The sequence below is a fragment of the Lactobacillus sp. 3B(2020) genome, from assembly GCF_013487845.1.
GTDB lineage: Bacteria > Bacillota > Bacilli > Lactobacillales > Lactobacillaceae > Limosilactobacillus > Limosilactobacillus alvi.
Genome location: NZ_CP047410.1, coordinates 57,672 through 115,342, shown reverse-complemented (window position 1 = coordinate 115,342; position 57,671 = coordinate 57,672). Strand labels below are relative to the sequence as shown.

Here is a 57,671-nt window from a genome sequence, read left to right as displayed (position 1 = left end):
TTCATTACATATTCCCCCAGTGGCTTTGCGTTGTAAGCGGTTTTACTATTTACGATACAAAGTTACCATTTTCACAACACTGGAACAATATCTGACCGATAACCCGTAATTTATGTACACACTTTTACTGTCAAAACAACAAAAAACGCTATCATCCTTAAATCACAATAAATTTATCTTTCATTTTTTCGCTTTATAGTTCAATAAAATGATAATTGTTCAATTGATAACAACAATAAAATGACATTTAAAAACTAACTAATTAAACTATTTTGACCTCAAGCATTTCAAGATTTTGTTTTATATGCTAATGTCCGTGAAGTATTGCTCAAAAATGCTCTTCAATGTCATAATTAGATAAGAAATGGAGGCGCATTCACTTTGAAAATTTATACTAAAACCGGTGACAAAGGTCAGACCAGGATTATAGGTAAACAAATTCTTTCGAAGGCCAACGTTCGTGTGATGGCCTATGGTGACGTTGATGAACTAAACTCATGGGTCGGATATACAAAATCAATTTTGTCTAGTGAAACTCAGAACTTAGGTGAAGAGTTGGAGGAAATCCAACAATTGCTTTTTGATTGTGGAAAAGACTTAGCAACCCCCAAAGATGAACCTCGTCACCCATTTATTTTTGAAGCGGCTAAACCTACTAAATGGCTTGAAGGAAAGATCGACGAGTACACAGCTGCTGTCCCACCAGTAAAAAAATTTATTCTTCCTGGTGGAAGTCAGGTTGCTGCGGCTCTTCATTACGCTAGAACCGTAACTCGCCGAGTAGAAAGAAATATCGTTGCTTTAAAAGATACAACCGAGATTAACGATGAAGTCTTAGTTTTTATTAATCGTTTATCTGACTACTTCTTTGCAGCCGCTCGTTATGCCAATATGAAGGATCAACATGCTGATATTCTTTATCGGAATAGCAAAGATGTTTTTAGGTAGGTACAGAAAAGAGGTAAATAAAATTGTCTTCAGCAGAAATGCGTCAGCATGTTTTGGCAATAGCTAACCAAAGATTCGCAACAAAAAAGTTTGACCCAAGTAAACACATTGATGATGAAGATTGGCAAGCAATCCTTCAGGTAGGCCGTTTAGCACCTAGTTCTTATGGTTATGAACCATGGCGATTCATTCTTTTAAAAAACAAAAAGCTTAAAGATGCAATCCGATCATTTTCATGGGGTGCAATTAATAGTCTAGATGGAGCGGATAAAATTTTGTTAATCTTGGTGCGCAAAGATGTATCCTACGACGCTGACTACGTTAAACATTTAGTAATGAATATTAAACAAAAGCCATACTCCCCAGACAGTCCACAGTCACAACACTTTAAAGTTTTTCAAGAACGAGATCTAGATATTCATACAACTAAGGAACGCTTTGAATGGGCTACCCGGCAAGCTTACATCGCTATGGCTAACATGATGACGGCAGCTACGGAATTAGGCATTGACACTTGTCCTATTGAAGGATTTAATTATTCAAAAATGAATCAATTCTTGGCAAATCATCAAATCATGGACCCTGAACATTGGCAAATCGCCGTAATGGTTAGCTTTGGCTACCGAGATCAACCTATTAAACCAAAAGTTCGACAGCCACTAGCCGATATTTACAAAGAAGTTTAGGTCTATCGGAAAACACGAGAGCAGGAAGAAACTCACGTTCTTCCCGCCCTCGCGTTTTTTAAATAAGCCTATCTAATCGCTAACTCTTCATATTCAAAATGCTGTTTTATGAAATCTCTTGCAAATGGGCACTTTGGTACTACTTTTAACCCTGAGCTTTCCATAATGCTAAGCAGTAGCAACATCACTCTTTGAGCAACACCTTTTCCACGATCTTCTGGTTTAACAACTACGTGATCAATTTGAAAGCTCCCATTCTCCAATAAGGTTAGATCAGCCCAGCCTACCTCTTTATTATTCTCAAGTAGTCCTAAATGTGTTTTAGCATACAAATAATTCTCTGTAACGAGAATCTTTGAATTTTGATCTCGAATATTTTTAAAAATCACTGACTTAAATTGATTAAACTGATCTTCAATCGCCTGGTCAACAAAATCATCTGTAATCCTATTCTCCTTCAATATACTGTTAACATTCCCAACAGTGACATAAGAAGGAAGGACCTTAGCTCCTAAATTCTGTAACACTTGATGTAAATGTGCATTGGCTAACATTCCACCTCGTGATCCAGAAGAATCCGTAATTACTAATACGGGTTTCCCTTGCGCTGGAAGATCAGGCTTAGGAACAGAAATGACATCTAAAGCGTTCTTTAATCCTCCAGGAATCGAGAGATTGTATTCCGGCATCACTATTAATAATCCACTAACCTTACTAACTGCGCGACGAAAAGCAACCCATTCTACCGGTGCATTAGTTAGATCAATATCCGGATCATAAAGTGGTAAACTGGAATAATCTAATTGAAGCATCTCTAAGTTTTTCTCTTTATACGTAATGTATTGTGCAAGTTTTAAACTAAATGCACGTTTACTTAGACTCCCTACAAGAACCCCAATTTTTACCATTGTCTACCTCCAAAAGAACTAACTCTTTTTATTTACCATATTAACTAGCGATTCAGCAAAAGCTGTTAACTGTTCAATGTCTTCTTCATACGGCTCTAGATCAATTTTTACTTTTTCTGCACCACGCGTAGCGCCAGCCTTTTCAAACGCTTCGTCAAAGTGATCAACTGTCTTATTGAAGTATTCGCCATAGAACTTATCTCCAGATCCAGCAACTCCGAAGACCTTTCCAGTCAAGTCGGTTTCCTTTAAATCATCATAGAAATCCATTCCCTCTTCTGGCATGGCTCCTTCATCGTACGTATATGCACAAACAACAAGGATATCCGCTTGCTTAAAATCTTCAACATCCGTTTGCGAAATTTCTGTTTCATTTACTTCGACACCTTTATTGGTTAGTGCCTCACAAACAATATTTGCCACTTCCTCATTATTACCAGTCATTGTTGCAAAAACCACATTTGCTTTTAACATCATTCAATCCACCTTTAAAAATCTAATTTTATCGTAGTTATCATCATTGGTAGCACTTTCATAATACTTCAATATCGTTATATTTTATTGTGCTATTATTAGCTTGAGGTGATAATTATGAAGCGAATCATGTTAATTGGACCAATCGGAAGTGGTAAAACTACCTTGACCCAACGGCTTAAGAATCAAGAAATTAAGTATAACAAAACTCAAGCTATCGAGTTTTTCGACAACTTTATTGACACTCCGGGAGAATACATGGAACATCATCAAATGCTAAATCGACTTCAAATGACATCCGTTGATGCCGACCTAGTAGTGCTATTACAAAGTGTTATTGATCAACGATTAATCTATCCCGCTGGCTTTTGTTCAATGTTTTCTAAACCAACTCTAGGAGTAATTACAAAAATTGATAAAGCAAACAGTTCAAAAGATATTGATTATGCACGCAAAATGTTAACAGTAGCAGGTGTTACCAAAACTATTGCAGTCTCTGCTGTTACAAACCAAAACATCAATAAATTAAGGTTAGAGCTTGAATAGCGATAGTAATTTTGCCCATAGTCCACTAGTCCATATAACATAACAGCCAGCTAATAAATAAACGGTCTTAGTACCGTAATTTACATAGTTTTCAATCAAATTCGTTACCTTCTTTAACCCTAGAATAGTTTTCCCAATCCACACCATAATTACCGAAGCCAAAATAAAGATGATTGATACTTCTAACATTACTGTAATAGACATATGACTTGCCCAAGGGATATATAAAGCTAAGTTGTCTCCTCCCAAGCTTAAGCAAGTTAAGAAAATTTGGTAAAAATTAGCATTTACTTTATTTATGTTCTCTTCATCTTTAAAAGCTAAGTAAATCAAAACTATTCCTAAGATTCCTGTTATCCAATCTGGAAATAATTGAGTTAAGGTTTTTCCTAATAAGGCACCACCACTCCATAATAAAAGGTTCGCTACACTTAGACCAATCATTGCATCCCTTACTCGCGCTTTGGGCAATAACGGTAATAAGAATACGAAAGTATCTATATTCACACTAATGAAAACCATCAAAATTGACAATGGATTCATTCAATTACCTCCACATCGTATTGGCGGTTATAGAAGCAAATATGACTTTTTCCCTGTTCTAAAGTTAACTTGGTTAAACTTAAATTACTTGGATTATTAAAATTCAAAGTATTTTTTGAGTCTACACACGCTTCAACAAATGTTTTAATTACCCAGCCATGCGTAACAACCAAAACATTTTCTTGCGGAACTACTCTTGCAACCTCTTTAAAAAAACTAATAATCCTTTTTCTCGCGTGATTATAAGGCTCGCCATTATTAACCCTATTAGCTGAAGGCTTAAGGTCATTTGTAGCATCATCAATGTAAGAACTATAATTTTTCTTCAAATCACTTAATAATTTTCCATTCCATTCACCATATGAAACTTCTTTTAGACGATCATCACTAACTATAGGCAATGAACTTTTTTGACAAATAATTTCGCTAGTCTGACGAGCTCTAATTAACGGACTAGTAAATACATATGAAATTTTCAATTCTCGAATCAATCTTTGATAGTCCTTTATTTGTTGTTTGCTCTGTAACGTAAGCGATGATAGTTTATTATCCATCGTTCCTTGTATATAACCAAGCTGATTAGCGATTGTTTCACCGTGACGAATTAGAAAAAAAGTTGTCATCCCTCTACACTCCCACTTATCATTATTACCAGAAAAGAGCTGTGGTAAAATTCGTTCTACCACAGCTCCAAATTTCAGTATCACTTACTAAGAAAGATATAGTTCCTTCAATTGAGAAATAACTAATGGTTCTACCCCTATGACGTCTTTTAAATAAGTATTAAATCCACCGTATTGATAATTCACTAATGCAACAATTTGGTCATAGTAAAACTTATTAACTGTAGAAAGATCCCATATTGATTGAAGGTAACATTCGTTCATTCTAACTTTCTTCGCATAGTCTAAACGTTCTTGGACTCTTTTTGTCGAATAACGATTCGTCATTAGATAGTCCTGAAAAATTTGCTTTTCTGGTACATTAAGTGCATTTAACAATAGAATTGCTCCCATACCAGTACGATCTTTTCCAGCTGAACAGTGGAATAATACACCGCCTATAGAACCCCCACAAATTAATGCTCGAAAGAAATCTTGATAAGCTCGATGTGACTGTTCACTAATTACTAATTGACGGTAAACTCTCATCATTCTATCAAATCCCGCCTTAGGACTACTAGCAAAATATTTACGAATTTCATCAACAGAAGCATTACTTTCTGTTATATCATTATCAAAAACTGGAATTCTTATATATCGAAAGAATGAACTTAAATGATCTGGGTAGGTTGCTACTTCTGAACTTGATCGAAAATCAATTACTGTTCTAATACCATAATCATATAGGAAAGCTAATTCTCGGGTATTTAAATCCGACATGTGTGCAGCTCGAATCAACTTATGCCACTTAGTAGTTGCCCCGTCTAAAGTAGGATAACCACCGAGTTCCCTAAAGTTAAAGCCATTTTCTAACTCTATTAGTCGTTGATTCTCCACACTATTACCTCCCTACGTTCTCGTAATCTTTGGAACATCAAAACCCAGTAAGTCATGAAGGCGAGCAACAACTTGTTTTAAAGCTGACTCAACTTCGGATACTTCACCAACGATTACAACTGAACCACTAAAGCGATCAATAAAGCCTAAGGTGACATTACTTGCCTTCGTTGCTACATCACCCGCAATTATAGATGCTTCGCTTGGTGTAATCGTTAGAATCCCTAATGCATTTTTAGGAGTTTGAATTCCTAATTTCTCATAGATATCAGGAGTAGGATTAGCAACAATATGAGCAAGAGTTACCTGTTTTCCAGGTACGTACTCTTGAATTGTTCTTGTAATATCACGGCTCATTAAAACATCTCCACTAGTTCAACTTTGCAACTCGCATTACATCACGTGCAATAATAATTTCTTCATTTGTTGGAATAACAGCTACATTAACTTTACTATCAGGAGTACTAATTACTAGTTCATTGTGATTATTCTTTTCATCGTCAATCTTTACCCCAAGATAGCCAAATGCACTACATACTTCTTTACGAACTAATGCAGCATGTTCACCAATCCCAGCAGTAAATACTAGGGTATCTAAGCCTTCCAGATCGGTTGTGTAGGCACCAATAAATTGTTGAATAGAGTGAACAAAAATGTCCAATGCTAATTTAGCCCGTTCATTGCCCTCTCGAGCTGCTTGTTCAACTTCACGTTCATCATTAGAAATACCTGAGATTCCAGCAAGTCCAGATTTTTTGTTCATTAATTGCCGGACTTCATCCGATGAAAGATTAAACTTTTCTTCCAGGAAAGGAACAATTTCGGGATCGATGTCACCCGTTCGTGTTCCCATCATAGTACCAGCTAATGGGGTGAATCCCATCGAAGTATTTATAGACTTTCCATCTTTAATGGCAGTAATACTGCACCCGTTTCCCAAATGGCAAGTTATCATCCGGCGAGAGTGTTCTTTTCCGAACACCTCTCTTGCCTTCTGAGATACATACTGATGTGAAGGTCCGTGGAAACCATAACGTTTAATCTTATAGTCACGATAATATTCATAAGGCAGCGCATATACAGACGCTTTTTCTGGAATTGTTGAGTGAAATGAAGTATCAAAAGTTACTACTTCTTTAGCATTTGGCAAAAATTTTTCAAATGCCTCTATTCCGGCTAAACCATTTGGATTGTGTAAAGGTGATAAAATCTTTAATTTGTCAATTTTATCCTTAACATCCTCGTCAACCTCAACAGATTGAGTGTAATAACTACCACCATGTGAGATCCGATGACCTACTCCTGCGATATCGTTTTGATCTTTAATTACGCCACTTGTTGTTAGAATATCTATGATATGACTGATTGCTTCATCATGATCTTTTAGAACTAGTTTTCGAGATTCCTTTACATCACCAACTGAATATTTAATCTCACCGTTACGTCCACCAATGTCCTCTGCGGATCCACTAACTAATAGTTTTTCTTCAGGCATCAAGTATAACTTAAACTTAATTGATGAACTTCCAGAATTAATTGCTAGAATCTTCTTTGACATACAACTTCCTCCTCGTCTAACGAATAATAGCTTGGTATACCTTGGCTAGATCTTCGTCAGATGGGGTAACTGGATTCCCAGGGAATGTTCCATCCTTCTTAGCGTTTTCAACAATTGTATCAGTTAACGTTACCGCTTCCTTAGGATCAACCCCGAATGCTTGTAGAGACATTGGGCAATTCATCTGACGATTCATTTCACGAATCTTTGCAATTAAACGCTTTACAGCTAAACGATCACTGATACTTGGCGTAGCAATACCAGCCTTCTTTGCCGCTATAGCATACTTGTGTAAAGCGTCGGCACAGTTCGATGAGTTATATTCAATAACATACGGTAATAACATAGTATTTGCTAAACCATGAGGAACATGGAAATTTGCACCAACTTGGTGAGCAATTGAGTGACAAATACCTAAACCGGCATTACTGAATGCTACTCCGGCAATATTAGACGCTTCGTGAACAATCTTCCGTGCATCCAAATTATCACCATGCCGGTAACATTCAACTAGATTATTCGTAATAACGTCAACTACTTTTTCTGCCAATGCATCTGTAAAGACGTTAGCATCCTTCGCAACTAATGATTCCAGGGCATGGGTTAAGACATCCATCCCTGAGTATGCAGTTACACTCTTTGGAGCTGTCATCACTAACCTTGGATCTAGTAAAGCGCAATCTGGTCTTAGATAATCCTCCATTAAAGGAATCTTTTTGTGATTCTTCGGATCAGAAATAACAGCATGTTGGGTAACTTCCGAACCAGTACCACTTGTAGTTGGAATAGCAATGTACTTTTCAATTTTGTACTTTGCCATTTTTTCGCCAAAGAATCGAATTCCCTTACCAGTATCTAACGCCGAACCTCCACCGATACCAATCATAATAGTTGGCATAAATTCCATGAACTTTTGGACCCCAACCATAATCTTGTCTAACGGTGGATCAGGAACTACATCGGCAAAAGTTTCACACTTATTACTACTGTCGATATGACCTTTAATTTTCTTTAACGTATCACTATTGGGAAGAAAAGCATCACAAACTAACATAATCCTTGAGTTCTTAATATCTTCAAGTTTTGTTAGACTATCTTCTCCTGAATAGATGCGTGTTGGCAAACTATACTCTTCCATGAAGATGCCTCCTAGCTAATTCCAACTCCGAACTGAGAAACCTTCTGGCGAGTTCAACCGTACACGACGAGTGAAGCTCTTAGCAGTCGTAGTCCCTTCACCAGTAGGTGTTGCAATCGTTAATGCAGATGCACCCGAGTGAGCGCCATTATCAGCAACACCAGTACCAACATACGTAGGACCGTTTACAACAAAGATAGAGCATTGCATACGGTGAGCGGCCTTGTTAATGTGCTTAAGGTTTTCAGAGTGAATCGAAGAAGTATGGTGATTACCTTGTTCAACTTCAACAGCCGTTGCTAATACATCGTCAAATGTAGGACAAGATACAATTGGTAGAATAGGCATTAACATTTCAGTCATAACCAACGGATGTTCCTTTGGTAATTCACAAATAATTTCGACTGGATTACCTTCGTAAGAAATACCAGCTTGGTCCATAATGTAAGTAGCATCCTTACCAACAAATTTCCGATCTGGAGCACCGTTATCTTGGATGCACATTTCGGTTAACTTATCAGCTTGTTCCCGAGTGATTAAGTATGCCCCTTCTTTTTGCATCTTTTGAATTAATTCATCCTTAATGCTACTTTCAGCAATAACTTCCTTTTCAGCAGTACATAAAATATCGTTATCGAAGGAAGCTGATGCAATAATGTTATGAGCTGCCAAGTCAATATCAGCAGTTGCGTCAACCATAGCAGGAGGATTACCTGGGCCAGCACCGATTGCTTTTTTACCACTAGTCATAGCTTGATGAACAACAGCAGGTCCACCAGTGACTGCAAGCATTGCAATATCTGGATGCTTCATCATCCGTTGAACTGATTCAATAGTTGGTTCTTCAACCCCAACAACAAGGTTGTGTAATCCAGTAGCACTGGTAACAAGTTCGTTCAATTTTTGAATTGTCCAACGAGTAATGTTCTTTGCACCAGGGTGAGCACCGAAGTAAACGGTGTTACCACCGGCTAACATCATAATTGCATTAGCAATGACAGTTTCAGCAGGATTTGTACTTGGTCCAACGGCACCAATAACACCGTATGGAATGTATTCATACATTACCAAACCACCATCACCAGTTTCCGCTTCCGGTTGAAGGATTTCTGGACCTGGTGTGTTGTACAAAGCATTGTGTAATTTAGCAATCTTGGCTTCAACCGTTCCCATTCCGGTTTCTTCATAGATATCCTTAGCAATTTTTTCGATGTATGGTCTGAAACCTTCTTTGATTGCATCAATTACCTTATTACGTAAGGTAATTGATGAATCACGATAGCATTCTTCTGCTTCTTTAGCGGCAGCAATCGCATCATCAACATTCTTGAAAATACCATTATCGCCCTTTGAACTACTACCATTTACACTATTGTTCCCCAATTCTTCAGCTAAAATCTTCCGAACTGTACTTTCAATATCATTCATTTGCATATTACTAACTCTCCTTCAAGAATTCAGCAACTGCGGCTTCACAAATTGATTGATCTTCCTCAACTAATCCACCACTTACACCAATCGCACCAATAATTTCACCATTTACAGTCAATGGAATTCCCCCTGCAAAACTAGCAAGTTTCCCATTTAACATTGTTTCCATTTGGTATAAACTAGCGCCTGGTTGGATATCTTTACTAATATCCTTAGTTGGTTCCTTCATCGCCAAAGCAGACCAAGCCTTCTTTGGAGCTAAAGTACAGCTTACTAAGTTTGCATTTGGCATGTGGTAGCTCATTTGCAATACCTGATCAGACTTCATAATTGCAATCGTAACACCAACGTTAAGTTCATTGGCTCGCTTAACGGCAGCATCGATTACCCGTTCCATCTTATGACGCTCAAACAGATTCTCACACTTTTTGTTATCCAAAATATTTTGAATAATCTTACTTACTTGTTCCTCATTCATAGTTTAGACACCTTTCTTCATCAAATAACGTTCATATACTTTTTCCGTTACCTGATTCAGCATATCTTCATAATCTTCTTCTCTCGCAATAATATAGAGAAAATCAGACATTCTATTGATATAGCGTTCAAGTTCCGGCCTAAATTCAACCTTCTCTGATAGTCGTACGAATAATCGCTCAGCCCGGCGACACACTGTTCGACATACATGGAGTTGAGCACCCGCCTTACTCGAACCTGGAAGAATAAAGCTATGCACTGGCGGCAACTTTGCAAGGTATGCATCAATTACATGCTCTAAATGATGCGTATCTTCGTCTGTGATGATTTGACTATTTTTTTCGAAATGTTGATGATTTTGAGTGGCAATTTCACCTTGCAAGAAGAACATTTTGTATTCAATTTCTTGCAAAATTTTTTTATTCTCTGGATTAACGCAGAGCTTATCTGCCAAACTAATATTAGCATTCAATTCATCGAAAGTTCCATAAGTATCAACACGTAGCGAATCCTTACGTACTCGTGCGCCATCGTATAAGCTAGTTTCTCCCTTGTCACCACCTTTTGTATAAATTGCCATTTTCAATCCCCCAGTTAAGTCTACTTATCAAAGCGATCAATAATTCCTACAATTGTACAATCATTGACGTCTCTTGTATTCTGGTCACTACCATCAGCTAATCGAGCTCCAGAACCACGAACGATCAAAACATTGTCTCCAATACCTGCATTAACTGTATCAGCTGCTACCTGCTCGTACCGAATCGGCTGTTGGTCTGAGTTAATCTGTTGGACAATCATTAGTTTTCTGCCAACTAGCGACGGGTCCTTTTGTGTTGAAACAACACTGCCTACAACTCTTGCCATATACAATTTTCTTCAGTCCTATTCTTAATAATTATTTGTTTGTAATTACAAATCTCTAAACCTTCATCTGTAATTAACTGTCGATAGTACTTAACAAGTACTGATTTATCTGGAAATGCAGCTAACTCTGTTCTGGTAATTGATTTATTATAACTAGCAATGATTGGCGAATCTCCATTTAATACAAACAGTACAGGCCAGTCTAAGATCATATGGCGAGGAATAAAGTTAACCATTTGATCTGTTACATTAAAACGAAATTTAACATCATAACTTAGACCTTTTAAAATCCAATCTACCCAGTTATCGGCTTTATTCATTGAATAAAGCTCCTTCAGCAAACCAATTGTGAAGTTCGTTAAGTTAACCCTTCCGTGGCTTAAAAATAACTTTTCACTCGGTGGGGTTAAACTTTCGTTATAAGAAACGTCAACGCATTTGTCTTCCCGTTCCTTTAACTTACGCATTACCTCAGCCAGTAGACTATCCATTGGCTTCACCCCTTCCAAGCTTTATCGGGCTAATTCTTTTTCTCGATCAATACTTTTGCGTATGAATCGTTTCCAATCCCAACATTAGCAGCATTCGCTTCATCAGTATCGATATGCATCTCAAGCACAAAGTCTTCACGTGGACGAGCAACAACATCATCAAAAATCGTCTTCCGGCCTCCATCACCGTCTACTTCAACTTTCATGTTGTCACCTAACTTAACCCCAAAGCGCTTTGCATCATCAAGGCTCATGTGAATATGCCGCTTTGCAACGATCACACCTTGAACTTCAATTTCGCCATATTCAGAACGAACTTTAATAGATGGAGTCCCGTCAAGATCACCCGACATCCGAATTGGTGCATTAATCCCTAGTGTAAAGTTTTCTGAACGAGCAATTTCAACTTGAGAATGTGCCCGATATGGGCCCATCAACCGAACGTTCTTAATGGTTCCCTTAGGGCCAATTAGGTCAACGGTTTGCTTAGCAGCAAAGTCAGCATGTTGCCGAAGATGTTTTAATACTTCAAGCTTTTGACCAGGGAATAATGTTTGAAAATCTTTTTCTGATAAGTGAACATGGTGATTTGAAACCCCAATTGGAACCAAATTTGGGTTCAAAGTTTCCTTAACTATTGAACGAATAATCTCTTTTAATTGTGCTTCATCCATAACTAATCCCTCAATAATCTAATTAATCCAATGAAGGTAAGATCTTTTCAACTTCTTCATGCGGCCGTGGAATTACGTATGATGAAATAACTTCACCAACTCCTTCAGCGGCTTGTACACCTGCTTCAACGGCTGCCTTTACGGCACCAACATCACCACGGATCATCGTAGTAACTAAACCGCTACCAATTTTTTCTTGACCAATCATGGTAACGTTAGCTGCCTTTACCATTTGGTCTGATGCTTCAATTGAAGCAACTAAACCCTTGGTTTCAATCATACCTAATGCGTTATTCATTTTTGTCACCTCAGTTTTTATTCAGCAGCCTTATCGTCCAATGAAGGTAAGATCTTTTCAACTTCTTCATGCGGCCGTGGAATTACGTATGATGAAATAACTTCACCAACTCCTTCAGCAGCTTGTACACCTGCTTCAACGGCTGCCTTTACGGCACCAACATCACCACGGATCATCGTGGTAACTAAACCGCTACCAATTTTTTCTTGACCAATCATGGTAACGTTAGCTGCCTTTACCATTTGGTCTGATGCTTCAATTGAAGCAACTAAGCCCTTGGTTTCAATCATACCTAATGCATTATTCATTTTGATTCCTCCTATAATCTACCTAATTGGTTTCTTTATAGTGAATGCACTTTTTATGTGGTTCTCCTAATTTTCTCGGACAATTTGGATCGCCACAAAGGTTGCAAGTTACTTCTTTTTTCTCTGATGATTCATCCTTTTGTTTTTCGTCCGTAGTAGTTTCATCAACAGAATCAGATTGAGTATTTTTCTCTTCCCTATCTGCTCCTTCGCTATCTACTTCCGTCTGAATTTGTTCATAATCAGAAGAATTACTTACATTTTTAACCGAAGTTTCCGGCGTTTCTTCCGGTGTCTCAATTTCCTTTGTTTCTTCCTGTATTGTCTTCTTAAAAATATCCGTTGTCCCTAATTTATCTAAACCTTCAGAAGGACTACCAATCACAACTGAAGTTACATAAACGTTAGGGAGATCGTTTTTAACGGCCTCTACAGCCACTGAGACAGCGGACAGGTTGCCACGAACTTGTAGTGTAATCCAACCATTCCCCTTTGTATTTTGGATGCTACTTAATTCAACCTGTGCTGTTTTAAGCATTTTATCCGCGGCTACAAGGGCTCCTGATAGACCGTTACACTCAACATATCCTAATGAGTCCATAATTTAACCACCTGTCTACTATAGTTTTTTAAATGGAATACCTTTAACAAGCCGAGCTGCATTCGCACCTAACTTTCGAAGTTGTACATCATCACTAGAACTCTTGTCGAAAAGTGGTTCCGACTCTTGTAAATTCTTATAGTGGACAACAATACGATCGTTTTCAAATGCAATGCCTACTGACAATCTTGATGATAACGATGCTTGATAAGCGCGGCTTACAATATTATCAACATCAATCGGCTTAATAACTACCGGAATTTGTTCTTCCTCAATCCCATTAAAAAGTGGTTGGATTGTATTCTTTGGATCTTGCTGTGAGGTTATCCCTACTACGATTGAAGGGCGATCATCACTATTAATTATTTCCATAGCTCCCCCTTCTTTCTTCGCCGTAACGAAGGATTAAACCAGTTGCAACAGCATTCCGTGGACCTTCAACTCCCCGGACATTACCACGACCAGCAACTAAGTTATAGTGCGCTAGTTCATCAGTAACTAATTGTGGAATTTCAAAGTCCAAAGCAGAACCACCAACAATTACTACGAATGGAATATCACGAATATTTCCGGTTGGACTAACGTATGCTAAAGCCCGAAGTGCATTAGTTACAAACACACGCTTCTTAGCGCTTTGACGAACTAGCTTGATCTTTTCAATACTTTGATTTCCGCTTACCGGTTCATACCCCTCGGGCTTAATAACTACAACCCGCGCAAAAAGCTCTGAAGGTAATGGCTTATCGAAGAACTGAACTGAGCCGTCTTCATGGCGAATCTGGAACAAATTTTCAACCTTTGCCAAAGGATAGCGCTTAATATCCTCAGCTAAATGAATGTCATCCAATCCCAATTCAGAATTAATGATCATTGTTACCATATCCCCCGCACCAGCAAGGTGGATAGCAATAGTTTCATCATTTTTATCAATTATCGAAGCATCTGTTGAACCAGCACCCAGATCCAAAATAGCAATTGGTTTATCTGTCCCTGGAGTTGTTAGTGCTCCTCGAATTGCAGATTCAACTTCTGCACCACCAATTTCAACTGGAGTATGGAACTCTTCTTCAATTAGCTTAGCAATCATTTCCATCTGCAAGTGATCCGACTTAACCATCGCGGCAATTCCCACGGCAGATTCATTTGAAAATTCACCAGCCAATCCGCCTCGTACCTTTACCGGTACTTGAGTATCAACAGCCAGCAAATCTTGAATTGCAATTTCACTATTTTGCTTTCCAGTTAGCGTTGCCATTGTTTGCCGGACGTTTTCAAGCATCCCACCAACGTTTGTCCCCGATTCACCTGTGATATCAGCGATTTGTCGGAAGCTTGAAACCTTCTTCATAATCGCATCAGCACCTTCAGAAACACCAACACGTTCAGTTCCTTGATCACCTTGAATGATAATCTTACCCGCAGGGATTACCCGTGCTTTAACGTCACCGGAAGGAGTCTTAATTACGACCGCTGACCGATTACCAATCAAAGCTCTTGAAACTGGAACAATATTTTTCGTTTCTTCTGAATTTAGGCCAAATAATGTAGCAATACCATATGGATTCGAAAGTTGTGAGATCACTTGACCTGGCCCCGCAACTTCAACAGCCGCAAGCATGTTAATTGGGACTTTGTCAATCATTGAAACCTCATCAACAATCGGAATTTTCTTATCAAGACGGTTATTAACCAGTACCCCATCATCATTTTGCATAATTGCAGCACTAATTTTGAAGCCTGAAGTTACGTAGGCATTGATTAATTTTGCAGCATCTTCAAAATCAATATCTTTTGAAATTATTACAATGTAAGTCTCAGTTTTATCCGTCTTATTTAAAAGGTCTAATAGCGGAACCGTAATCCCTGCTCCAGTACCTAATCCACCAGGTGTATCAGGGTTATGCCCAATCATCGTCGACTCTGTCACAACGGTTTCAGTAATCGTTTCCATTGCAACATCACCGATAACCGGCGTTGCTTCATTAATCCGAATCAAATCGATATCATCAATTGTTAAATTTGACTTATTTAAAACTTGATTTAAAGAATCGCGAATTCCAATTAAGTTCTGTTTAGTCCCTTTAATTCCGGTAGTAGGAGCAATTCCAGAGTTAATAAAATTTACTTGTCCATCATCAGTTACATCGGCCAATGCAACTTCCGTTGACGAATTACCAATATCAACCCCAATAACTTTTTTAGTAGCCATAAACACTCCTCCTACTCTAAAATTAATTTTTTATTAGTTATCGCCTTTGAGCTTCTTACGACTTTCATAGTAATTAGCCGCTTCTTCAAACCAAGCAGCACACACCTTAGCTTGGTACTTATCACGAAGTTCTTGCGCAATATCTAATAGTTCTTGCTTAGTTGAACGGAATGGACGAAGAGAGTTATACATTTCAAGCAACCTAGCATCCGGAACTTTAGTTAATTCAGCAGCCCGTTGAAAATTCTTTTGGATTGCCGGCCGGCCAGCACTAGCTGCAATTTCACCTTGTAATCGAAGAGAAGATGGCGTGATCCGGAATTCTTCCGGCTTTACTTGGTCATTAACAATATCTTGAAGTGAAATATTATCAAGATTCTTACCACTTGGCGTCTTCACAAGGTCACGGTGCTTGCCATAAAGAGGGTAGTCTGTAGCAGTCATTTTCTTATCAGTCGTTGATGTAAAAGTACTGTTTGAAGACGTTCCTTCTTGCATTTGTTTCATGATCTTTGAAACAAGTTCATCAATTTCACTCATGAATAGAACCTCCTAAATTAGTCAAGGTTAATTTTAATTTCTTCTTCTGGCTTACCAACAACTACTTGGTGAGTTTCCCGAATGTGCATAATAGCAGAAATAGCTTGGTAGTGGATCCGAGCTAATTGGTCATTTTCTGCTGGCACTGGCGTTGGAGATTCACCCTTGGCATAAAGCGCTGCGTTCTTACCAATAGCACGGAATGTTTCTGCTCGAAGCACTGGTGCTTGTGGGAACAATTCAAGATTTGAAAGTGGCGCTTGATCCTTTTGGTGAATAACTGTTGTCCCCTTGGATTGGACCCCAATAGCAATTCCAGAACCAGATAAGTGGTCACCTTGTACTGCAACGGCAGCAACATCTGAAGACCGGTATACCTTGATAACACGAGCTTTAAGCCCTTCTTCTTCAATTCCAGCAATCAATTGACGAATGACTTCCTTATGAGAAAGTCCCGTTTCCGTCTTGTTTAAAACGCTGGCAAATGCTGGAGCTACTGCAATAACAACTTCGTCCTTGGAGTATCCTTGCTTTGCAGGGCCAGCTGGTTGGAACCAGTCTGGATTATGTTCTTCGACAGCATTACTATTCGCTACTTGCTTTTCGCCCTCTGAAGGTTTGTTATTAAAGTTAATAGGAGTGTCAATGTTGTTAACTTCACCTAAGACTTCTTTAACAATTGAGCGTAATACGTTTTCATCAATCTCAACCATTGTTTTACCCCCATCTTAGAGTTCTAGGTTCTTCGGATCGAGTGCAAATGGCAAGTCCTTAATCCGATCCCATTCTTCCTTATCTTCGTATAGACGGTAACCAGTACCTGGACCTTGATAGTCATTACCACCGTTAACGGCAGAGGTAACGTTCCAGTCTTTATCAAAGATAGCTGAAGTTTGTAGGTAGTCACCAACAACCTTTTGCTTCTGAAGGTTAAGAATTGCTTCGGCAACATCCTTGTAACCGTGGTGGCACAATGCCTTAATAACATCGACGGCCGTAATACCACGATCCATAAGATCTTGGGCAGCCTTCATGTCGGCAACCATGTCACGTTTTGGCATATCATCGTGAGTGTTAGCATAGGTAGCAGCTTCAACTTCTTCATCAGTAATCTTTGGAAGGCCTAATTCGTCAAATACTGCTTGTAAAGCCTTGGCAGCTTTGTTCCGTGCTGCGATAATATCGGATTCTTTAACAGGGTGAATACCGAAGTATTGACCTAAGTCACGTTCCATAACATACATGTCATCATAGTCCATGGCATCGTTGTTTGAACCTGCAAAGGTGTTATCGTAGTTTGGCGTAGATGAATAACCAGAATTAATGTAGTCAGTACCAGCTAAGAACTGACCAACTAACCGTTCCGTCCGACGCATGTCTGAGTGGGAATATGCTTGGTCACAACCAGAGGCACATTCAAGGTCACACATCATGCAAAGAAGGTTTTCACCAAGGACTTCACGAATACCATTTGGCACAGCCCCTGGAATTTCAATACAACTAACAGCCCCATTTTGAAGCCCTTGAACACCAGATGCCTTAGTGAGTAAGATACAACGAGCTTCAAGGTAAAGCATGGACTTCCCTTCTGGGTAACCCATCAAAACTTCTGAACCAGCTCCAGAAGTGAAACGCATCTTCAAACCACGTGAGGCATAACAAGAAGCTAAAAATCCTTTAGACCATGGGGTATCGTCACCATCGGTAAATACCCGATCAGTCCCATAAACAGAGATAGTTTCAGCATAGGCAGTAAACCCACGCATCCCAAGCTTAAGTTCATCAGCTTCTTCAACAGAACATTGCGTTAAGACACCCGGACGACCAGTTTGAGCCCCAACTAACAACGCAAGAGCGTTGAACGGTGCGTAACGAGCAACCGCCGTCGTAGTTTCTTGTTCAGGAAAACCACGCAAGGCCGCATCAGCCGCATCAGCTGCAATTTGAACTGGATTATCAACCGTGTTCGTAACGTGACATTGGTTATCTGGTTTCCGACGTGGCCGCATCTTCTTAATGGCCATAATCATTTCACCAAAGTCAAGCTTACTAATAATTTCTTCTGCCTTGGCTGGCGTCAATGCAGAGGTAATCTTTATAATTTCATCCCGAGAAACATTAGGATCAACTAACATCCGAGCAATCTTTGTTGAATCAGTTGCTAAAACTTTTTCAACATTGTCCAAATCGATCCCGTATTCTGCAATGTAAAGGTCAATTAAGTCGAAGTCTTCCAGCTTCTTACCGTCCATCTCAACGATCTTACCATTTTCAATTTTTACACTTGGCTTAGGGTCATTAGGCCCCATCATTGCAACAAACCCCTCTTCAGGCCATTCTTTAACGAATGTATCTTGGTGGATTGGTTGCTTTTCAAGTTCTTCAAACCGCTTTTGACGTTTCATTAATTTTTCCTCCCTTTGTAAGGATTGCTAATGAATGTAGGATGGGAAATCATTCTGTGGCTTGTCGCCCAATTGAGCTAATAGCTTAAGCCCTACTTCCCGACCTGCAATAACTGCCTGCCGAACTGCTCCAGAATCACCATAAATGTGGAGCGCTCCTTCGTTAGAGTAACTAGTACCATGACTAGGTGATGCAAAAGTAATTACTTCAACACCTGCCGTCTTCAATGCCGTATCAGCCATTACAACACCAATACCAGCCGGGCAACCGCAAATAAGTCCATATGCCTTACCTTCAACAGCGCCAAGGCCAAGATGTGCAGCTCCAGCTGCCCGGGCCGTATATTGTAGTTCAAGGTGTCCAGCCTTGGAATTGTAAACATCACCAAATGTTCGGTGAAGGTTGTCAAGAGCTACACGAATAGCTTGCTTAACATCAGAGGGATCATAGCCACCAATAACGATCATGCATCCATGACCACCTCCGCCTTTAGTATCACGTGGCCATTCAACATCGATACATTCAGTATTAGTTGCCTTAACTCCTTCATCCATTGCCATGATTTGCGGACCAGCACCCGTCCGAGAACTTAGCAAACCAATAACGGAAAATTTCTTTTCAACATGTAATTTTTCCAATAGTAATGGGTCAACACTTGGAATACACATCCCAATTGTGTCACCAATTTCACTTGCTCCAACAAATTCTGGAACCGTACTTGTTGAGTTCAGAAAGTCATTCATTTCCTTGCCTCCTGACAATTTGAACTTGCTTTTTTCTCAAAAAACTTTGCAATTAAATTAGGCCTTATGTGGCAAAATTTTTTCAACATCCGTGTGAGGACGAGGAATTACGTAATTTGAAAGAACTTCCCCAACGTTCTCAGCGGCTTGAACACCAGCATCAACGGAAGCCTTAACTGCACCAACATCACCACGAACCATGACCGTCACTAAACCATGACCAATTTTTTCTTGACCAATTAAATTAACGTTAGCTGCTTTAACCATTGCATCTGCAGCTTCAATTGAAGCTACAAGTCCCTTTGTTTCAATTAAACCTAACGCTTCTTGTTGCATGAGATTACCTCCTCATAAATTACAAAAATAAGTTTGAAAGCGCTTGCCCTATGGCACATGTATAGTTTATAACAAGAGACTTATGCTTTTTTGTTAAGACAATCTACAACGATAATTTATAAAAAAGCTAAGATTAAATAATTATTTTGGATATAAAATTGACACAATTGATAAATAATGCAAGAATGAGTTAAATACTTTAATCACAGCAATGTTAGGGGTTTCAAACATGGCTAATATACATGATGATAAAATAAATATCTTTTTCCAACAAACCATTTCCACTTTTTGTGACATTACAAATATTGATATATTTTTTCTTTCTGACACTCATAAGCTAATTAACAGAGACCGCTTGTTCAATGAATCTCAAGAAGTATGTAAATTTCTTTCAAACATCCATGCTTTTAATGTAATTCTTTATCCAGTAATCATTAATAAGCATTTTTCTGGATCATTCTTCTTAACTAATACCCACACTACAAAAACTGATCATTTAATGCTTAGAGAATATTTAGAAAGTACAGCCTCATTTCTCAGTAACCAAAACCATCTTAATTATGATATTTCTATCCTGTCTCCTATAAAAAAATCCGATTTTCAAAAATATTATAGTGAAATTAATCTTATAGAATCAAAGCAATCAGTCCCTCCTGTTACCCCCCCCCCTTCAATTTCAAGAAAATAATAATGTAAGTAAAGATTCTGGCGATAATGTATCAAAATTATTAACCGGCCAGCACAGTGATATTTATAATAATCTCAGTAGAGCATTGAATTTCATTAACAAGAACATTAGTAAGCAATTAACGCTTGAAGAAGTCTCACAAAATATTTTTCTTTCTCCTTCTTATTTGAGTCGTATTTTTAAGAAGAACTTTAATATTAATTTTATTAACTATATCAATACCAGAAAAATAGCTTTAGCGCAGGAAAAATTAGCCCTATCGACTGTTCCAATTTCTAAGATTTCCAAACAAGTTGGATTCTCCCAAGCTAGTTACTTTACAAAAATTTTTAAACAAAAAACTGATGAATCACCTTCCGACTATCGAAAATTAAATCACGACATTCGCAAAATATATACTATTAGTAGAGACTTATCATGGCTTGATAACCCCGATGTTTTTGAAATATCTAAAGAGTATTTCAAAGAAGAAAGCATCGATTTTAAATGGCGTAATATTAACGGGTTCAGTTATATCTATTCAATTAACGGTCTAGAAGATACTGGTGAACATGGTGGTTGGATTTATTTTGTTGACTGTATTCAACCACTATTACCAGCTAATAAGGTCTTTTTATCAAATAAATGTGTAATTCAATGGATTTATACTAAACATATTAGGTAAAACAAAAAGGCTCCTTAATAGGGAGCCTTTTTGTTATTACTTATCTTTAGGATCAAACATAGCTATTCCCAGTGGTGTTACGAACTGTGGGTATGCAGGTTTATATACTTTATGCCTTAATTCTTTTTCAAAGGTTTTTACAAAATCTTCAAAGTTTGTCGCCCCACCAACTACAATAACCGGATCTTCAACCTCGGGTTCTAGTTTCTTTACAATTGACGCCATCTTTTCAACTACTGGTTTAATAGTTCCGAAAACCTCTTTTTCCTTCGCCTTGTCACGTTTTAGCTTTTCAGCCTCATCATTTGGAATCTTATAACTTCCACCGAGTACTAAAGTCATATGGAAACCGCCAGTCGCTTCGTCAACAACCTTCTTTATTTTCCCATCTTTAAAAATCGTAATTCCAGTTGTTCCCCCACCAATGTCAACAACAGTACCGTTCTTTATTTGTAAAAATTTTGCAGCAGCCGTTGGTTCATCAACAACACCAGTACATTCGAAGCCTGCTTCTTCGATTACATTTGAAACTACTTTAGTACTTTTTTGACCAGTATTCGGCGGAATTGCTCCAGTAGCAGTTGTCAATTCCTGGCCAATTTGCTTTTCAGCTTTTTCTTTTAGCCTTCTTAAAATATTAACGGATTCCATAAAGTTTACTACAATTCCATCTTGAACAGCATTATCATACTCAAATGCTCCATAGATCATATTATCATTCTGATCCAAAACACTTAATACAATTGACGACGTGCCCAAATCAACACCAGCCCTAAGCTTCCGATCTTCGGGTTTTACATTTTCTTCACCCATCACAATTTTATTAAATTCACTTAACTTTTTATTTGCCTTTTCTAACCTGTTCATAGTCTTCATCCTCCAAAATAAAATAATTGAAGTATATAGCCTACTTAAATTTATAACAAACATAATTTAAGTAGATAAAACAAGGCTGGGGAGAAACTGACCACGTTTCTTCTCAGCCTTACCTTTTACCATATAAAATTATGCTATCGTGTATAGTCCACAGGCAATAAGCCCTCCAACGATAGGGCCTAGCATCGGAACCCACGCATATCCCCATTCTGCAACTGATTTATTTGGAACCGGAATAATTGTGTAAGCAAAACGTGGTGCCCAATCCCGCGCTGGGTTTAAAGCAAATCCAGTTGTCGTCCCAAGGCAGGTACCAACTACCATAATAAGCATCCCAACGATAAACGGCTTTAACCCAGTAGTAAAGTTACCTAAGTTGAGTAAGATATATACAAAGGCGAAAGTTGCTACAACTTCAGAAATAAAGTTAAATACAGGATTTGCAATCGCTGGACGAGTTGCAAAGATCCCTACACTATTTCCTTCTTCTTCACTCTTTGATTCTTTGAAGTGAGGATAAAACTGAATAATGACTAATACTGCCCCAAGAAAACCACCTAAAAATTGTCCTAATACGTAAGGAACAACTTGTGACCATGGGAATAAGCCAAAAATTGCAAATGGAATAGTAACTGCTGGATTAAGATGGCCTAAAGACCCCAACATTCCGGCTACATAAACCCCCATCGTTACGGCCATACCCCATGAAAGGCAAATAAACAGCCATCCACTATTTTGACCATAGGTCTTCTTCAAACTATTACTAGCACATGAGCCACAACCTAGAAGAATTAGAATCATAGTTCCAAAGAACTCACCAATAAAGCCATGCATTTAAAACACCAACTTTTCTTTGATTTCGTGTCTATAGGAATCGCTTTCATTATTATAATAACGTATCTTACATTAATTTTGTTGTCATAATTGTGCATTAATAAACAAAAATATGTAATAAAAAGTTATTATTTTGTAGTCAATTTATTACTAGTTAGCATAACCCCCATGACAAATGGCAAGAAATTTGAACAAATGTAACTTCCATCACTACGTAAAAATAAGCTGATAATTTTAAAAGAATTAATTCTAATACATCTTGAATTTACTAAAGTTCTTAATGATTTCAGTTATAACTATAATCACATGTACTAGAATACAGATAAAATTATCCAAAAAAATTTTTTATTAACCTTACTCGTTTGATGTGGTATAAAGCTCATAGTGAGTATGTAAAAGTGATGAAAACGGAAGCTATTTAATAATTGAATCTTAAAATTAAATTTTTGCTAATCTTCAAAACTATGTTTAGCAACAAAAATTCCATTTCTTGTTAAATGACCAGAATTTCAATTGTTATTCTAAATCTATTTTTCTCAAGAATAACTAATTGCTTCACAGTAAGCGCTTTTTTGACTATCACTAAAAAATAATTTTTTTGTCTTGCTTTTTTTACTTTTAATGTTATCTTCTACTTGAGTACTCAAGTAGAAGGGATGATTTATTTTGAAGCTTCAAGCTAATAATTTAACTATCCGAGCTCAGATTGTTTCTGCAATTCAAGAAGATATTTTTTCAAATCGTAAAGTTGGTGATAAGTTACCATCCGAAGCAGACTATGCGGATTATTTTGGTGTAACTCGATCTACTGTTCAAAAAGCTTTAAAAGATTTACAACGGATGAATTTAATTCAGAAAGTTCAAGGTAAAGGTTCTTTTGTACATCAAACTCAGCCTAAGGTACGGTTATTTAACTTTAAGGGGTTTACTGATTATGCAAAACAAATTGGGGCAAATCCTGTAAGTAAAGTAATTAAGCAAAAAAAGGTAACCCATGACGGAAATAAAGTCCTTTCTCTAAAACGTCTACGCTTATTCGAGACTAACGGGAAACTTACTCCTATTACTCTCGATGAATCTGAAATTAATTTGAGAGATTTCCCCAAGATTGATAAAAATGATTTTGAAAAAAAGTCACTTTATCAAGTGATTAGAGACGACTACCATGTGATTCCTTCAACCACGATACTTCATATGAGCGCTGTAAAAGCAGATGATGCTACCGCAAATCTATTTGGATGCAATGTCGGTGACCCTTTATTAAGAGCAACAGGAGTAGTTCATGACGAATCAGGAAAAGTAATCGAACAAGTAAAAGTAACTTACAGTGATTTTACGGAATTTGATCTAACTTTAGGAATTTAGGAGTGATTGATATGCGATCTAAAGACAAAGTTCTTGGTGCTTTATATGGCCAAGCAATCGGTGATGCGATGGGAATGCCTACTGAACTATGGCCAATCCAAAAAATACGGTCCAAATTTGGTAACAATATTACTGAATTCTTAGATGGAACTGCTGATAACGATATCGCAATTAACTTCAAGGCCGGTGAATACACTGATGATACAAATCAAGCTTTCGCTATCCTAGATGCTCTAATTGAAACTAACTGGAATCCCAACACCAAAGTTCTAGTCAGGCATATCATGAAGTGGGCTGATGAAGTGGGAGCCTGGACAAATAACATTCTTGGCCCTAGTAGTAAGGTAGCTCTTAAATTGGTAAAAGAAGGAAAAGACCCTCATGAAGTAACTAAAACTGCTCTCACTAATGGTTGTGGAATGCGGATATCTCCAATTGGAACCCTTTTTGAACCAAATCAGTTAGATATGCTTGTAAAGATGGTCTATGAAGTTACTAAGATTACTCATTCAAGTGACGTAGCTATTTCAGGTGCATCGATGATTGCTGGCGCTGTTACGGCAGCAATGGCAGATCAAAACTGGGATGAAATTATTTCTTATGCTTGCAAGGCAAACGATGAGGGGTTCAAGTTAGGAGCCCCTACTTGGGCAGCACATAATAAAAATCGTTTGATGATTGGAATTAATCTAGCAAAAAAATATAAAAACCAGGACGATCAATTTAGCCAGGCTATTTATGAAACTGTCGGTACTGGAACAATGGTTTCTGAAAGCATTCCTTCAGCTTTAGCAATTGCATACTATGCACGTGATGTTAAGAAATGTGCCATTCTATGTACTAACCTTGGTGGCGATACTGATACTATTGGAGCAATGGCAACCGCTATCTGTGGTGCAAAAAATGGTGCAAACAGTATCCCATCTAACTGGATAACTTTAATTAACAAGCGTAATCCTCAACATAACATTGATAAATTTGCTGATGAAATTCTAAATTTCAAAGCTTAAATTATAATTTTTAGCATAAGAGAGAGTTTTACTAGTGTTGTTCAAACTAAGGAAGTGAATATCATGGATAATGATTTTGTAAAGGTTCCTGAAACTGATAAAACTTTAAGCCCTGGAAAACTTTTCTATAATTGGTTTGCTGCAAATATTGGTATTATGGGGTTTGTTTATGGCGCTATCATCGTTAGTTATCATTTATCTTTCTTTCAGTCAATGACAGCTTCCCTAATTGGGGCATTAACATTTGCTATTCCTGGTTGGATTGCAATGATTGGTCAACGGGAAGGTGTAACGACGTTTAAATTAAGTCGTGTAGCATATGGAACGCATGGTAATAAGATCCCTAATTTCATGGCCTGGTTAAACATGGTTGGCTGGTTAGCTGTTAATGTTATTACCGGTACCCTACTATTTTCAGCAATGCTTAAAACAATACACATACCACAAAACAGTTTTACAAAGTTAATTTGTTTAATCGTTTTCGCTGGTCTTGTTTTCTTCTCAGGTATTTTCAAAGAGGCTACACTAGCCAAAATCCAAACCTGGTTAAGCTGGATTTTTGGTGTTCTTACACTAGTAATGTTAATAACGTTTCTCATTAATGCAAACTGGAAAGTTGCTCTTGAAATGCACAGTGGTAATTGGGTAACTAGTTGGTTACCAGCTGTTGCTTTTGTTGCAGCTGGTTCAAGTATTTCATGGTCAATGGCAGCTGCTGACTGGGGTGCTTATGTTCGTCCAGAAACCGCTCCTTCTGCCACTTTCTGGAATACCACACTCGGTGCTGCAACCCCGTTATTTATTTTAATGGCTGGTGGGGTTCTTCTAAGCACGATTTCACCTACTCTTGCAACAGCTAGTGACCCATATCAAGCTATGTATGGTGCTATCCCTGGTTGGTTTGGTTTCTTATACTTTCTTGTCGCTGCTGGTGGTATTATTCCTCAATGTTTGGTTTCCTTTCGTTCTGCTCGTATTAACTTACAAACTATTGGTATTAATGTCTCGCAGAAAACATCCTTAACTTTGCATGCTATTATCATTACTATTGTTTCAGTTTATGTTTTATTTATCTCAGGTAACTTTTTAAGTAACTTCGAATTATTCTTAAACTTCTTAGGAATCTGTTTAGCTTCGTGGGTTGCTATTTTCTTAGTAGATAATGTTCTTTACCGTCAGAACGGCTACAACGTCAAATTAATGGAAGCCGATTCGAAGAACCATTATAACTGGCCTGGTATTATTTCCTGGATCATTGCAACTATCTTCGGATTCTTATTTACCTCAAATGCTGCTTATCGTGGACCATTTGCATATGGTATCTTCTACAACAATAGTTCTCTCGCTGTTTTTGTATCTGGTATTGCCGCTATTATTTTAATGGTAACCTTTGCTCTATTTATTCATACGGAAGAAGCTGAATAATTATGACAAAAAAAGCACTTATTATTGGCGCAGTTTTTGTTGATATAATTGTTAACGTCCCTAATATTCCTAAATCTGGCGGTGATGTTACTGCAAAGATGAAAAACTTAAGCGTTGGCGGCTGTGCATTCAATGTTTATGGAGCAACAAGATACGCTCTTAATAAAAATAAGGTCGATCTCTTTGTTCCCGTTGGCAATGGCCAATATGCAAAATCAGTTCGTGAGACTATGATCAAAGAAGACATTCCGATTTTAGTTGAAGATAACCGATTAGATAATGGATGGGATCTTTGCCTAGTTGAACCTAGCGGTGAACGCTCCTTTATTACTGTTCCTGGAATAGAGCAAAAATTTAGCACTTCATGGTTTACTAAATTTAATCTCTCAGACTATAAATACATTTACTTGAGTGGTTATGAGCTGGAAAATACTTATTCAGCAATTAAGATTCTTGATTACTTAGAAAAGCGTAATGCTGATGCACAAATCTTCTTCGATGCTTCTCCTAGAATTGCACATCTTGACACACGGATCATAGATCGACTTCTTTCACCTGGTACAATTATTAATGCAAATTCAGATGAAATTGGAATTCTTAGTTCCAAAAATTCAATTGAAGAACAAGCGATTGAAATTTTTAACAAAACACAATCTCCTGTACTGATTACCCTTGGATCTAGCGGTTGCTTTAGTTTTGATAAGACCGGTGGAAAGCTAATCCCGGCATCAAAGGTTGGTAAAGTAGTAAATACAATTGGTGCCGGTGACACCCACTGCGGGGGTGTTATTGCTGGTTTGCTTAAGGGATACTCACTTAACGATGCTTGTCTGTTAGGAAATCGACTTTCTTCACTAGTTATCCAGCAAGAATCAGGTAGTCTTTAAATAATCATTTTTCTAACAGTTGTATACCTTATATAGTGGTCGAACTACTTAACGATATACCCTCAATTGTAAGTGATTAGCTTTTAGAACAATGTCTAGGCAACAAGCTTAGCAAAATTCCAAAAACAACACCCGACAGATCTGGAAAGCTACGCGATAAAAATATTTTTTGCGCAAAATTCTAGATCTGTCGGGTGCCATTTAGCCAAAATCAGCCCTTCGCAATTTTTAAGCGACGGACTGTTTTTTTAATTATTTCTTCTTGTACGGATATTGTTCCCCAAATTCATAAACCATTTCGGGTTCCTTACTAATTCGGTGGTTCCAGTTAATTGTTTCGATCTTAGCGATTTCGGCATCACTTAATTCAAAATCATAGATATCGGCATTTTCTTTAATCCGACTTGGATGGACTGACTTTGGAATAATCGCTACCCCATTTTGAAGGTGCCACCGCAAGACTACTTGAGCTGGGGTTTTACCGTGGGCGGCCGCAATTGCTTGCAAGATTGGGTGATCCAAGATTTGGCCCCGGCCTAGTGGCGACCAGGCTTGGGTGACAATATGATTTTCCTGGTCAAACTTCAACAATGGCTTTTGATTGAGCCATGGATGACATTCAATTTGATTAATCACCGGCATCTCATGAGCTTGCGTAGCGAGGTATTGCAAGTGAATCATCCCGTAATTGCTGACCCCGATGGACCGGGTTAAACCTTCTTTTTTCAGCTCTTCAAAAGCTCGCCAAGTGTTGAAAAACTCGGTATTGATTGGCCAGTGCACCATTAATAGGTCCACATAGTCCATCTTTAACTTCTTAAGGGATTCTTTGACCGAAGCAATCGCTGATTCATAACCTTGGTTTGCTTCATTGACCTTAGTGGCAATAAAAAGATTATCCCGGGAAACATCAAGGTCCGCTAAGGCTTTCCCCAACAAGTCTTCATTTTGATACATTTGGGCCGTATCAAATAACCGGTAACCCGCTTCATAAGCGGCATGCACGGAATTAGTTAATTCAGTTTGGTCGGTAATCTTATAAATTCCGAACCCTTCTTGCGGCATCTGGTTCCCATCTGCCAGGGTAATTAGATTGTTGGTAATATCCATTTTTTCCTCCTCAAAGCGTTTTTCTTAGTATAACAAATTTATCCGGAAAAATACTAAAAACACCGTCTTACTAGCCTATGTCACTAGCCAAGACGGTGTTGGCTTAATTTAAAACGAAGATATTTAGATATGACACGCTTCTAATTTATGGTCGCCTACGTTTGCTTCTCTGCTTCAAAAACTTCTTCTTGTAATCACTAATTTGTTGCTGAGCAGCTAGCTCCATAATTTTATTTTTGTCTGCTAATGTTTCCATCCGGATAAATTTTTCAAGTTGCTTAACATCAGCATTTTTTAACGCTTCAATCACTTGTTCATCTTGACGATTATAGTTTAGATATTGCCCCTTTTGAGCTGCCATAATAACTAAGAGAGTTTTTGTTGACCTACCATTACCTTCCCTAAAGGGATGAAAGTAATTTAAGTAATCTAACAATTGTGCATACTGTGAAACACTAGGTTTACGATCGCGTTGAATATCCTGTATTAGATCATTAATTGCCTTAATAGCTTCAGGAAAACTATGCGACAACATGAAGTTAGTACCATCTTTTGCTAATTCATAATTTCTAAATTCACCAGCCCAATCGTAAAGGTCACCATATAAAAATTTATGAATCTTAGCCAAGTCATTAATACTTTTGATTGGTCGAATTTTTTGATAGTGGCTAAATAAAAAAACTGTTTTTTCCGAAACAGTTTGATACTCAACTTTCATCAATTCACTTTGTCGTTGTATACCTAACTTATTTCGTAACGTCCCATTTGAATATTGAAATTTCGCTTTTAGTTCTTGATCAATATTCTTCACTTTTAATCACCAAAAATGTCGTTGAATTGAGCTTCATACTTAGGATTAGGCTCTTTAAGCGTTCGCTTTAAACTCAGGACATTTTCCCGACTTGGTTCCCAACCTTCCATCACATTACTTTTTACTGCAAACTCAACAACTTGAAAATCAAATCTATTTTCAAATTTAACCCCTTGGATAGTGAGATTTTCCCGGTCAATTACTAATTTAAAGCTTGGCTTTTGCAGCTCTGACAAGACACTACCAGGATCCTTGTGGCTAGCTAAAGCTAAGGCATTAATAATCTTAACCGTCCAAGTAGTCACCGGCCGCTTAAAAGCCGCACTTAAAGTAGTCGGCCGGATACCAGAAGCTCTAGCAACGTCAGCGGCCGTTAATTGGTTAATCTGTAAAAATTCATCGATCGTCATTGCCATACTATCACCTCAAGGTTAATTATATCCTAAAAAACGGCCTTTCTACAATATTTTGCATTTTTGTACAATGGATTGTATATAGACTAAAAACACCGTCTTACTAGCCTATGTGACTAGCCAAGACGGTGTTAGCTTAATTTATAACGAAAATATTTGTATTTTTAAAGAACGTGATTAAACCGTTATCAGATTAGCTAGGAGGTAATTAACTACTTGATGCTAATGAAGTCAACCCCAAAGAGGTCAGCTAATTGCTTCAATTGTTCTTCGCTCAAGGAAAGGGTAAGGACAGTGTGGTGACCCCCACCATTCTTCATCCAAGCCTTAGCACCTTCAGCTAAGCCGATTTCTGGCGTCCACATTTGCTTAGCAACTGGAAGCTTTGGCATTTCAGCTTCTGGCGTCTTGCAGTCAACTGGGTAGCCGATGAACTTGTAGCCATCGTCGAAGTAGGACAAGGTGATGTCGTAGCCCTTGCCTTCGGAACCAGTGAAGACAAGCCGAGCTGGGTCAGCCTTACCACCAATGTCCAATGGGTGAACTTCAATCCGTGGCTTGTCAGAAGCCAAGGTTGGATCAACTTCAAGCATGTGGGAGCCCATGATAGCTTCGTGGCCATGACGAAGGTCAAGCGTGTAGTCTTCCATCAAAGCCGTTTGCTTGTTGTCAGCAGCGATCTTCAATAAGCGGGTTAACCCGGCCATCTTAAAGTCTCCTTCTGGACCGAAGCCGTAGCCATCGATCATCAAGAGTTGAACTGCCAAACCAGGTAATTGTTCTAAGCCCTTCAAGTCTTGGAAGTTATCAGTAAAGGCGTCGTAACCATTATCATCCAAGAACTTCTTGATCCCGAGGTATTCACGAAGTTGGTAACGAACGGAGTGCACGTACTTGTCATGGTCGTTGTCCCCTTCAACCAAGTCAAACTTCTTTTCGAGGTCAGCGTAAGCCTTGTCAATATCGTCTTCAGCGATAGCGTTAACCACATCAACTAATTCGTTCGTTGGATAATAGTCAACCGTCCAGCCAAGCTTAATTTGAGCAGCAACCTTGTCACCTTCAGTAACGGCAACGTCACGCATCGTGTCCCCAAAACGAGCAATCCGAATGTGGAAGCTTTCGTTGTAGGCGATGGCCACGTGTTGCCAGTCAGCGATTTGCTTTTGAACATCTTCATCGCCCCACCAACCGTAAACCGAAGCGGCTGGAATGTGGAGACGAGAGTTGATGTAAGCATATTCCCGGTCACCGTGAGCACTTTGGTTTAAGTTCATGTAATCCATGTCGATTGAATCGAATGGGATGTTGTTCAAGAATTGGGTTGCCAAGTGAAGCAATGGCTTTTGCAATAATTGCGTTCCCCGAATCCAATTCTTAGCTGGTGAGAAGGTGTGCATCCAGGTAATTACCCCGGCAACTTCATCGTTGAAATTAGCTTCCTTCATAAACTTCGTAATGCTATCAGCCGTCGTAGCAACCAACTTAAATTCAACTGGGTAGTCAAGCTTACCGCTTTCGTTTAAACCCTTAACAATTTCCTTGGCATCCTTTTCCACTTGTTCCAAAGCTTCTGGACCATAAAGTGGTTGACTACCAACAACAAACCAGAACTTGTAATCTACATTACGCATGTTTGATAATCCCCTTTATTACGTTTTGCCTATTACTAATAAACGCTGTCAATTAATAGTTAATAATTTGTAAATCGCTTACAATTTGCATTGTAAAATATTTATCCGTATAAATCAAGTTGTTTTTGCAATTTATACGTAATTTATTATTTGTGGGTACCCTGAGCTTCAATTTCTTCCAACGTCTTCCCTTGCGTTTCTGGAACACAGGTCTTTACAAAGATAACCCCAAGGACACAGATGATCCCAAAGATTGCGAAGACGGCTTCTTGTGACATCACACCAGTCATGATTGGGAAAATTAATCCGACAAACCAGGAACCAACCCAGTTCATGGATGAAGCTAATCCGGCTGCCCGACCACGAATGGCAAGTGGGAAAATTTCCCCAACAATAACCCAAGTAAGTGGTGCCCAAGTAAAGGAGTAGAAAGCAACATAGATACTCAAGAAGACAACAATCATCATTGGGTTCGTGTGCGGAACCATGTAGTGAATGATTGATGGTAACAGGAAGGATAAGGCCATTACGGTCCCACCCATCATAATCAACGTCCGCCGCTTAATCTTGTCAGCAATGGCGATGAAGAGCAAGGAACCAAGGACTAAGATAACCCCTTGGATAATTGGCCACATCAAAGCAGAACTTGCGGCATTCCCAGTGGCTTTTTCAACAATTAGTGGAATGTAGTAGAAAATAGCGTTAGCACCTTGGAATTGTTGGAAAGTGGCCACCCCAACCCCAGCAATAACCAAGTAGCGGTACTTCTTAGAGAAGAGCATCTTGTAGCTAACATGTGAAGCAGCTGCTTTTTCTTCTTTAGCAGTGCTCTTAATTTGGTTGATTTCGTCTTCAATCTCTTGTTGGGAAGAACGAATCATCCCCAACACGTGGCGAGCACTTTCTTCGTCTCCGTTTTGAAGCAAGAACCGTGGTGATTCAGGCAAACGAAGAACCCCAAAGTAAAGGATAAAGGCTGGTACTGCAGCTAAGGCTAACATTGCCCGCCATGCCCAAGCACCTGGCAAGTCCTTCAAAACAAAGTCCATAATGTAAGATAACAACATCCCAGAAACAATCATCGTCTGGTTCAATCCGGAAAGCCGCCCCCGCATCTTGGCAGGTGCCATTTCAGACATATAAGCTGGAACTAAGGCTGACGCCGCCCCAACGGCAAGTCCTAAGAAGATCCGGACAATCACTAAGAATAAAGCACCATTGTGTGGTGAAATCCCGGAAAGAATTGAACCAAGGGCAAAAATAATTGCTGAGTAAAGAATAACTTTCCGCCGCCCTAAGTGGTCTGAAAGTTGTCCGGCAAGTGCACCCCCAAAGATTGCCCCAAACATAACTGCCGAAGTAATCCAACCAACAATTGATGCATTGCCTGCTAAGTGCCAATCAACTTGTAAGAATGGGAGTGCCCCGGTCATAACCCCAATGTCATAACCAAACAGGATTCCCCCAAATGAGCCGAAGAAGTAAATAAATTTATTCGAGATAGTCTTGTTCATTTCGACCTACCCTCCATTAAGAAATTCGTCCTAATAGGTGTTAATAAGTCGTAAGCGATTTCATAACAAATGATATCAAATTGCCCGAATAAATTCAATACAAATAACAAACAAATATTAAAAAGGCTTTACAAATCTAACTAATAGATCTGCAAAGCCTCGCTATCTTAATCTTTATTTGCAACTACTGATTCATTGAAGTGTGGTGGCATATCATACTTTATCGATTCTACGGTTTCCCCTTCGATCAATTTTACAATCATCGAGCCTGCATCAAGCCCCATTTTTTCTTTCGGGTGCTCTAAGGTTGTTAAACGTGGTTTGAGATACCGACCAAGCACAAAATCGTCGCAACCAGTAATACTTACATCTTCAGGAATTCGTAGGTTTAATGAACGAATCACGTCCATAATTTGGATTGCTAATTCATCATTGTAACAAATCACTGCCGTTGGATGATCCGGAGCGCTCATAATGTCTGAAACGTGTTTGAAGACCTTACTCATATCTTGGCCAGATTGATACATAATTGTTTTATTTAGATATGAAATTTCTGGATGTTCCATATAGGCATTAATAAAGCCACGCATCCGGTGAGTTCCTTGCATATCATCAACCTGGAAAATCCCTAAAATTTGCTTGTGTCCCTGATCAATTAGGTAACTCGTCATTGCTGCTTCAGCTTCCATATCCTTTGTTTCAAGGTATGGCGCATTTAATTCTGAATAATGGGCATTAATAAAAACCGTTGGAATTTTAGCATCTTCAATTTTTTGGTAAAGCTCAATGTTAGGGTCTGGCATCGCACTTTGTGTTGGTTCGATAATCAATCCGGCAACTTGGTTATCCAACATCCGTTTTAAGCTCTGGGCCTCTTTTTCTCGATTATTATGGGTATTACTAATAATCAATGAGTACCCCCGTGCTGAAACTGCCCGGTCAATCCCGGAAATAATGCTTGGGAAGATGTAATCAGCAAGATGAGTCGTAATAACCCCAATCATCTTGTTATTAATGACCCGCTTAGTTGAACTATCTTGCCAATCATCAACGTACATCCCCCCACCTTGAATCCGATATACGTAATGATCATTTTGTAATTCGCCAACTGCCCGACGGACAGTATAACGACTAACTTGGTATTTCACCATTAGGTCGGACTCGGTTGGTAACTTATCACCAACTTGGTAATCGCCCCGCTCAATCGCCTCCTTAATTCCTTTCTTTACAACTTCATACTTAATTTCCGCCATGGTACTCCCCGTTTTCTTTGATGTAATGTTAGTACATGATAACGCAGATCACGCCCCCATTGTCAACTAAAAACACAACTAGTAAAATAAAAACTCACTCAGCTAACTAGCCAAGTGAGCTTCTCAGTTATCATTCCAAACTATTCCCTAGGCATGTTTTGCATGATCTTTGGAGTGGGCGTTATTTTGACCGTAGTAGGCATTAGCCCCGTGCTTGCGGTAATAGTGCTTATCCAAGAGATATTGTGGTAGGCGCGAATTATCCATCGTCATTTGCATCGTGTGGTAGTCTTCTTCAGCCACAACTTCAAGGACCTTAGCGTTGTAGACCGCCTTAGCTGGGGTTGCTCCCCAAGTAAATGGGCCGTGTTGGGAGACTAAGGTCCCAGGGGTTGCTTCGTAGTCTAAGCCACGTTCCTTAAAGGTCTTGACGATTGTCTTCCCGGTGTTACCTTCGTAATCTTCTTTGATTTCTTCCTTGGTTAAGGCATCAGCCGCTGGAATATCGGTGTAGAAGGTATCGGCATGGGTCGTGTTCATAGCTGGAATATCCAACTTAGCGGCCGCAAAGGCAACTGCCCATGGTGAGTGCGTATGGACAATCCCCCCGATCTTTGGGAAGTGGTTGTACAAATAAGTGTGGGTTGGGGTATCGGAAGAGGGATTGTAGTCCCCTTCAACGACTTCTCCGTCAAGGTTAACTACCACCATGTCACTAGGTTTTAATTCGTCATATGGCACCCCAGATGGCTTGATAACGTAAAGGCCCTTTTCGCGGTCAATCCCGGATACATTCCCCCAAGTAAAGGTTACTAACCCCAGCTTCGGTAGTTGCATATTGGCTTCATAGACTTCTTGTTTTAATTCTTCGAGCATCCTTAAATCCCCCTAATCCAACTTCATTGTTTCACCAGCCTTTTGTTCAGCTGGCATCGCTTGCTTGTAGTTATCAATAAATTGTTCGTAACCCTTAACACTGGCTGGTTCTGGTGCTAAGGTGGCACTTTCGCTGTTAACAAAGACTTCTTGGTCCAGGTAATCAGCTAGGTTCTTTCCCCGGTGATCAGCAGCGTAAAGCGCGAGGACTGCCATCCCCCACGGGCCCCCTTGACCAGCGTTACTCATAACCGTAATTGGAGTGTCTAGGGCATCTGCTAGGACTTGTTGCGCCACGACTGGCGTCTTAAAGAGCCCCCCTTGGGCAACTAAGGAGTCCGTCCGGATATGTTCTTCCCGCAAAAGAATATCCATCCCAATCTTTAAGGGCGCAAAGGCCGAGTATAGTTGGACCTTAAAGAGGTTGGCCAAGGAGAAGTTACTATCAGGCTTGCGGACCAACATCGGCCGTCCTTCTTGCACCCGCGTGATGTTTTCCCCAGAAAGGTAAGCAAAATTGACTAAGCCCCCCGCATCTTGTTCTCCCCGAAGTGAAGCATCAAAGAGCTTTTCGTAGAGTTCATTTGGCTTTAAATCAACCCCAATTAAGCGCGCAAATTGGTTGAAAACGTTAGCCCAGGCATTAATATCCGAAGAGCAGTTGTTAGTGTGCACCATCGCAACTGGGGCCCCATCCGGTGTCGTAACCACGTCAATGTCACGGTGCACTTGGTTCAAGGCTTGGTCAAGAACAACCATTGAAAAGGCAGACGTCCCGATTGAAACGTTCCCCGTCCGTTTCCGGACCGCGTTTGTTGCAACCATCCCAGTGCCGGCATCCCCTTCTGATGGGGCAAAGAGAGCCCCCGGTTCAAGCTGACCACTTGGATCGAGTAACTTGGCCCCGGCCGCCGTTAAATGACCTGCCGTTTCTCCAGCAAGGAGAACCTTTGGTAAGAGCGCCGTAATTTGCCAATCAAATTGGGCCACTTCTGGTAAGGCCGCAAATTGGTCGAGCATGCGGGCATCATAATCATGGGTTGCTTCATCAATTGGGAACATCCCAGAAGCATCCCCAATCCCCGTCGTCTTTTCCCCCGTCAATTGCCAGGTTACATAGCCATCCAGGGTGGTGATGAAGGCAAGATCCTTAACGTGATCTTCTTGGTTTAAGATGGCTTGATACAAGTGAGCGATGCTCCACCGTTCTGGAATATTAAAACCGAAGAGGTCAGTTAACTTAGCAGCGGCCTCACCAGTAATGTTGTTTCGCCATGTCCGGAAAGGTACGAGTAAGTTATCTTCCTTATCAAAGGCCAGGTAACCGTGCATCATGGCACTAATCCCGATTGAGCCAATCTTAGTCAAAGCTAAGCCGTATTGCTCCTTGACTTCAGCGGCTAACTTAGCGTAACTGGTCTGGACCCCTTCCCAAACTTTGGCTAATGGGTACGTCCAAATATGATGATCGAGTTCGTTTTCCCAGACATATGAGCCACTGGCAACCACTTGGAAGTCCTGGGTTACTAAAACTGCTTTGATCGTTGTTGAACCAAATTCAATCCCTAAGGCCGTTTGCCCTTGTTCAATTGCTTGTTTTACTGCTTCGCGTTCCACCGTTTTTCACCTCACGCAATTTATTGAACTTATTTAAATTTATTATTAATTTATCTTGAAACAATTCCATTTTAAAATTTTTGTCCGTACAAATCAATACAAGATCAATAATTTGTTGAAGCGTTTTCAATCAAGGACAAAATAAAAAGCACCGGCTGTAAGGTTCCGGTGCGAAAGTAGGGGGTAACAGTGTTTGTTTTCTAAGAATAATAAATTTTCATCTTCATCAAGCTTGATTAGGTCTAGCGGTCCGCCTTTTTTTGTACATCTAATGAGCGCCGAACAACGATAACTTTTCTAACTATTAATTATCTAATTTTCACCATTGACATCCCCCACTTCCCGCCGTAGGCTAGAGTCAAATGTAAGGGCTTTATTGTTTTGTGAAAGGATGTCGTCTATGTTTCTCATCGATACGAGTCGAAATGGCCAACCTGTTTACAACGCCATGATCAACCAGTCTTTGGACGCTTACTTAATCAATGACCTCCGACTAGAAGGCCACGGTTTAATTTGTTATATCAACGATCCTGCCGTGATCATCGGTCTGCACCAAAATGCCTACGCTGAAATCAACCTCAACTACATGAAGAAACACAACATTCAACTTGTGCGGCGGACCAGTGGCGGCGGGGCCGTTTATCACGACCGTGGTAACATTATTTTCGAAAACATTGTCGTTGGCAATACCGATGGCTTCCGAAACTTCAAACAAATCGGGGAACCCATTGTTGCTGCCCTACACGATCTTGGCATTCATGAGGCTGAAGTGCAGGGCCGCAATGATATGGCCATCGCTGGGAAGAAATTCTCGGGGATGGCGATGGTTAAGACAAAGAATGCCTACGCTGCGGGGGAACCATTATGTTTGACCTCGATAATGACGTTGCTCAGCACGTTTTAACTCCCGATATCGGCAAACTCGAATCAAAGGGAATTAAGTCCGTTGATGCTCGGATTACTAACGTTAAACCTTACCTTCCGGAAAAGTACCAAAACTGGACAAGTGAAGACTTCAAGAACTACTTACTTTGTCACATGTTTGGCGTCGACAAGGTTGAAGATATCCCCACTTACCACCTAACTGACCAGGACTGGGCGATTATTGATGCCCGCCAAGAGGCCAAGTTCGCGACTAAGCATTGGAACTTCGGACAAAACCCTGGTTATGCTAACTATGTTTCCCACCACTTCAAGATCGGGACGGTTTCCTTCAACTTTAACGTCACTGACCGGAAAATCAGTGAAATCAAGATCTTCGGCGACTTCTTTACTGCCGGTGATCCATCCGTGATCGAAAAAGCCCTCGTTGGGGTACCGTATAACTTTGACGCCATCAAGGACGCCTTAAGCAAAGTTGATATTGATAATAATCTGAGTCCCGTCCCAGTTGCTGATTTAGCCGCCTTGATCATGAAAATTTTGTAATTAACCTACAAGTGCGGTCGTCGGAAGTCCTTTTAGGTTACAATATCATTTTTCTAACGAATTATAAGTGGTAGCTCCGCTAACATTTGACTTACTTTTACCAAGCAAAACGGTTCCTTCCCTTTCGCTAATCCCGTATAATTATAATAATTTGAACGGAAAGGGTGACTTAGATGTTAACGGCGGTAAACCATTTCTTTACGACTTTTGGGGCAACGGTGATTGTCCCGGTAATGATCTTGATCGTAGCCCGCTTTTTAGGGGTTAAATTTAAGATCGCACTCAAAAGTGCCCTCGCGGCTGGGGTTGGGCTAACGGGTTTTAGCTGGTTGATTACTGCCTTTACCCCGGTGGTCACGAAATTAATCAAGCAAATGGTTGAAACGACCGGGATCCATTTACCGGTGGTAGACATTGGCTGGCAGGCCGGTTCCCTAGCCGCTTTTGGTTCGACAATTGGCCTAAGTTTCTTCATTGGCGGACTTTTAATTGAGCTCCTCCTCTTTGCGACCGGAATTACCAAGGTTTTTATGCCCTCGAATTTATGGAATAACTTTGGCTTGATGATCTGGGCAACGATGGCCTATGTCGTTACCCATAATTTTGTTTTAGCCTTTGGATTAGCGACTTTCTTACTTTTGGTCACCCTTTTACTCGCCGAAGTTCAAGCCGATGCCTGGTCGGCTTACTACCAAGTCCCAAACGCGACGGTCGCTTCACCCCACAATATTGAGCAAGTCATCCCGATCCTCATCCTCGATCCCCTATGGAACCTCTTAGGTTTTAACAAGGTTCACTTCACCCCAACCCACTTTAAGGAACGCTTTGGTTTACTGGGCGAACCCACTAGTTTAGGGGCGATTCTCGGTTTGTTAATTGGGATTTTAGGTAATTTAAAGCGCCTCGGTAGCATGGCAGCGTGGGGGCAGATTACCCAATTTACCATCCAACTCGCTGCCATTATGACCATCTTTCCCTTGGTAACCCAAGTCTTCGCCACAGCTTTTACTCCTTTAGCCGAAGCAATTGACCAAAAGCACCAGGTAAAAGCCACTTCCAAGGCGGTAATTACCGATCCAAAGCGCTGGTTTTTAGGGATTGATGACGGGGTCGGTTACGGTGAAACAGCGACCTTGATCGCCGGCATGCTCCTCCTCCCCATCATGGTGGCCCTCGCCTTCATCTTACCTGGGAACCGGACTTTACCAGTGGTTGACTTAATCGCCATTCCTTTCATGGTTGAATCCATCGTGGCTTTGACCCGGGGAAACCTCCTCAAGGTTATCGCAACCGGGGTCGTTTGGTTCAGCTTGGGATTGTACGCTGCCAGCTGGCTCGGGGACGTTTACACCACTGCCGTTGCTCACTACGGGGCAACGTTACCAACTGGCGTGGTCTTAATCACTAGTTTTAACTTAATTGCCCGGCCGTTTAACGCTTTGATCTTTGCCGCCTTCATCTCACAAAGCCCGCTTTGGATCGGCCTTTGCATCATCCTCTACCTAGTCGCCCTCGTCTTTTTACGGACCCGGCGCCCCCAAATCTGGGCTTACCTCCGGAAAATGGCGACCAAAAACGACGCCCCGCGTGATGGGGCCAAGTAAAGGCATCATTATTGCTGGCGGCTTAAAATCAACCATTCAAAAATCCCCTCGTTACCATTGCGCACTAGTAACGAGGGGATTTGTAAACGATCATTGATATCTAAGTGAGGTCACAAGCATTTTCAAAAAAATATCGGCAGCTTATTTTAGTTATCTGCTAAGAGCAACATCCATTAAGAGAAAAACTACTATCTTTCTTGGGCCCAACTTTAGTTTACTATTATCGGATGAAAACTTAAAAGAATATGCTCACCGTTGGCGCCACCGTCGATAAGCGCGGCTAAGGTTTACGATGATTAACAAGAGGGTAATGATAATCGCCACTACCCAGCCAATCACCCCGAGGCGATAGATAATTTGGCCCCGACTACCAACAACAAGAATTGACGAAGATAGGATCAAGGCCGCCAACATAATTACGATTAACAATCGATTTAGCATCTGGTTTAATTTGGCGAGGACTTGCTTCTGACCGAGATAATGCAGATTAACCCGGCTTTCGCCATCCTCGATCTGAGTCAAGATCCGTTCAGCCCGTTGGGGAAGGCGGTTTAAGGCCCGGAGCGATTGACCGGTCAGCCATAAGGAATCTTGTAATTCTTGGCGGAGATTAAAATGATTCTTAAAATATTGCTTAGCAAACGGTGTTGCAATCGCCATCAAGGATAGGTCCGGATCGAGCTTAGCAATCAAACCTTCCAAAGTCCCAAAGGCCTTAAAGAGCAGGGTTACTTCCGGTTTTAATTGGAGATGATTTTGGGCACAGAGTTGGGTCATCGCAAACAAAAATTGGGGCATATCGATCTCATCGATTTTAGCCCGTAAATACGGGTGAACAAAGCGACTGAGTTGCCGTTTAAACTGGGCTTCATCGACTTCACCGGTGGCATTGCAGACATTGAGGACGGCTTGGCTCACCGCCGTCGCATCTTTTTGGGCTAACGCTAGCACTACCTGGGCAATGTCATCTGCCAAAGTTGGCGTTAACCGCCCCATCATCCCAAAATCAAGGTAGACCAGATTGTACGGGATCGCTGGTTTAACCCTCGTGGTCGTAACGTCAATTGGTCCTACTTGGTGTTGCTTTTCATCCACTTGTTCGGTTGCCGCTGGGTTTTCATAGTAAAGGATATTTCCGGGGTGGGGATCAGCGTGGAAAAAGTTATCAACAAAGACCTGCTTGATAAAGTTTTGCACAAGCACTTCTGCTAAGGCGGTCTTGGTTTTAGCTAAGGCCTGGGCGGCAGCGGGATCCGTCGGCACTGGTTGGGTCACTAGGTATTTAATGCTCTTTCCCGACATGACTTCGTTAACTAACACCTTAGCCGAGCAGTATTGGCGGTAAACTTTCGGTACCCGAATAATCCCATCATGATTGTTTAGTTCATAAAAGGTTTCCCCATTCGTTGCTTCTTGCATTGCGTCCACTTCGCTCAAAAGGGAGGAACGAAGTTGTTGAAAGACCTGTTCAAAGTTTACGACGCTCGTTTCAGCTGGCAGGTACTTAAATAACCGTACGGCCCGTTCAAAGAGGGCCAAATCGACGGTAATTAATTGTTGCACCTCGGGGTGTTGGATTTTTACTACCACCGGCGTCCCATCATGTAAGGTCGCGTGATGACATTGACCGACTGAAGCGGAGGCAAAAGGCGTTTTTTCAAAGGTCGCAAAACTTTCCGCGATTGTTTTTCCCGTTGATTCTTCATAGACCTTAGCAATCGCTTCATAATCATTGGCCGGAACATCGTTTTGCAGGGTCTGGAGAGCCTTGATATATGCTGGTGAAATTAAATCTGGCCGGGTCGACAATAATTGGCCAAACTTAATAAAGGTTGGTCCTAGCTCTTGAAAAGTCGCTAAAATTTCTTCCGGGTGGGTCTGATGGTAAAAGTTAGATAAAAAAGCATGGCGCCGTAAAATTTGGTAAATTTGCTGAACCCGTTTCCTTGGAGATAAACTTTCTTCTGCCATTTATATCCCTCCCAACTTTCGTTTTAACCACCACTTAGGCTTTAAAACCCGGTGGAGGTCATGTTTAATTTGGTACTGATTTTCCGGTGAAAAATCGTGTTTTAAGTAGTTAGCTAGTTGATGATACCGCGGCCAACCGCAAAGATAGGTCGGTTGAACAAATTGGCTCCGGGTGACATCATGACTCGGCACCTTTTGATGGTGGCGCATCTTAACCTGGCAAATTAAACCGCAGGTAATTGGCGCTTTACCATCATGATATTCACCAATGGGGACGTTAATTACCGCGCCTTGTAAAAAGTTTTGCCAGGTCTGGGGGTGGAGTTTTCGCTCAGCCTTGATCGCTGCTTGCAGGTCTTTGGGAAGCTGATACCAACGAAGCTCCCCATCTGCTAACTGAACTTGAACCCAACAGCGCCAAAATTTTTTCGTTTGCCGTTTTCGTGGCTTTTTTAACTCTGCTAAGGCCCGCTTGGCAAAGGACCAGGTCCGGGGATCATTTTCAAAGGCCATGCTTATTCCTCGTCTTGATCCCAGTGGCGGTGGGCGTTAATTTTCATTTTCTTTGCAATCTCTGCGTAAGGATCCATCCCCAAGGCATCGCACATGTAAAAAAGGTAGATCAAAGTATCCGCAATTTCTTCTTTTAGATGGGCTGTTTCCTTTGGCGTTAAGGCTTGCTTTTCATCCTCCCATTGGAAAATTTCTAGAACTTCGCTGGCCTCCAAGTTCGCTGACAAAGCTAAATCCTTCAAATTATGGTACTTCTCCCAGTGCCGTGACTTCCGAAAATCGGTGATAATTTTGATCGCATCTTGATAGTCCATCTTTATTCCCCCAATAGAATTAAACCCTTTTAATTACCTTTTTGGTATCCCAGATTCATTATTTGTAACTCTGATTCCTAACATTATTTTATTTTTCATTATACCGCAAGATTGTTATTTCACTCATTAGCTAATCTCACTATAATTTGTCTGTTAATCCCGTTAGATTTTTGATATACTTATTCATGGAGACGGTCCTTTCTTTTTTGAGAGACGGGGGACAGCCGTCTTCTTTTTTTATACATAAAATCCCATCAACCAAGAATTGTAGACCCCAAAAACGCAAGGCTACCAGAGATAACCTTGCGTTTTTTTAACTTTTAGTCCGTCAAATTAATTAGTTTCGTTGCTTCTTCAAGCCAACGCCACCAAATAACATGCCGGCAAGGGCTAAGCCAAGCACCGTCATACTGTTAGTTGCGGCGCTCCCGGTTTGTGGCAAGGCTGTAGCTTGAGCTTGTTGGTAAGCCGCTAAGGTCATGGTTGGCCCAAAGTTAACGTTCAAGATACCGATTCTTAATCATTTCCGCCTTTTTAGCATGATCTTCAGGGTAAATAAAGCTATAATCAATCCCTAACGTAGCTAATTCATCAAGGATGGCCCGCTTATATTTAGCCGGAATGATATACTTTTCCTTTTCATCCGGGTGATCAGGGTGGTAAAGACTCAAGACATCAATTGCTTGTTGGGCAAGGCGTTCCACTTCATGGTAATCAATTGGGACTGCGGGATCATATTCATCACTAATAAAGGGCACAAACAGGAAGAGTCCTTGCTGGTTTTCCATCCGCCGACTCATTCGTTTGATGGTCACAATCTTTGGAACAATCAATTCCAAGGGATTAAGTTTGTTTTCAAAGCTGGGAATATCCCGCTTAGCTTCTTCAAAGACCTTTAAAAACGGTACCGTCCGCAAAGCTTCACGGAATTCCTTAAAGTGATGGGCCGTCTGTTCATCAAAATATTTAAAGTAGGTGTCGCTCCAAAGACGTTGGTGCTTGGTAACGTAATGATTATCAACCTGATAAAAGCTTTGTAAGGCATGGAAAAAGGCGCCCTTATCAGCCATTGACTGCCGGGCCAAGGACGATTCTAATTGCATTTCATTGCTAAAGGCATTTTTCTTAAAATAGTCATGGTTTGCCAAGCCACTTTTATCTTCATATTCTGCAATCAAGTTTGGCCAGCCCCGTTCCGCTAACATTGTCGCCAACTTGTCGAGATTTGGCGTATCCTTATAGATATAAACTTCACCGTTTCCTTGACCCCCCTTAACCGCAAAAAACAGCGCAATTAAGGGGTTTGAACTCACATCAAGTAACCTAGTGGGGAGGTGGTAATGTTCCATCAAGGCCATCCGTTCAAAATTAGTCCGACACTTTTCAAAAAGCAGGGGGTCGGCCATCAAAAATTCATTAAAGAGATTATCTTCGTTGTCTAATAACTTTCGGCTTCGAAAAACTGACGGGAGGGTATTGGAAAAAGCATCATCTTGCCCCCGGAAATAGTATCGCTGGCGCTGACCAAGCGTAGTTAATTTTTCAATTTCTTCAATATAATTAGAAACGTTCTTGATCTCGTGAATCATCTGGTTAGCCTCCCCCATAAACAATCTTTTAACCTATTATGACATGGTTTGCTCGCCTTGCCCATTGATAACAAATTAATTGTAAAGGAAGGAATAATATGAAACTAACCCTCGAACAGCTTTACCACAAGATGCACCAAGCGATCGGACCGTCTGGTTGGTGGCCCGCCGATTCAAAAGCTGAAATCATTATGGGCGCCATTCTTATTCAGAATACCAATTGGCGCAACGCTGACCGCGCCCTTGCCCAATTACGCCAGGCTACCCATCTTAATCCCGACGATCTGCTAACCCTTTCGCAAACCGATTTACAAGCACTTATTCGGCCTGCTGGTTTTTATCAAAATAAAGCGAAAGCCTTGATTAGCGTTTTTTCCTGGCTCCGCCAATTCCAATATGACTATGCTGCAATTAATCACCATTTTGGCCACGACCTCAGAAAGAAGCTCCGCGAGCTCCATGGGGTTGGTGATGAAACGGCTGATGTCATGTTAACTTATATTTTCGAACGCCCCACTTTTATCAGTGATAAATACGCTCGGACCCTATTTACTTGCTTGGGAATTACTGGCCTTACCAACTACCAATCCCTAGCCCGAATTTGCCAACTTCCACCGAGTTTTGATGCGGCGATGGCCCAAGACTTTCACGGTTTAATCGATGAATTTGGTAAGCAGTTTTTACATCCGGTAACTAACTTTGAACAAAGTTTTTTAGCTGGGGACTACTTAGAGCTTAATTAACGGGCCAACTTGCCAACTTCTTTCATTAATACTTTAATGCTCATCTAATCTCCCGCTACTTTCAATCCTAGTTCACAAAATTAATCCAGTTCTTCATTTTCGACTAACTGTTCTATTTGCTTAATTTGCTTAACCAGGCATTGGTAATCAGCTTGAAGTTGTGCTAATTTTTCTTCGACAAAGGTTTGGCGAGCTAGAGTAGCGTACTTACCTAACATTACTAACTTAACATATTCTATTTGGAAATCCGACGAAATATTCATTGCGTGTAATAATTTAGCAAATTTCAACCATTGCAGATCACGCTTCGTGAGGTTCCTAATACCGTTATTATCCCGTTTGATCGGTGGAATCATCCCCAGGCGCTCCCAACGTCGAATCGTATCGGGGGAGATTAATAGCTCTGCCGCGACTTGCTGAATATTCATTCCGATCCTCCTTCTATTATCAACGTTTTAACCCATCCCGCTAAGTTATTTTCACCTTCATGAGCAGGTAAGACCTTTAATTTACCGGCCCACTTTCTAAAATTTTCTTCATAACTACCAACTTTTCCCATATCTGTGTAAAATGAGGCCACTTTCCCCTTAAAAGTTTGGATTTGTTTTAAAAAGGTATGTACAGGGGTAGCTGGTGCTCCCCGCCATACGGGACTTCCCACCAAAATCAGATCATATTGATCAATTGCTGGCAATGGGTTTATTAGTTCCGGATATTGCTGGTGTTGAATTTGCGCAGTAGCAATTTTATCCGTTTGATACCGGTCACGATTAAATGTACCTGGTGCCACTGCAATTTGATACATATCAGCTTCCTTGATTATTTGGGCTAATTCTTCAGCAACTCCCTGAGTTTTTCCTGACCGACTATAAGTTGCAATTAATACTTTCACCTTTCCACCTACTTTTTGATTACAGCGTCATTCATTCGTTTTTTAATTGTAAGATTAATTCTTGTATAATGGTGCTCTGCCCAAGTTTTTAGGCGATGAACCATTTGAAAATGGTTAACTAACCAGCCTGACAAAAAAGCGGGCATATAAAACTATGTAGCATTCTAACTCCCATGCTAATTTGCCAGTCGCCTTAATTATTGAAAAGGTAGCGAATCAGTGAATTGTAGCTACCCAGAGCGCCATTAAGACTATCATCAACCACCCTCCAAATTTTCTACCGTTTGATCAAGCTTGGGAAGGTTATGTTTAATTGCCGGATGAATCTTTTTCCGTCGTTCTTGATCGGCAGTTATCATAGCTTAGCCCGCTCTAAGCGAACGATATCCGCCCCTGTATCACGTTGGATCTATTCAGCTATTGCTTTAGTTGTTCCAAACACTGAAAAATAAATAATTAGGATCTGCATGTACCTACTGGGCCCGACTAACGTTAATAGCTATTCCTAGCAATGCCATCGTTATCACTGTCAAGGTTGAAATCAGCCAACGGTTAGTAATTTACATAATTAATTACCTTCTAAACTACCTTTAATTGCTAGTAGTATAGACCTTGAAGTCAACTCCAAGGCAAGGTTCAGTACCACAAATTCACAATATTTTATCCAGATTTACTACTTGCTACAAGGAACCTAAATCGTAACTTTACTTTACGATTATAAAATGGTAGGGTTTATATTAAATTTTAATTAGAGAAAGTGGTGCACTGTTCCCAGGAAGATTTCTTGTCGCTTACATCACTATTCCAATAGCTGTGTCGCCAGTTTAATGCATAAGGGGGATCTTTCATGAGCAAAATTGCATCACTAGTACCAGAAAATTTAAAATCTGCTAAACCCTCATTAATTCGGGTTCTTAATAATAAATATGGGCACGATCCGGAGGTAATTAACCTAACCGTTGGAGAACCAGATTTTAAGACCGCCGATCATGTTAAATTAGCTGCGATCAAAAGTATTCTTAATGACCATACCCATTATCCGCACAACTGGGGAACTTCAACGTTACGAAATGCGATTAGCCAATATTTAGCTAGCCATTTTGACCTTCACTATGATCCTGAAAGTGAGATCTTTGTCACGGAAGGTGCTAGTGGCGCTATTAGTACCATTATTGATGGCCTTTGCCAGCCTGATGACGTCGTCTTGATTCCCAGTCCCGCATATACGTTGTATCGTATTAATACCGAATTGCGTGGTGCCCGGGCGGTTGAACTAGAAACTTCTGCTCCGGACTTTAAAGTAACTCCCCAACTACTAAGGGAAGCTTTAGTAAAATATGGTTCAGCCGTCAAAGTCTTGGTGCTTAACTACCCAGTTAATCCAACCGGCGCAACCTATACCGTTGACGAAGTTCGAGCACTCGCTGCGGTTCTTAAAGAATTTAATGTTGCGATTTTAGATGATGAAATCTACGCGGACCTGCTTTATACAGATAAACAATTGCCAATTGCTAAATTATTACCAGATCAAACCCTCTATGTCAGTGGCGTTTCCAAAAATGCTGCCATGACTGGATGGCGAATTGGCTATATCTGTGGACCTAGTGATATCTTAAAATCACTAGCCAAAGTTCACCAGGCCGCCATCTCTACAACCGCAACGATGAATATGGATGCAGCAGAAGAAGCGCTACGACATGGCGATATCGATACTGCTAGAATGAAAGCCGCGTACGACCAACGGCGTAAGTTTCTAATGAATGCCATGGATAAGATCGGTTTCCGGTATACTAAACCTCAAGGGGCCTTTTACCTTTGGGTCCAGATTCCTGATAATTTTGTTGGCGACTCTCTGGCCTACGCCAACCACTTAGCTGAAAAGGCTAAAGTAGCGATTGTACCAGCAGCTGCCTTCACTAACCGTCCACTACGTTACTTCCGAATTTCTTATGCCGCATCATTATCTGACTTAAAACAAGCAACTGAAAGGTTAGCTAAAATCTTTAAAGCGGATCAAGCGAGTTATAAGTAAGCAATTTTAAAATTTGTTATGATTAAAGAGTAGCTGCAAAGGGTTTCTTGGTGCTCTAGTTAGCATAAGCAGAACGAAGGTTGATTCATTGGAATCGACCTTTCGTTCGCCCTTATCCGCTAACGAACCAGCTGACTGGTTTCCCCTGCAAGGCTGAATCGGTTGGTACGACCGTCAGGGAAGCGACTGCCATTCAGCTCCTACTTTGACCGTAGTTGCTGAGTAACACATTCGGAAATGAAATAAAGGCCGGGAGGAAACGAAAGTTTCTTCCCGACCTTTATTACTTTGATATACTAAAATCGTGGTGTGTTCATTTTGGTGTGCACCAAAAATAAACTAATTATTTTTTAGTCCATACTTAGTTGCCCTTGCTTGACCAATTTTTTCAATTCTATCGGTATCACGTAGTTTTTTAATTGCTCTTCGAATTGTCACTTCACTACTTTGATCATCATCTTAGTATCTTGATCATTTTACCGTAAATGATCAAGATACTTTCAAAAATGCTTTTTAAGAACCCTAGTCTTGCATTCTTGATTAAAGAACCTATGCGTTGGCACAAAGCCCATTAGATCAATATGTACAGCATTTCCCCGATGCAAGCTCATGCTCACGTTTTTTCTGTGTGCACAGCCATGTGCATAATATTCCTTAATAAATAAAAAATAAGCCTTGATATCTTTTAGCAAAATGCTAATATATCAAGGCTTACTTAACACCGTAAAGTTTAGTTATGCTGACTAGAGGATTCGAACCTCCGACCTCATCATTACTAGTGACGTGCTCTGCCAACTGAGCTAAGTCAGCATATGACGGTAAACCGCCATAAAAAAAGAGTACGGATAACATCCGTACTCAGCTCGCGTGGCGACGCCCTATCCTCGCAGGGAGCGATCCCCCAACTACTTTCGGCGCGTTGAAGCTTAACTTCTGTGTTCGGCATGGGAACAGGTGTATCCTTCAAGCCATCATCACCACACTCTATCCTTTTCAGGATTGAAAGCTTGTGCTTTCAAAACTAAACAATATCTTTCCCCTCAAGTAACCTTACCACCTTTTACCTTGGTTAAGTCCTCGACCGATTAGTAATGGTCCGCTCCATGCGTCACCGCACTTCCACTTCCATCCTATCTACCTCATCATCTCTGAGGGGTCTTACTTCCTTAACGGAATGGGAAATCTCATCTTGAGGCGAGTTTCACACTTAGATGCTTTCAGCGTTTATCTCATCCATACATAGCTACCCAGCGGTGCTCCTGGCGGAACAACTGGTACACCAGCGGTATGTCCATCCCGGTCCTCTCGTACTAAGGACAGGTCCTCTCAAATTTCCTACGCCCGCGACGGATAGGGACCGAACTGTCTCACGACGTTCTGAACCCAGCTCGCGTACCGCTTTAATGGGCGAACAGCCCAACCCTTGGGACCGACTACAGCCCCAGGATGCGATGAGCCGACATCGAGGTGCCAAACCTCCCCGTCGATGTGGACTCTTGGGGGAGATAAGCCTGTTATCCCCAGGGTAGCTTTTATCCGTTGAGCGATGGCCCTTCCATACGGAACCACCGGATCACTAAGCCCGACTTTCGTCCCTGCTCGACCTGTCTGTCTCGCAGTCAAGCTCGCTTGTGCCTTTACACTCTGCGAATGATTTCCAACCATTCTGAGCGAACCTTTGGGCGCCTCCGTTACCTTTTGGGAGGCGACCGCCCCAGTCAAACTGCCCACCTGATACTGTCTCCCACCACGATGAGTGGTGCGGGTTAGAGTGGTCATAGTGCAAGGGTAGTATCCCACCAACGCCTCCACCGAAACTAGCGTCCCGGTTTCTATGGCTCCTACCTATCCTGTACAAGCAATACAAACACTCAATATCAAGCTACAGTAAAGCTCCATGGGGTCTTTCCGTCCTGTCGCGGGTAGCCTGCATCTTCACAGGCAATTCAATTTCACCGAGTCTCTCGTTGAGACAGTGCCCAGATCGTTACGCCTTTCGTGCGGGTCGGAACTTACCCGACAAGGAATTTCGCTACCTTAGGACCGTTATAGTTACGGCCGCCGTTTACTGGGGCTTCAATTCAGAGCTTCGCCGAAGCTAACCCTTCCTTTTAACCTTCCAGCACCGGGCAGGCGTCAGCCCCTATACTTCATCTTACGATTTTGCAGAAACCTGTGTTTTTGATAAACAGTCGCCTGGGCCTTTTCACTGCGGCTGGTCTTGCGACCAGCACCCCTTCTCCCGAAGTTACGGGGTCATTTTGCCGAGTTCCTTAACGAGAGTTCACTCGCTCACCTTAGGATTCTCTCCTCGACTACCTGTGTCGGTTTGCGGTACGGGTAGTTAGTTACTCACTAGAAGCTTTTCTCGGCAGCGTGACATCAACGACTTCGCTACTATAATTTCACTCCCCATCACAGCTTGTTAACCCGGATTAAAACATTTAACTCTAACCCTAACTTACTGCTTGGCCGGACACTTCCAATCGTCCGGATCGTTTAGCCTTCTGCGTCCCTCCATCATTCAAACGCAACTAACTAGTACAGGAATCTCAACCTGTTAGCCATCGACTACGCCTTTCGGCCTCGCCTTAGGTCCCGACTTACCCTGGGAGGACGAGCCTTCCCCAGGAAACCTTAGTCATTCGGTGGACAGGATTCTCACCTGTCTTTCGCTACTCATACCGGCATTCTCACTTCTAAGCGCTCCACTAGTCCTCACGGTCTAACTTCATCGCCCTTAGAACGCTCTCCTATCACTCAACCTAACGGTTGAATCCACAGTTTCGGTAATATGCTTAGCCCCGGTACATTTTCGGCGCAGGATCACTCGACTAGTGAGCTATTACGCACTCTTTAAATGATGGCTGCTTCTGAGCCAACATCCTAGTTGTCTATGCAACTCCACATCCTTTTCCACTTAGCATATATTTTGGGACCTTAACTGGTGATCTGGGCTGTTCCCCTTTCGACGGTGGATCTTATCACTCATCGTCTGACTCCCGGACATGAATCGATGGCATTCGGAGTTTATCTGAAGTTGGTAACCCATGACGGGCCCCGTGTTCAAACAGTGCTCTACCTCCAAGATTCTTAATTCCGAGGCTCCCCCTAAAGAGATTTCGGAGAGAACCAGCTATCTCCAAGTTCGTTTGGAATTTCACCGCTACCCACACCTCATCCCAGCCTTTTTCAACAGACACGGGTTCGGACCTCCAGTGCGTTTTACCGCACCTTCATCCTGGACATGGGTAGGTCACCTGGTTTCGGGTACATAACTACGTACTTCGTACGCCCATTTCAGACTCGCTTTCGCTACGGCTCCGGTTTTTCCACCTTAACCTTGCACGTAATCATGACTCGCCGGTTCATTCTGCAAGAGGCACGCCGTCACCCATTAACGGGCTCCGACAGCTTGTAGGCACATGGTTTCAGGAACTCTTTCACTCCCCTCCCGGGGTGCTTTTCACCTTTCCCTCACGGTACTGGTTCACTATCGGTCACTAGGGAGTATTTAGCCTTGCGAGATGGTCCTCGCAGATTCCGACGGGGTTTCACGTGTCCCGCCGTACTCAGGATCCTGAACTGAGGGGGTAAGGTTTCGTCTACTGGACTATCACCATCTCTGGTGCAGCTTCCCAACTGCTTCGACTACCTTGCCCCTTGGTAACTCAAACGTTCAGTCCTACAACCCCAACAAGCAAGCTCGTTGGTTTGGGCTCTTTCCGTTTCGCTCGCCGCTACTCAGGAAATCGATTTTTCTTTCTCTTCCTGCAGCTACTTAGATGTTTCAGTTCACTGCGTCTACCGCTTACTAGCTATGAATTCACTAGTCAAGCAACTAACGACTAAGTTAGTTAGGTTTCCCCATTCGGAAATCTCCGGATCAAAGTGTACTTACCACTCCCCGAAGCATATCGGTGTTAGTCCCGTCCTTCATCGGCTCCTAGTACCAAGGCATTCACCATGCGCCCTTTGTAACTTAACCTGATTGATCGTCGATCAATCGAGTTAATTGAGATAGCGATTATATTCGTTAAAAACTCAAATAACGCGGTGTTCTCGGTTTTCTTGATTATTTAGAAAAGATATTATTTAGTTTTCAAAGTACAAGCTTGAGAGGTAAACCCCTCAAAACTGAACAAAGTTTCAACGCTGTGTAGGTTTCCGATTAATTCCTTAGAAAGGAGGTGATCCAGCCGCAGGTTCTCCTACGGCTACCTTGTTACGACTTCACCCCAGTCATCTGCCCTGCCTTAGGCGGCTGGCTCCAAAAGGTTACCCCACCGACTTTGGGCATTGCAAACTCCCATGGTGTGACGGGCGGTGTGTACAAGGCCCGGGAACGTATTCACCGCGGCATGCTGATCCGCGATTACTAGCGATTCCGACTTCGTGCAGTCGAGTTGCAGACTGCAGTCCGAACTGAGAACGGTTTTAAGAGATTAGCTTGCCCTCGCGAGTTCGCAACTCGTTGTACCGTCCATTGTAGCACGTGTGTAGCCCAGGTCATAAGGGGCATGATGATCTGACGTCGTCCCCACCTTCCTCCGGTTTGTCACCGGCAGTCTCACTAGAGTGCCCAACTAAATGCTGGCAACTAGTAACAAGGGTTGCGCTCGTTGCGGGACTTAACCCAACATCTCACGACACGAGCTGACGACGACCATGCACCACCTGTCATTGCGTCCCCGAAGGGAACGCCCTATCTCTAGGGTTGGCGCAAGATGTCAAGACCTGGTAAGGTTCTTCGCGTAGCTTCGAATTAAACCACATGCTCCACCGCTTGTGCGGGCCCCCGTCAATTCCTTTGAGTTTCAATCTTGCGGTCGTACTCCCCAGGCGGAGTGCTTAATGCGTTAGCTGCGGCACTGAAGGGCGGAAACCCTCCAACACCTAGCACTCATCGTTTACGGCATGGACTACCAGGGTATCTAATCCTGTTCGCTACCCATGCTTTCGAGCCTCAGCGTCAGTTGCAGGCCAGGCAGCCGCCTTCGCCACTGGTGTTCTTCCATATATCTACGCATTCCACCGCTACACATGGAGTTCCACTGCCCTCTTCTGCACTCAAGTCATCCAGTTTCCGATGCACTTCTTCGGTTAAGCCGAAGGCTTTCACATCAGACTTAGAAAACCGCCTGCGCTCGCTTTACGCCCAATAAATCCGGATAACGCTTGCCACCTACGTATTACCGCGGCTGCTGGCACGTAGTTAGCCGTGACTTTCTGGTTGAATACCGTCAATACTAGAACAGTTACTCTCTAGCATGTTCTTCTTCAACAACAGAGCTTTACGAGCCGAAACCCTTCTTCACTCACGCGGTGTTGCTCCATCAGGCTTACGCCCATTGTGGAAGATTCCCTACTGCTGCCTCCCGTAGGAGTATGGACCGTGTCTCAGTTCCATTGTGGCCGATCAGTCTCTCAACTCGGCTACGCATCATTGCCTTGGTAAGCCATTACCTTACCAACAAGCTAATGCGCCGCAGGCCCATCCAGAAGTGATAGCCGAAACCATCTTTTAAACATTAACCAGGCGGTTAATGTTGTTATGCGGTATTAGCACTTGTTTCCAAATGTTGTCCCCCGCTTCTGGGCAGGTTGCCTACGTGTTACTCACCCGTCCGCCACTCGTTGGTAAACCAACGTCAATCAGATGCAAGCATCATCAATCAGTTGGGCCAACGCGTACGACTTGCATGTATTAGGCACACCGCCGGCGTTCATCCTGAGCCAGGATCAAACTCTCATATAAAACAAGAATTTGAGATAGCTCTCAAAAATAAATTAAGCGAATTGACTTCGCAAATGTTTTGCCTCGATCATTAAGATCAAGGACCCTACACATTTGATTCGTCGAAACTTTATTCAGTTTTCAAAGGTCTACCGTTGTTCGCTATAAGTCAGCGACTTAATAATTATATCAAACCGCTCAAGAACTTGTCAAGAACTTTTTTGAGAAGCTCTTGAATCATCACTCAGCGACAACTCTTATATCTTACCAAATTGTCAACTTCTTGTCAACAAGAAGTTTTAACAATCTTGTGTTGATCACCAAACGCGTAACGTTTTATCGCGGTGACAACGATATATAACTATACCGGTCTTCCTTCATTTCGTCAACACCTTTTTCAAAAAATACCTCAAAAAATTAAAAACGTTGAGGTTGGGCAAAAAGCTCCTTGACGGCCTGGTTGGGATAAGAAGGACAAAGGTTGATTCATTAGAATCAGCCTTTCGTTCGCACTTATCCGCTAAGGCCGTGCTTTGGAGCGAACCAGCCAACTGGTTTGGCGTTTGTGAGCCCATGCAAGGCTGAATCGGTTGGTGCGACCGCCAGGGAAGCAACTGCCATTCAGCTACTGCTTTGACCTTAGTTACTGAGTAACATTCAGAGATGCAAGAAAGGCCGGGAAGAAACGCGCGTTTCTTCCCGGCCTCACTAACGTTTTTCGGCCTAGTTTAATGCTTAGCCGACCACGTTTCCGGATCTTCTCGCCAAGCATGCAAAGAAGTTTTTTCTTCGTCAGTTACTAATCCTTGTTTTAAAGCTTCCTCAATTAAGGTACTGTAATTCGTTACGGTATAGAATGGTAAATCAACAGCCGCAAAGTTTTTCGTCAAAGCTGGTAATTCGTATGAGAAGATAGCAACAACCCCAAGAACTTCTCCGCCAGCGGTTTGCACAGCCTTGACTGCATTTAATACACTGCCACCGGTTGATAAAAGATCATCAATTACAATTACCTTCTGTCCGGGCTTAAGGACTCCCTCAATTTGCCGTCCTTGACCATGATCCTTTGGCTTTGAGCGAACATAGATCAATGGCTTTTGGAGACGTTCGGCAACTAAAGTAGCGTGAGGAATCCCAGCTGTTGCGGTCCCAGCGATCACATCCACGTTTTCAATCCCAAAGTTATGCTTAATCCGGTCAATCATCCCAATATAGATATTCCGCCGAACCCAAGGATAAGAAATTGTTAAGCGATTATCGGTGTAGATCGGGGCTTTTAATCCACTTGCCCAGGTAAATGGTTCATTCGGCCGTAAAGTCACTGCATTAATGTCAAGTAAGTTTTTTGCTACAATTTCGCGTTGCCCAATCATGATTATCCCTCCAAAAATTCTTGTGCAATTGCTTCATATGCATCACTAACTGATTCAGCTTGAGTAATCGGTCGCCCACAGACAATGGCATTGGCGCCTAATTGATGGGCCTGAGCCGGGGTAACTACCCGCTTTTGATCACCTTTGGCACTCCCTACCGGTCGAATCCCCGGGGTAACACAATAAAAATCAGCACGCGTTACTTGCCGAATCGCTTCAACTTCTTGGGCTGAACAAACCACCCCAGCTAGACCAACTTTATCAGCTAATTTGGCATACCGTTGGACAGTCGTTACTAACTCACCCGGGATTCCCTGTTCTTCATTCATAATCCTTTGGTTGATCGAAGTTAATTCGGTGATCGCTAAGAGGTTTGGTAATGGCAGGTTAGCGGCTTGGGCGCCAGTTTGTAAGCCGTCAAGGGCGGCTTGAAGCATTTCTTTTCCCCCAGCTGCATGGACAGTTACAAAAGATGCACCAAGCTTTCCCAAGCCTTTCATTGCTCGACCAACCGTATTGGGAATGTCATACAACTTTAAATCGACAAAGACCTTAAAGCCCCGTTGGCGAGCTAGGCTAATAATCTCAGGACCCGCGGTGTAATACAGTTCCATCCCCAACTTTACAATTGGTTTTGGCGTGGTCATTGCTAATTGGTCAAATAAGGCGACTGCCTCCTCCTTCGTTGGCACATCAATTGCGACCATTGGTGCAAAACGTTGCATTTTTCTTCCTCCGTTTCAAAAAAAGCGTTCCTCCAAAGAGGACCGCTTTTGGGTGGCAAAAAGGCCGCCCACCATTGTCACCCTCTCTGGAGCAAATTAAATAGTGGATATTAATCTTGATTATTATCGATTGAGATGTCTTCGTGACCGTCATATTCTTCAACCGCCACGTGCACCGTTTCAGCATTTGAAGTTGGGATGTTCTTACCAACAAAGTCCGGCCGGATTGGTAATTCACGGTGTCCCCGATCAACTAGCACGGCCAAAGAGATCCGCTTAGGCCGCCCCAAATCCATTAAGGCATCCAGGGCTGCTCGTACCGTCCGCCCAGTATAAAGCACATCATCAACTAAAATAACGTGTTTATCAGTAATATCAACGGCGATATCCGCGTTTTCGACCGTTGGTTCTACATGGTGATTTGGTTGATGGCGATCATCCCGATAAAGCGTAATATCGAGGGAGCCAACTGGAATCTTGACCCCTTCCAGTTGTTCCATCCGTTTAGCGAGGCGCTCAGCCAGGTAAATTCCCCGGGTCTTAATCCCAACAAAGACCAGGTCGTCTACCCCTTTGTTCTGCTCAATAATTTCGTAAGTAATCCGCGTTAACGCCCGTTTCATACTGGAACCATCAACGATTTCATGCGCCACGATCGAAACACTCCTTCCCAACACAAAAGACTTTATTTTGATCAAGTGTACCCGTCATTTCAAGGAGTGTCAAATATTTCATTGGCGCTATGGTAAAAGGTTTTTACTGAATTTGAACTTAGGACTATCCAAGGTTGGATTTTTATCTGGTACGACAGGCCGCTCAACACCTAATTACACGGTTCGAGGGTCATACTTTTATTTAGGCGTAAAATAAAACAACCCAAAACTAGTTTGGGATTACCAGAAACTAATCTTAGGTTGTTGAATTCACAGATTGATCCTCAAATTATCTAAATTTTTTGTGGTTAGTCTTCCCAAGGATCATTTACGATAATTGTTTGATCCCGGTCGGGGCCTACTGAAACAGTGGCTAATTTTGCATGGGTAAGTTCTTCTACTCGCTTTAAGAAGGCTTGGGCATTGGCTGGTAAGTCACTAATTTGCTTAGCTTGGGTGATATCTTCATCCCAACCTGGCAATTCTTCGTAAATCGGCTTAGCAGCGGCTAATTGCTTCAAACTAGCCGGATAGAAGTCAATTTGCTTACCATCGAGCTCGTACGCGGTCGCAATCTTAATCGTCTTTTGACCGGTCAAAACATCGAGGAGGTTTAAGGATAAGTAGTTAATCCCATCGACCCGGACAGCATGGCGCATAGCAACACTATCAAACCAACCAATCCGGCGGGGCCGACCAGTTACCGTCCCGTATTCGTGACCAGTTTCCCGTAACTGAGCACCAACCTCATCAAACAATTCGGTTGGGAAAGGTCCTTCCCCGACCCGGGTAGTGTAGGCCTTGCAGATCCCGACAACCGTTTGGAGCTTGTTTGGACCAACACCAGCTCCCGTAGCGGCCCCACCAGCAACTGGAGTTGAGGAAGTAACATAAGGGTAAGTTCCAGCATCGATATCCAGCATCGTCCCTTGCGCCCCTTCAAAGAGGACCCGTTCTCCCTTATTCAGAGCTTTATTAACTAAGATTGCTGTATCGGTAACGTATTGGGCAAGTTCTTGCCCGTAAGCGTAAAATTCTTCAAATAATTGGTCAAAATCAAGGGCTGGTTTGCCATAAACTTTAGTAAACAAAGCATTCTTCTCGGCTAAGTTAAGCTTCAACTTTTCGGCAAAGGTATCCTTTTCTAACAGGTCACACATCCGGATCCCAACCCGGGCAACTTTGTCAACATAAGCCGGGCCAATCCCATTCTTGGTTGTCCCAACCTTGTGGTCACCCTTTGCTGCTTCTTGATATTCATCTAACAAAACATGGTAGGGCATCACTACGTGGGCGCGGTTAGAAATCCGCAAGTTATCCGTTGCAATCCCTTCAGAATTCAGGTAATGAATTTCATCCAACAAGGACTTAGGGTTCACCACCACCCCATTACCAATTACGGCTAAGGTGTCATCCCCAAAAATTCCAGATGGCATTAA

General features: G+C 41.5%; 58 protein-coding genes, 1 tRNA gene, 3 rRNA genes and 1 pseudogene (2 of these 63 cut by a window edge). 13 read left to right on the top strand and 50 right to left on the bottom strand.

Features of this window, described 5'->3' with window-relative positions; genetic code table 11:
• Positions 1–5 carry the 5' end (the start) of a threonine-phosphate decarboxylase CobD gene (gene cobD / locus GTO83_RS00545; protein WP_180871243.1) on the bottom strand. It extends 1,087 nt beyond the left edge of the window, so only the first 5 of its 1,092 coding nucleotides appear in the window; the start codon lies at positions 3–5; its stop codon lies off the left edge, out of view.
• A gap of 376 nt (positions 6–381) precedes the next feature.
• Here cobD and GTO83_RS00540 point away from each other — a divergent pair, with 376 nt between their 5' ends.
• Positions 382–948 carry a cob(I)yrinic acid a,c-diamide adenosyltransferase gene (locus GTO83_RS00540; protein WP_180871242.1) on the top strand — a complete coding sequence of 189 codons (567 nt, stop codon included), beginning with the start codon at positions 382–384 and terminating at the stop codon, positions 946–948.
• 23 nt (positions 949–971) lie between these two features.
• Positions 972–1,634, top strand: coding sequence for an NAD(P)H-dependent oxidoreductase (locus GTO83_RS00535; protein ID WP_255463131.1), 663 nt, complete (start codon positions 972–974; stop codon positions 1,632–1,634).
• 68 nt (positions 1,635–1,702) lie between these two features.
• On the opposite strand, the gene GTO83_RS00530 is transcribed toward GTO83_RS00535, so the two are convergent.
• On the bottom strand, positions 1,703–2,542 hold the full coding sequence (locus tag GTO83_RS00530; protein WP_180871241.1) for a GNAT family N-acetyltransferase: 840 nt from the start codon (positions 2,540–2,542) through the stop codon (positions 1,703–1,705).
• Positions 2,543–2,560: 18 nt separating this feature from the next.
• On the bottom strand, positions 2,561–3,016 hold the full coding sequence (locus GTO83_RS00525) for a flavodoxin (protein ID WP_180872075.1): 456 nt from the start codon (positions 3,014–3,016) through the stop codon (positions 2,561–2,563).
• A 117-nt stretch (positions 3,017–3,133) separates the two neighbouring features.
• On the opposite strand from GTO83_RS00525, the gene GTO83_RS00520 reads away from it, so the two are divergent.
• The gene (locus tag GTO83_RS00520; RefSeq protein ID WP_180871240.1) at positions 3,134–3,562 is read left to right on the top strand and encodes a EutP/PduV family microcompartment system protein; all 429 of its coding nucleotides are present in this window, start codon (positions 3,134–3,136) and stop codon (positions 3,560–3,562) included.
• On the opposite strand, the gene GTO83_RS00515 is transcribed toward GTO83_RS00520, so the two are convergent.
• The 22 genes from GTO83_RS00515 to GTO83_RS00410 are packed head-to-tail and all read right to left on the bottom strand — an operon-like array spanning position 3,548 to position 19,681.
• Positions 3,548–4,105: a cadmium resistance transporter gene (locus tag GTO83_RS00515; protein ID WP_180871239.1), complete on the bottom strand. Its 558-nt coding sequence runs from the start codon at positions 4,103–4,105 to the stop codon at positions 3,548–3,550. The genes GTO83_RS00520 and GTO83_RS00515 overlap by 15 nt on opposite strands.
• Positions 4,102–4,791, bottom strand: a complete 690-nt coding sequence (locus tag GTO83_RS00510; protein ID WP_180871238.1) for a histidine phosphatase family protein — start codon at positions 4,789–4,791, stop codon at positions 4,102–4,104. The genes GTO83_RS00515 and GTO83_RS00510 overlap by 4 nt, the downstream gene beginning before the upstream one ends.
• Before the next feature lie 24 nt (positions 4,792–4,815).
• Complete coding sequence (locus GTO83_RS00505; RefSeq protein ID WP_180871237.1) at positions 4,816–5,604, bottom strand: tyrosine-protein phosphatase; 789 nt, start codon at positions 5,602–5,604, stop codon at positions 4,816–4,818.
• 12 nt (positions 5,605–5,616) lie between these two features.
• Complete coding sequence (locus tag GTO83_RS00500) at positions 5,617–5,961, bottom strand: BMC domain-containing protein (RefSeq protein ID WP_180871236.1); 345 nt, start codon at positions 5,959–5,961, stop codon at positions 5,617–5,619.
• A 13-nt stretch (positions 5,962–5,974) separates the two neighbouring features.
• Entirely contained in the window at positions 5,975–7,162 is a 1,188-nt protein-coding gene (locus tag GTO83_RS00495) for an acetate/propionate family kinase (protein WP_180871235.1), read from the bottom strand.
• Between the two features lie 16 nt (positions 7,163–7,178).
• Entirely contained in the window at positions 7,179–8,300 is a 1,122-nt protein-coding gene (locus GTO83_RS00490; RefSeq protein WP_180871234.1) for a 1-propanol dehydrogenase PduQ, read from the bottom strand.
• Positions 8,301–8,315: 15 nt separating this feature from the next.
• Entirely contained in the window at positions 8,316–9,734 is a 1,419-nt protein-coding gene (gene pduP / locus GTO83_RS00485; RefSeq protein WP_180871233.1) for a CoA-acylating propionaldehyde dehydrogenase PduP, read from the bottom strand.
• Positions 9,735–9,738: 4 nt separating this feature from the next.
• Positions 9,739–10,209: a heme-binding protein gene (locus tag GTO83_RS00480; protein ID WP_180871232.1), complete on the bottom strand. Its 471-nt coding sequence runs from the start codon at positions 10,207–10,209 to the stop codon at positions 9,739–9,741.
• 3 nt (positions 10,210–10,212) lie between these two features.
• Positions 10,213–10,788, bottom strand: a complete 576-nt coding sequence (locus GTO83_RS00475) for a cob(I)yrinic acid a,c-diamide adenosyltransferase (RefSeq protein WP_180871231.1) — start codon at positions 10,786–10,788, stop codon at positions 10,213–10,215.
• 20 nt (positions 10,789–10,808) lie between these two features.
• A complete protein-coding gene (locus GTO83_RS00470) occupies positions 10,809–11,075 on the bottom strand; it encodes a EutN/CcmL family microcompartment protein (RefSeq protein WP_180871230.1) in 267 nt (88 codons plus the stop codon).
• Positions 11,060–11,566, bottom strand: a complete 507-nt coding sequence (gene pduM / locus GTO83_RS00465; RefSeq protein WP_180871229.1) for a PduM family microcompartment protein — start codon at positions 11,564–11,566, stop codon at positions 11,060–11,062. The genes GTO83_RS00470 and pduM overlap by 16 nt, the downstream gene beginning before the upstream one ends.
• A 29-nt stretch (positions 11,567–11,595) precedes the next feature.
• Positions 11,596–12,240, bottom strand: a complete 645-nt coding sequence (locus tag GTO83_RS00460) for a phosphate propanoyltransferase (RefSeq protein WP_180871228.1) — start codon at positions 12,238–12,240, stop codon at positions 11,596–11,598.
• 22 nt (positions 12,241–12,262) lie between these two features.
• The gene (locus tag GTO83_RS00455; RefSeq protein ID WP_180871226.1) at positions 12,263–12,538 is read right to left on the bottom strand and encodes a BMC domain-containing protein; all 276 of its coding nucleotides are present in this window, start codon (positions 12,536–12,538) and stop codon (positions 12,263–12,265) included.
• A 17-nt stretch (positions 12,539–12,555) separates the two neighbouring features.
• Positions 12,556–12,846: a BMC domain-containing protein gene (locus GTO83_RS00450; RefSeq protein ID WP_180871225.1), complete on the bottom strand. Its 291-nt coding sequence runs from the start codon at positions 12,844–12,846 to the stop codon at positions 12,556–12,558.
• 22 nt (positions 12,847–12,868) lie between these two features.
• Positions 12,869–13,447 (bottom strand): BMC domain-containing protein, encoded by a 579-nt coding sequence (locus GTO83_RS00445; protein ID WP_180871223.1) that lies wholly within the window; start codon positions 13,445–13,447, stop codon positions 12,869–12,871.
• 18 nt (positions 13,448–13,465) lie between these two features.
• The gene (locus GTO83_RS00440) at positions 13,466–13,819 is read right to left on the bottom strand and encodes a glycerol dehydratase reactivase beta/small subunit family protein (RefSeq protein ID WP_180871222.1); all 354 of its coding nucleotides are present in this window, start codon (positions 13,817–13,819) and stop codon (positions 13,466–13,468) included.
• Positions 13,806–15,656, bottom strand: coding sequence for a diol dehydratase reactivase subunit alpha (locus tag GTO83_RS00435; protein ID WP_180871220.1), 1,851 nt, complete (start codon positions 15,654–15,656; stop codon positions 13,806–13,808). Before GTO83_RS00435 ends, GTO83_RS00440 begins: the two co-directional genes overlap by 14 nt.
• A gap of 33 nt (positions 15,657–15,689) precedes the next feature.
• On the bottom strand, positions 15,690–16,196 hold the full coding sequence (locus GTO83_RS00430; RefSeq protein ID WP_180871218.1) for a diol dehydratase small subunit: 507 nt from the start codon (positions 16,194–16,196) through the stop codon (positions 15,690–15,692).
• Between the two features lie 17 nt (positions 16,197–16,213).
• Complete coding sequence (locus GTO83_RS00425; RefSeq protein ID WP_180871216.1) at positions 16,214–16,909, bottom strand: propanediol/glycerol family dehydratase medium subunit; 696 nt, start codon at positions 16,907–16,909, stop codon at positions 16,214–16,216.
• A 15-nt stretch (positions 16,910–16,924) separates the two neighbouring features.
• The gene (locus GTO83_RS00420) at positions 16,925–18,601 is read right to left on the bottom strand and encodes a propanediol/glycerol family dehydratase large subunit (protein ID WP_180871214.1); all 1,677 of its coding nucleotides are present in this window, start codon (positions 18,599–18,601) and stop codon (positions 16,925–16,927) included.
• 27 nt (positions 18,602–18,628) lie between these two features.
• The gene (pduB, locus tag GTO83_RS00415) at positions 18,629–19,345 is read right to left on the bottom strand and encodes a propanediol utilization microcompartment protein PduB (RefSeq protein ID WP_180871213.1); all 717 of its coding nucleotides are present in this window, start codon (positions 19,343–19,345) and stop codon (positions 18,629–18,631) included.
• Between the two features lie 57 nt (positions 19,346–19,402).
• Positions 19,403–19,681 carry a BMC domain-containing protein gene (locus GTO83_RS00410; RefSeq protein ID WP_180871211.1) on the bottom strand — a complete coding sequence of 93 codons (279 nt, stop codon included), beginning with the start codon at positions 19,679–19,681 and terminating at the stop codon, positions 19,403–19,405.
• A 229-nt stretch (positions 19,682–19,910) separates the two neighbouring features.
• Between GTO83_RS00410 and GTO83_RS00405 the strand changes: the two genes are divergently transcribed.
• Positions 19,911–20,369 carry a hypothetical protein gene (locus GTO83_RS00405; protein ID WP_180871209.1) on the top strand — a complete coding sequence of 153 codons (459 nt, stop codon included), beginning with the start codon at positions 19,911–19,913 and terminating at the stop codon, positions 20,367–20,369.
• Positions 20,370–20,454: 85 nt separating this feature from the next.
• Complete coding sequence (locus tag GTO83_RS00400; protein WP_255463130.1) at positions 20,455–21,033, top strand: helix-turn-helix domain-containing protein; 579 nt, start codon at positions 20,455–20,457, stop codon at positions 21,031–21,033.
• Between the two features lie 36 nt (positions 21,034–21,069).
• Here GTO83_RS00400 and eutJ read toward each other — a convergent pair whose 3' ends face one another.
• Positions 21,070–21,900: an ethanolamine utilization protein EutJ gene (gene eutJ / locus GTO83_RS00395; protein WP_180871207.1), complete on the bottom strand. Its 831-nt coding sequence runs from the start codon at positions 21,898–21,900 to the stop codon at positions 21,070–21,072.
• Between the two features lie 138 nt (positions 21,901–22,038).
• The gene (locus GTO83_RS00390) at positions 22,039–22,743 is read right to left on the bottom strand and encodes an MIP/aquaporin family protein (protein ID WP_180871206.1); all 705 of its coding nucleotides are present in this window, start codon (positions 22,741–22,743) and stop codon (positions 22,039–22,041) included.
• Positions 22,744–23,409: 666 nt separating this feature from the next.
• Here GTO83_RS00390 and GTO83_RS00385 point away from each other — a divergent pair.
• From GTO83_RS00385 to GTO83_RS00370, 4 genes are all read left to right on the top strand, one after another.
• Positions 23,410–24,108 carry a GntR family transcriptional regulator gene (locus GTO83_RS00385; protein WP_180871204.1) on the top strand — a complete coding sequence of 233 codons (699 nt, stop codon included), beginning with the start codon at positions 23,410–23,412 and terminating at the stop codon, positions 24,106–24,108.
• 11 nt (positions 24,109–24,119) lie between these two features.
• Complete coding sequence (locus GTO83_RS00380) at positions 24,120–25,118, top strand: ADP-ribosylglycohydrolase family protein (RefSeq protein WP_180872073.1); 999 nt, start codon at positions 24,120–24,122, stop codon at positions 25,116–25,118.
• A gap of 63 nt (positions 25,119–25,181) precedes the next feature.
• Positions 25,182–26,543 (top strand): cytosine permease, encoded by a 1,362-nt coding sequence (locus GTO83_RS00375; RefSeq protein ID WP_180871202.1) that lies wholly within the window; start codon positions 25,182–25,184, stop codon positions 26,541–26,543.
• A 2-nt stretch (positions 26,544–26,545) separates the two neighbouring features.
• Positions 26,546–27,430, top strand: coding sequence for a PfkB family carbohydrate kinase (locus GTO83_RS00370; protein ID WP_180871201.1), 885 nt, complete (start codon positions 26,546–26,548; stop codon positions 27,428–27,430).
• 252 nt (positions 27,431–27,682) lie between these two features.
• Here the strand turns inward: GTO83_RS00370 and GTO83_RS00365 are convergent, their stop codons facing one another.
• From GTO83_RS00365 to GTO83_RS00330, 8 genes are all read right to left on the bottom strand, one after another.
• The gene (locus GTO83_RS00365) at positions 27,683–28,540 is read right to left on the bottom strand and encodes an aldo/keto reductase (protein ID WP_180871199.1); all 858 of its coding nucleotides are present in this window, start codon (positions 28,538–28,540) and stop codon (positions 27,683–27,685) included.
• 145 nt (positions 28,541–28,685) lie between these two features.
• Positions 28,686–29,351: a Fic family protein gene (locus GTO83_RS00360; protein WP_180871198.1), complete on the bottom strand. Its 666-nt coding sequence runs from the start codon at positions 29,349–29,351 to the stop codon at positions 28,686–28,688.
• A gap of 2 nt (positions 29,352–29,353) precedes the next feature.
• Positions 29,354–29,767, bottom strand: a complete 414-nt coding sequence (locus GTO83_RS00355; protein ID WP_180871196.1) for an XRE family transcriptional regulator — start codon at positions 29,765–29,767, stop codon at positions 29,354–29,356.
• Positions 29,768–29,976: 209 nt separating this feature from the next.
• Positions 29,977–31,398, bottom strand: a complete 1,422-nt coding sequence (araA, locus tag GTO83_RS00350) for an L-arabinose isomerase (RefSeq protein ID WP_180871195.1) — start codon at positions 31,396–31,398, stop codon at positions 29,977–29,979.
• Between the two features lie 146 nt (positions 31,399–31,544).
• Positions 31,545–32,912 carry a sugar porter family MFS transporter gene (locus tag GTO83_RS00345; protein WP_180871193.1) on the bottom strand — a complete coding sequence of 456 codons (1,368 nt, stop codon included), beginning with the start codon at positions 32,910–32,912 and terminating at the stop codon, positions 31,545–31,547.
• 167 nt (positions 32,913–33,079) lie between these two features.
• Positions 33,080–34,165 carry a GntR family transcriptional regulator gene (locus GTO83_RS00340; protein ID WP_180871191.1) on the bottom strand — a complete coding sequence of 362 codons (1,086 nt, stop codon included), beginning with the start codon at positions 34,163–34,165 and terminating at the stop codon, positions 33,080–33,082.
• 147 nt (positions 34,166–34,312) lie between these two features.
• Positions 34,313–35,041: an L-ribulose-5-phosphate 4-epimerase gene (locus GTO83_RS00335; RefSeq protein WP_180871189.1), complete on the bottom strand. Its 729-nt coding sequence runs from the start codon at positions 35,039–35,041 to the stop codon at positions 34,313–34,315.
• 12 nt (positions 35,042–35,053) lie between these two features.
• A complete protein-coding gene (locus tag GTO83_RS00330; RefSeq protein ID WP_180871187.1) occupies positions 35,054–36,658 on the bottom strand; it encodes a xylulokinase in 1,605 nt (534 codons plus the stop codon).
• A 400-nt stretch (positions 36,659–37,058) separates the two neighbouring features.
• Here GTO83_RS00330 and GTO83_RS00325 point away from each other — a divergent pair.
• Both GTO83_RS00325 and GTO83_RS00320 read left to right on the top strand, forming a co-directional pair.
• Positions 37,059–38,086, top strand: a pseudogene (locus GTO83_RS00325) (lipoate--protein ligase).
• Between the two features lie 173 nt (positions 38,087–38,259).
• Positions 38,260–39,690, top strand: a complete 1,431-nt coding sequence (locus GTO83_RS00320) for a PTS transporter subunit IIC (protein WP_180871185.1) — start codon at positions 38,260–38,262, stop codon at positions 39,688–39,690.
• Positions 39,691–39,939: 249 nt separating this feature from the next.
• Here GTO83_RS00320 and GTO83_RS00315 read toward each other — a convergent pair whose 3' ends face one another.
• The 5 genes from GTO83_RS00315 to GTO83_RS00295 form a co-directional block, all read right to left on the bottom strand.
• Entirely contained in the window at positions 39,940–41,661 is a 1,722-nt protein-coding gene (locus GTO83_RS00315; protein WP_180871183.1) for an AarF/ABC1/UbiB kinase family protein, read from the bottom strand.
• Positions 41,662–42,174 carry a hypothetical protein gene (locus GTO83_RS00310; protein WP_180871181.1) on the bottom strand — a complete coding sequence of 171 codons (513 nt, stop codon included), beginning with the start codon at positions 42,172–42,174 and terminating at the stop codon, positions 41,662–41,664.
• A 2-nt stretch (positions 42,175–42,176) separates the two neighbouring features.
• Complete coding sequence (locus GTO83_RS00305; RefSeq protein ID WP_180871180.1) at positions 42,177–42,488, bottom strand: nucleotide pyrophosphohydrolase; 312 nt, start codon at positions 42,486–42,488, stop codon at positions 42,177–42,179.
• Positions 42,489–42,825: 337 nt separating this feature from the next.
• A complete protein-coding gene (locus GTO83_RS00300) occupies positions 42,826–42,993 on the bottom strand; it encodes an LPXTG cell wall anchor domain-containing protein (RefSeq protein WP_180871178.1) in 168 nt (55 codons plus the stop codon).
• On the bottom strand, positions 42,983–44,077 hold the full coding sequence (locus GTO83_RS00295) for an FRG domain-containing protein (RefSeq protein ID WP_180871176.1): 1,095 nt from the start codon (positions 44,075–44,077) through the stop codon (positions 42,983–42,985). The genes GTO83_RS00300 and GTO83_RS00295 overlap by 11 nt, the downstream gene beginning before the upstream one ends.
• Before the next feature lie 98 nt (positions 44,078–44,175).
• On the opposite strand from GTO83_RS00295, the gene GTO83_RS00290 reads away from it, so the two are divergent.
• Entirely contained in the window at positions 44,176–44,820 is a 645-nt protein-coding gene (locus GTO83_RS00290) for an endonuclease III domain-containing protein (protein WP_180871174.1), read from the top strand.
• 80 nt (positions 44,821–44,900) lie between these two features.
• Here GTO83_RS00290 and GTO83_RS00285 read toward each other — a convergent pair whose 3' ends face one another.
• Together GTO83_RS00285 and GTO83_RS00280 are read right to left on the bottom strand one after the other, a co-directional pair.
• On the bottom strand, positions 44,901–45,248 hold the full coding sequence (locus GTO83_RS00285; RefSeq protein WP_180871173.1) for a MerR family transcriptional regulator: 348 nt from the start codon (positions 45,246–45,248) through the stop codon (positions 44,901–44,903).
• Positions 45,245–45,712, bottom strand: a complete 468-nt coding sequence (locus tag GTO83_RS00280) for a flavodoxin (protein WP_180871171.1) — start codon at positions 45,710–45,712, stop codon at positions 45,245–45,247. Before GTO83_RS00280 ends, GTO83_RS00285 begins: the two co-directional genes overlap by 4 nt.
• 847 nt (positions 45,713–46,559) lie before the next feature.
• Here GTO83_RS00280 and GTO83_RS00275 point away from each other — a divergent pair.
• Positions 46,560–47,744 (top strand): aminotransferase class I/II-fold pyridoxal phosphate-dependent enzyme, encoded by a 1,185-nt coding sequence (locus GTO83_RS00275; RefSeq protein WP_180871169.1) that lies wholly within the window; start codon positions 46,560–46,562, stop codon positions 47,742–47,744.
• Positions 47,745–48,481: 737 nt separating this feature from the next.
• On the opposite strand, the gene GTO83_RS00270 is transcribed toward GTO83_RS00275, so the two are convergent.
• The 8 genes from GTO83_RS00270 to GTO83_RS00235 all read right to left on the bottom strand — a co-directional run.
• Positions 48,482–48,554, bottom strand: a tRNA-Thr gene (locus GTO83_RS00270).
• A 55-nt stretch (positions 48,555–48,609) separates the two neighbouring features.
• Positions 48,610–48,726: ribosomal RNA gene (gene rrf / locus GTO83_RS00265) — 5S ribosomal RNA — on the bottom strand.
• Positions 48,727–48,809: 83 nt separating this feature from the next.
• Positions 48,810–51,732 (bottom strand): 23S ribosomal RNA (locus GTO83_RS00260).
• Positions 51,733–51,927: 195 nt separating this feature from the next.
• Positions 51,928–53,502 (bottom strand): 16S ribosomal RNA (locus GTO83_RS00255).
• The 16S, 23S and 5S rRNA genes sit together here with 1 tRNA gene alongside, the layout of an rRNA operon.
• Positions 53,503–54,209: 707 nt before the next feature.
• On the bottom strand, positions 54,210–54,854 hold the full coding sequence (pyrE, locus tag GTO83_RS00250; RefSeq protein WP_180871168.1) for an orotate phosphoribosyltransferase: 645 nt from the start codon (positions 54,852–54,854) through the stop codon (positions 54,210–54,212).
• Between the two features lie 2 nt (positions 54,855–54,856).
• Positions 54,857–55,579 carry an orotidine-5'-phosphate decarboxylase gene (pyrF, locus tag GTO83_RS00245; protein WP_180871166.1) on the bottom strand — a complete coding sequence of 241 codons (723 nt, stop codon included), beginning with the start codon at positions 55,577–55,579 and terminating at the stop codon, positions 54,857–54,859.
• A gap of 110 nt (positions 55,580–55,689) precedes the next feature.
• Positions 55,690–56,232, bottom strand: a complete 543-nt coding sequence (pyrR, locus tag GTO83_RS00240; protein WP_180871164.1) for a bifunctional pyr operon transcriptional regulator/uracil phosphoribosyltransferase PyrR — start codon at positions 56,230–56,232, stop codon at positions 55,690–55,692.
• 308 nt (positions 56,233–56,540) lie between these two features.
• A protein-coding gene (locus tag GTO83_RS00235; RefSeq protein WP_180871162.1) for an adenylosuccinate synthase crosses the window boundary here: on the bottom strand, positions 56,541–57,671 show its 3' portion. It continues 159 nt past the right edge of the window; 1,131 of the gene's 1,290 nt are visible here — the last part of the coding sequence; its start codon lies off the right edge, out of view; it ends in the stop codon at positions 56,541–56,543.

What these genes read in the sequence shown, in the direction of transcription:
- GTO83_RS00530 (WP_180871241.1), bottom strand. Translation starts at nt 2,542, where the DNA reads ATGGTAAAAATTGGGGTTCTTGTAGGGAGTCTAAGTAAACGTGCATTT.
- GTO83_RS00525 (WP_180872075.1), bottom strand. Translation starts at nt 3,016, where the DNA reads ATGTTAAAAGCAAATGTGGTTTTTGCAACAATGACTGGTAATAATGAG.
- GTO83_RS00520 (WP_180871240.1), top strand. Translation starts at nt 3,134, where the DNA reads ATGAAGCGAATCATGTTAATTGGACCAATCGGAAGTGGTAAAACTACC.
- GTO83_RS00515 (WP_180871239.1), bottom strand. Translation starts at nt 4,105, where the DNA reads ATGAATCCATTGTCAATTTTGATGGTTTTCATTAGTGTGAATATAGAT.
- GTO83_RS00500 (WP_180871236.1), bottom strand. Translation starts at nt 5,961, where the DNA reads ATGAGCCGTGATATTACAAGAACAATTCAAGAGTACGTACCTGGAAAA.
- GTO83_RS00495 (WP_180871235.1), bottom strand. Translation starts at nt 7,162, where the DNA reads ATGTCAAAGAAGATTCTAGCAATTAATTCTGGAAGTTCATCAATTAAG.
- GTO83_RS00490 (WP_180871234.1), bottom strand. Translation starts at nt 8,300, where the DNA reads ATGGAAGAGTATAGTTTGCCAACACGCATCTATTCAGGAGAAGATAGT.
- pduP (WP_180871233.1), bottom strand. Translation starts at nt 9,734, where the DNA reads ATGCAAATGAATGATATTGAAAGTACAGTTCGGAAGATTTTAGCTGAA.
- GTO83_RS00480 (WP_180871232.1), bottom strand. Translation starts at nt 10,209, where the DNA reads ATGAATGAGGAACAAGTAAGTAAGATTATTCAAAATATTTTGGATAAC.
- GTO83_RS00475 (WP_180871231.1), bottom strand. Translation starts at nt 10,788, where the DNA reads ATGGCAATTTATACAAAAGGTGGTGACAAGGGAGAAACTAGCTTATAC.
- GTO83_RS00470 (WP_180871230.1), bottom strand. Translation starts at nt 11,075, where the DNA reads ATGGCAAGAGTTGTAGGCAGTGTTGTTTCAACACAAAAGGACCCGTCG.
- pduM (WP_180871229.1), bottom strand. Translation starts at nt 11,566, where the DNA reads ATGGATAGTCTACTGGCTGAGGTAATGCGTAAGTTAAAGGAACGGGAA.
- GTO83_RS00460 (WP_180871228.1), bottom strand. Translation starts at nt 12,240, where the DNA reads ATGGATGAAGCACAATTAAAAGAGATTATTCGTTCAATAGTTAAGGAA.
- GTO83_RS00455 (WP_180871226.1), bottom strand. Translation starts at nt 12,538, where the DNA reads ATGAATAACGCATTAGGTATGATTGAAACCAAGGGTTTAGTTGCTTCA.
- GTO83_RS00450 (WP_180871225.1), bottom strand. Translation starts at nt 12,846, where the DNA reads ATGAATAATGCATTAGGTATGATTGAAACCAAGGGCTTAGTTGCTTCA.
- GTO83_RS00445 (WP_180871223.1), bottom strand. Translation starts at nt 13,447, where the DNA reads ATGGACTCATTAGGATATGTTGAGTGTAACGGTCTATCAGGAGCCCTT.
- GTO83_RS00440 (WP_180871222.1), bottom strand. Translation starts at nt 13,819, where the DNA reads ATGGAAATAATTAATAGTGATGATCGCCCTTCAATCGTAGTAGGGATA.
- GTO83_RS00435 (WP_180871220.1), bottom strand. Translation starts at nt 15,656, where the DNA reads ATGGCTACTAAAAAAGTTATTGGGGTTGATATTGGTAATTCGTCAACG.
- GTO83_RS00430 (WP_180871218.1), bottom strand. Translation starts at nt 16,196, where the DNA reads ATGAGTGAAATTGATGAACTTGTTTCAAAGATCATGAAACAAATGCAA.
- GTO83_RS00425 (WP_180871216.1), bottom strand. Translation starts at nt 16,909, where the DNA reads ATGGTTGAGATTGATGAAAACGTATTACGCTCAATTGTTAAAGAAGTC.
- GTO83_RS00420 (WP_180871214.1), bottom strand. Translation starts at nt 18,601, where the DNA reads ATGAAACGTCAAAAGCGGTTTGAAGAACTTGAAAAGCAACCAATCCAC.
- pduB (WP_180871213.1), bottom strand. Translation starts at nt 19,345, where the DNA reads ATGAATGACTTTCTGAACTCAACAAGTACGGTTCCAGAATTTGTTGGA.
- GTO83_RS00410 (WP_180871211.1), bottom strand. Translation starts at nt 19,681, where the DNA reads ATGCAACAAGAAGCGTTAGGTTTAATTGAAACAAAGGGACTTGTAGCT.
- GTO83_RS00405 (WP_180871209.1), top strand. Translation starts at nt 19,911, where the DNA reads ATGGCTAATATACATGATGATAAAATAAATATCTTTTTCCAACAAACC.
- eutJ (WP_180871207.1), bottom strand. Translation starts at nt 21,900, where the DNA reads ATGAACAGGTTAGAAAAGGCAAATAAAAAGTTAAGTGAATTTAATAAA.
- GTO83_RS00390 (WP_180871206.1), bottom strand. Translation starts at nt 22,743, where the DNA reads ATGCATGGCTTTATTGGTGAGTTCTTTGGAACTATGATTCTAATTCTT.
- GTO83_RS00380 (WP_180872073.1), top strand. Translation starts at nt 24,120, where the DNA reads ATGCGATCTAAAGACAAAGTTCTTGGTGCTTTATATGGCCAAGCAATC.
- GTO83_RS00375 (WP_180871202.1), top strand. Translation starts at nt 25,182, where the DNA reads ATGGATAATGATTTTGTAAAGGTTCCTGAAACTGATAAAACTTTAAGC.
- GTO83_RS00370 (WP_180871201.1), top strand. Translation starts at nt 26,546, where the DNA reads ATGACAAAAAAAGCACTTATTATTGGCGCAGTTTTTGTTGATATAATT.
- GTO83_RS00365 (WP_180871199.1), bottom strand. Translation starts at nt 28,540, where the DNA reads ATGGATATTACCAACAATCTAATTACCCTGGCAGATGGGAACCAGATG.
- GTO83_RS00355 (WP_180871196.1), bottom strand. Translation starts at nt 29,767, where the DNA reads ATGGCAATGACGATCGATGAATTTTTACAGATTAACCAATTAACGGCC.
- araA (WP_180871195.1), bottom strand. Translation starts at nt 31,398, where the DNA reads ATGCGTAATGTAGATTACAAGTTCTGGTTTGTTGTTGGTAGTCAACCA.
- GTO83_RS00345 (WP_180871193.1), bottom strand. Translation starts at nt 32,912, where the DNA reads ATGAACAAGACTATCTCGAATAAATTTATTTACTTCTTCGGCTCATTT.
- GTO83_RS00340 (WP_180871191.1), bottom strand. Translation starts at nt 34,165, where the DNA reads ATGGCGGAAATTAAGTATGAAGTTGTAAAGAAAGGAATTAAGGAGGCG.
- GTO83_RS00335 (WP_180871189.1), bottom strand. Translation starts at nt 35,041, where the DNA reads ATGCTCGAAGAATTAAAACAAGAAGTCTATGAAGCCAATATGCAACTA.
- GTO83_RS00320 (WP_180871185.1), top strand. Translation starts at nt 38,260, where the DNA reads ATGTTAACGGCGGTAAACCATTTCTTTACGACTTTTGGGGCAACGGTG.
- GTO83_RS00315 (WP_180871183.1), bottom strand. Translation starts at nt 41,661, where the DNA reads ATGGCAGAAGAAAGTTTATCTCCAAGGAAACGGGTTCAGCAAATTTAC.
- GTO83_RS00310 (WP_180871181.1), bottom strand. Translation starts at nt 42,174, where the DNA reads ATGGCCTTTGAAAATGATCCCCGGACCTGGTCCTTTGCCAAGCGGGCC.
- GTO83_RS00305 (WP_180871180.1), bottom strand. Translation starts at nt 42,488, where the DNA reads ATGGACTATCAAGATGCGATCAAAATTATCACCGATTTTCGGAAGTCA.
- GTO83_RS00295 (WP_180871176.1), bottom strand. Translation starts at nt 44,077, where the DNA reads ATGATTCACGAGATCAAGAACGTTTCTAATTATATTGAAGAAATTGAA.
- GTO83_RS00290 (WP_180871174.1), top strand. Translation starts at nt 44,176, where the DNA reads ATGAAACTAACCCTCGAACAGCTTTACCACAAGATGCACCAAGCGATC.
- GTO83_RS00285 (WP_180871173.1), bottom strand. Translation starts at nt 45,248, where the DNA reads ATGAATATTCAGCAAGTCGCGGCAGAGCTATTAATCTCCCCCGATACG.
- GTO83_RS00275 (WP_180871169.1), top strand. Translation starts at nt 46,560, where the DNA reads ATGAGCAAAATTGCATCACTAGTACCAGAAAATTTAAAATCTGCTAAA.
- pyrE (WP_180871168.1), bottom strand. Translation starts at nt 54,854, where the DNA reads ATGATTGGGCAACGCGAAATTGTAGCAAAAAACTTACTTGACATTAAT.
- pyrF (WP_180871166.1), bottom strand. Translation starts at nt 55,579, where the DNA reads ATGCAACGTTTTGCACCAATGGTCGCAATTGATGTGCCAACGAAGGAG.